Source organism: Streptomyces sp. NPDC002144 (genome assembly GCF_053593695.1).
Genome location: NZ_JBSFDB010000051.1, coordinates 1 through 54,343 on the forward strand (window position 1 = coordinate 1; position 54,343 = coordinate 54,343).

General features: G+C 69.4%; 43 protein-coding genes and 8 pseudogenes. 22 read left to right on the forward strand and 29 right to left on the reverse strand.

What is annotated here, in order from left to right; genetic code table 11:
- Both ACWCQ1_RS42770 and ACWCQ1_RS42775 read left to right on the forward strand, forming a co-directional pair.
- On the forward strand, positions 1-441 hold a 441-nt coding region (locus ACWCQ1_RS42770; RefSeq protein WP_451028967.1), incomplete at its 5' end, for an RNA-guided endonuclease TnpB family protein.
- Positions 442-485: 44 nt separating this feature from the next.
- Positions 486-1,622: a hypothetical protein gene (locus tag ACWCQ1_RS42775; protein WP_451028968.1), complete on the forward strand. Its 1,137-nt coding sequence runs from the start codon at positions 486-488 to the stop codon at positions 1,620-1,622.
- A gap of 76 nt (positions 1,623-1,698) precedes the next feature.
- On the opposite strand, the pseudogene ACWCQ1_RS42780 reads toward ACWCQ1_RS42775, so the two are convergent.
- Positions 1,699-2,118 (reverse strand): annotated as a pseudogene (locus ACWCQ1_RS42780) (SOS response-associated peptidase); the annotation flags it as partial.
- A gap of 166 nt (positions 2,119-2,284) precedes the next feature.
- A complete protein-coding gene (locus tag ACWCQ1_RS42785) occupies positions 2,285-2,740 on the reverse strand; it encodes a MarR family winged helix-turn-helix transcriptional regulator (RefSeq protein WP_358605448.1) in 456 nt (151 codons plus the stop codon).
- 97 nt (positions 2,741-2,837) lie between these two features.
- On the opposite strand from ACWCQ1_RS42785, the gene ACWCQ1_RS42790 reads away from it, so the two are divergent.
- Both ACWCQ1_RS42790 and ACWCQ1_RS42795 read left to right on the forward strand, forming a co-directional pair.
- Positions 2,838-3,137, forward strand: a complete 300-nt coding sequence (locus ACWCQ1_RS42790) for an antibiotic biosynthesis monooxygenase (protein WP_133049229.1) — start codon at positions 2,838-2,840, stop codon at positions 3,135-3,137.
- 17 nt (positions 3,138-3,154) lie between these two features.
- Positions 3,155-3,280 (forward strand): annotated as a pseudogene (locus ACWCQ1_RS42795) (alpha/beta hydrolase); the annotation flags it as partial.
- Between the two features lie 826 nt (positions 3,281-4,106).
- Here the strand turns inward: ACWCQ1_RS42795 and ACWCQ1_RS42800 are convergent.
- From ACWCQ1_RS42800 to ACWCQ1_RS42820, 5 genes are read right to left on the reverse strand one after another with little or no spacing between them, the layout of a single operon-like run.
- On the reverse strand, positions 4,107-5,108 hold the full coding sequence (locus ACWCQ1_RS42800; protein ID WP_451028969.1) for a formylglycine-generating enzyme family protein: 1,002 nt from the start codon (positions 5,106-5,108) through the stop codon (positions 4,107-4,109).
- Positions 5,105-5,752, reverse strand: a complete 648-nt coding sequence (locus ACWCQ1_RS42805; RefSeq protein ID WP_358605457.1) for a GTP cyclohydrolase II — start codon at positions 5,750-5,752, stop codon at positions 5,105-5,107. The genes ACWCQ1_RS42800 and ACWCQ1_RS42805 overlap by 4 nt, the downstream gene beginning before the upstream one ends.
- Positions 5,749-7,641, reverse strand: a complete 1,893-nt coding sequence (locus tag ACWCQ1_RS42810; RefSeq protein WP_451028970.1) for a WD40 repeat domain-containing protein — start codon at positions 7,639-7,641, stop codon at positions 5,749-5,751. Before ACWCQ1_RS42810 ends, ACWCQ1_RS42805 begins: the two co-directional genes overlap by 4 nt.
- A gap of 19 nt (positions 7,642-7,660) precedes the next feature.
- Positions 7,661-8,944 (reverse strand): MFS transporter, encoded by a 1,284-nt coding sequence (locus ACWCQ1_RS42815; protein ID WP_133049233.1) that lies wholly within the window; start codon positions 8,942-8,944, stop codon positions 7,661-7,663.
- Positions 8,945-8,968: 24 nt separating this feature from the next.
- A complete protein-coding gene (locus ACWCQ1_RS42820; RefSeq protein ID WP_451028971.1) occupies positions 8,969-10,969 on the reverse strand; it encodes a WD40 repeat domain-containing protein in 2,001 nt (666 codons plus the stop codon).
- A gap of 343 nt (positions 10,970-11,312) precedes the next feature.
- Between ACWCQ1_RS42820 and ACWCQ1_RS42825 the strand changes: the two genes are divergently transcribed.
- Together ACWCQ1_RS42825 and ACWCQ1_RS42830 are read left to right on the forward strand one after the other, a co-directional pair.
- Positions 11,313-12,095 carry a flavin reductase family protein gene (locus ACWCQ1_RS42825; RefSeq protein ID WP_133049234.1) on the forward strand — a complete coding sequence of 261 codons (783 nt, stop codon included), beginning with the start codon at positions 11,313-11,315 and terminating at the stop codon, positions 12,093-12,095.
- Positions 12,092-12,985 carry a carbon-nitrogen hydrolase family protein gene (locus ACWCQ1_RS42830; protein WP_451028972.1) on the forward strand — a complete coding sequence of 298 codons (894 nt, stop codon included), beginning with the start codon at positions 12,092-12,094 and terminating at the stop codon, positions 12,983-12,985. Before ACWCQ1_RS42825 ends, ACWCQ1_RS42830 begins: the two co-directional genes overlap by 4 nt.
- 38 nt (positions 12,986-13,023) lie before the next feature.
- On the opposite strand, the gene ACWCQ1_RS42835 is transcribed toward ACWCQ1_RS42830, so the two are convergent.
- The gene (locus tag ACWCQ1_RS42835; RefSeq protein ID WP_165955157.1) at positions 13,024-13,176 is read right to left on the reverse strand and encodes a hypothetical protein; all 153 of its coding nucleotides are present in this window, start codon (positions 13,174-13,176) and stop codon (positions 13,024-13,026) included.
- 351 nt (positions 13,177-13,527) lie between these two features.
- Here ACWCQ1_RS42835 and ACWCQ1_RS42840 point away from each other — a divergent pair, with 351 nt between their 5' ends.
- Entirely contained in the window at positions 13,528-13,935 is a 408-nt protein-coding gene (locus ACWCQ1_RS42840) for a hypothetical protein (RefSeq protein ID WP_451028973.1), read from the forward strand.
- 569 nt (positions 13,936-14,504) lie between these two features.
- On the opposite strand, the gene ACWCQ1_RS42845 is transcribed toward ACWCQ1_RS42840, so the two are convergent.
- Positions 14,505-15,161 (reverse strand): TetR/AcrR family transcriptional regulator, encoded by a 657-nt coding sequence (locus ACWCQ1_RS42845; RefSeq protein ID WP_451028974.1) that lies wholly within the window; start codon positions 15,159-15,161, stop codon positions 14,505-14,507.
- 121 nt (positions 15,162-15,282) lie between these two features.
- Here ACWCQ1_RS42845 and ACWCQ1_RS42850 point away from each other — a divergent pair, with 121 nt between their 5' ends.
- Positions 15,283-16,485, forward strand: a complete 1,203-nt coding sequence (locus tag ACWCQ1_RS42850) for an FAD-dependent oxidoreductase (RefSeq protein WP_451028975.1) — start codon at positions 15,283-15,285, stop codon at positions 16,483-16,485.
- A gap of 670 nt (positions 16,486-17,155) precedes the next feature.
- Here ACWCQ1_RS42850 and ACWCQ1_RS42855 read toward each other — a convergent pair.
- From ACWCQ1_RS42855 to ACWCQ1_RS42865, 3 genes are read right to left on the reverse strand one after another with little or no spacing between them, the layout of a single operon-like run.
- Complete coding sequence (locus tag ACWCQ1_RS42855; RefSeq protein WP_133049860.1) at positions 17,156-17,833, reverse strand: GntR family transcriptional regulator; 678 nt, start codon at positions 17,831-17,833, stop codon at positions 17,156-17,158.
- A 45-nt stretch (positions 17,834-17,878) separates the two neighbouring features.
- Positions 17,879-18,592: a cysteate racemase gene (locus tag ACWCQ1_RS42860; RefSeq protein ID WP_358605485.1), complete on the reverse strand. Its 714-nt coding sequence runs from the start codon at positions 18,590-18,592 to the stop codon at positions 17,879-17,881.
- On the reverse strand, positions 18,589-19,944 hold the full coding sequence (locus tag ACWCQ1_RS42865; protein WP_358605488.1) for a dicarboxylate/amino acid:cation symporter: 1,356 nt from the start codon (positions 19,942-19,944) through the stop codon (positions 18,589-18,591). Before ACWCQ1_RS42865 ends, ACWCQ1_RS42860 begins: the two co-directional genes overlap by 4 nt.
- Positions 19,945-20,066: 122 nt before the next feature.
- On the opposite strand from ACWCQ1_RS42865, the pseudogene ACWCQ1_RS42870 reads away from it, so the two are divergent.
- Positions 20,067-21,497: pseudogene (locus ACWCQ1_RS42870) on the forward strand (aspartate ammonia-lyase).
- A 13-nt stretch (positions 21,498-21,510) separates the two neighbouring features.
- Here the strand turns inward: ACWCQ1_RS42870 and ACWCQ1_RS42875 are convergent.
- The 4 genes and pseudogenes from ACWCQ1_RS42875 to ACWCQ1_RS42890 form a co-directional block, all read right to left on the reverse strand.
- Entirely contained in the window at positions 21,511-22,722 is a 1,212-nt protein-coding gene (locus ACWCQ1_RS42875) for an RNA-guided endonuclease InsQ/TnpB family protein (protein WP_451028976.1), read from the reverse strand.
- A gap of 686 nt (positions 22,723-23,408) precedes the next feature.
- Positions 23,409-23,798 carry a hypothetical protein gene (locus ACWCQ1_RS42880; protein WP_451028977.1) on the reverse strand — a complete coding sequence of 130 codons (390 nt, stop codon included), beginning with the start codon at positions 23,796-23,798 and terminating at the stop codon, positions 23,409-23,411.
- Between the two features lie 468 nt (positions 23,799-24,266).
- Complete coding sequence (locus ACWCQ1_RS42885) at positions 24,267-24,491, reverse strand: hypothetical protein (protein ID WP_451028978.1); 225 nt, start codon at positions 24,489-24,491, stop codon at positions 24,267-24,269.
- A gap of 327 nt (positions 24,492-24,818) precedes the next feature.
- Positions 24,819-25,938 (reverse strand): annotated as a pseudogene (locus ACWCQ1_RS42890) (epoxide hydrolase family protein).
- A gap of 87 nt (positions 25,939-26,025) precedes the next feature.
- Between ACWCQ1_RS42890 and ACWCQ1_RS42895 the strand changes: the two are divergent.
- Positions 26,026-27,117, forward strand: a complete 1,092-nt coding sequence (locus tag ACWCQ1_RS42895; RefSeq protein WP_451028979.1) for an RNA-guided endonuclease InsQ/TnpB family protein — start codon at positions 26,026-26,028, stop codon at positions 27,115-27,117.
- Positions 27,118-27,140: 23 nt separating this feature from the next.
- Here the strand turns inward: ACWCQ1_RS42895 and ACWCQ1_RS42900 are convergent, their stop codons facing one another.
- The gene (locus ACWCQ1_RS42900) at positions 27,141-28,223 is read right to left on the reverse strand and encodes a sugar ABC transporter substrate-binding protein (RefSeq protein ID WP_451028980.1); all 1,083 of its coding nucleotides are present in this window, start codon (positions 28,221-28,223) and stop codon (positions 27,141-27,143) included.
- 11 nt (positions 28,224-28,234) lie between these two features.
- The gene (locus ACWCQ1_RS42905; protein ID WP_451028981.1) at positions 28,235-30,748 is read right to left on the reverse strand and encodes a SpoIIE family protein phosphatase; all 2,514 of its coding nucleotides are present in this window, start codon (positions 30,746-30,748) and stop codon (positions 28,235-28,237) included.
- Between the two features lie 446 nt (positions 30,749-31,194).
- On the opposite strand from ACWCQ1_RS42905, the gene ACWCQ1_RS42910 reads away from it, so the two are divergent.
- From ACWCQ1_RS42910 to ACWCQ1_RS42920, 3 genes are read left to right on the forward strand one after another with little or no spacing between them, the layout of a single operon-like run.
- Positions 31,195-32,283: a sugar ABC transporter substrate-binding protein gene (locus tag ACWCQ1_RS42910; RefSeq protein ID WP_451028982.1), complete on the forward strand. Its 1,089-nt coding sequence runs from the start codon at positions 31,195-31,197 to the stop codon at positions 32,281-32,283.
- 17 nt (positions 32,284-32,300) lie between these two features.
- Positions 32,301-33,083 carry an ATP-binding cassette domain-containing protein gene (locus ACWCQ1_RS42915; protein ID WP_358605501.1) on the forward strand — a complete coding sequence of 261 codons (783 nt, stop codon included), beginning with the start codon at positions 32,301-32,303 and terminating at the stop codon, positions 33,081-33,083.
- Positions 33,084-33,088: 5 nt separating this feature from the next.
- A complete protein-coding gene (locus ACWCQ1_RS42920) occupies positions 33,089-34,360 on the forward strand; it encodes a sugar ABC transporter permease (protein WP_358605504.1) in 1,272 nt (423 codons plus the stop codon).
- 138 nt (positions 34,361-34,498) lie between these two features.
- Here ACWCQ1_RS42920 and ACWCQ1_RS42925 read toward each other — a convergent pair whose 3' ends face one another.
- The gene (locus ACWCQ1_RS42925; protein WP_358605507.1) at positions 34,499-34,879 is read right to left on the reverse strand and encodes a DUF6221 family protein; all 381 of its coding nucleotides are present in this window, start codon (positions 34,877-34,879) and stop codon (positions 34,499-34,501) included.
- A 94-nt stretch (positions 34,880-34,973) separates the two neighbouring features.
- Between ACWCQ1_RS42925 and ACWCQ1_RS42930 the strand changes: the two are divergent.
- Positions 34,974-35,162 (forward strand): annotated as a pseudogene (locus ACWCQ1_RS42930) (IS5/IS1182 family transposase); the annotation flags it as partial.
- On the opposite strand, the gene ACWCQ1_RS42935 reads toward ACWCQ1_RS42930, so the two are convergent.
- Together ACWCQ1_RS42935 and ACWCQ1_RS42940 are read right to left on the reverse strand one after the other, a co-directional pair.
- Entirely contained in the window at positions 35,140-36,036 is an 897-nt protein-coding gene (locus ACWCQ1_RS42935; protein ID WP_358605510.1) for a hypothetical protein, read from the reverse strand. The pseudogene ACWCQ1_RS42930 and the gene ACWCQ1_RS42935 sit on opposite strands and share 23 nt — an antisense overlap.
- A 468-nt stretch (positions 36,037-36,504) precedes the next feature.
- Positions 36,505-37,391: pseudogene (locus ACWCQ1_RS42940) on the reverse strand (dioxygenase family protein).
- Between the two features lie 26 nt (positions 37,392-37,417).
- Between ACWCQ1_RS42940 and ACWCQ1_RS42945 the strand changes: the two are divergent.
- From ACWCQ1_RS42945 to ACWCQ1_RS42955, 3 genes and pseudogenes are all read left to right on the forward strand, one after another.
- Positions 37,418-38,413, forward strand: coding sequence for a CHAT domain-containing protein (locus ACWCQ1_RS42945; RefSeq protein ID WP_451028983.1), 996 nt, complete (start codon positions 37,418-37,420; stop codon positions 38,411-38,413).
- Between the two features lie 548 nt (positions 38,414-38,961).
- A pseudogene (gene tnpA, locus ACWCQ1_RS42950) lies at positions 38,962-39,351 on the forward strand (IS200/IS605 family transposase); the annotation flags it as partial.
- Between the two features lie 132 nt (positions 39,352-39,483).
- Positions 39,484-40,098 carry a hypothetical protein gene (locus ACWCQ1_RS42955; RefSeq protein WP_133049841.1) on the forward strand — a complete coding sequence of 205 codons (615 nt, stop codon included), beginning with the start codon at positions 39,484-39,486 and terminating at the stop codon, positions 40,096-40,098.
- A 37-nt stretch (positions 40,099-40,135) separates the two neighbouring features.
- On the opposite strand, the gene ACWCQ1_RS42960 is transcribed toward ACWCQ1_RS42955, so the two are convergent.
- Positions 40,136-40,975: an AfsR/SARP family transcriptional regulator gene (locus ACWCQ1_RS42960; protein WP_358610721.1), complete on the reverse strand. Its 840-nt coding sequence runs from the start codon at positions 40,973-40,975 to the stop codon at positions 40,136-40,138.
- A gap of 256 nt (positions 40,976-41,231) precedes the next feature.
- Here ACWCQ1_RS42960 and ACWCQ1_RS42965 point away from each other — a divergent pair, with 256 nt between their 5' ends.
- From ACWCQ1_RS42965 to ACWCQ1_RS42975, 3 genes are all read left to right on the forward strand, one after another.
- Positions 41,232-41,414, forward strand: a complete 183-nt coding sequence (locus ACWCQ1_RS42965) for a hypothetical protein (RefSeq protein ID WP_133049839.1) — start codon at positions 41,232-41,234, stop codon at positions 41,412-41,414.
- A 1,008-nt stretch (positions 41,415-42,422) separates the two neighbouring features.
- The gene (locus ACWCQ1_RS42970) at positions 42,423-45,260 is read left to right on the forward strand and encodes a BTAD domain-containing putative transcriptional regulator (RefSeq protein ID WP_451028984.1); all 2,838 of its coding nucleotides are present in this window, start codon (positions 42,423-42,425) and stop codon (positions 45,258-45,260) included.
- A 490-nt stretch (positions 45,261-45,750) separates the two neighbouring features.
- Complete coding sequence (locus ACWCQ1_RS42975; RefSeq protein ID WP_451028985.1) at positions 45,751-46,077, forward strand: hypothetical protein; 327 nt, start codon at positions 45,751-45,753, stop codon at positions 46,075-46,077.
- A gap of 241 nt (positions 46,078-46,318) precedes the next feature.
- Here the strand turns inward: ACWCQ1_RS42975 and ACWCQ1_RS42980 are convergent, their stop codons facing one another.
- Complete coding sequence (locus ACWCQ1_RS42980; RefSeq protein WP_133049837.1) at positions 46,319-46,651, reverse strand: hypothetical protein; 333 nt, start codon at positions 46,649-46,651, stop codon at positions 46,319-46,321.
- On the opposite strand from ACWCQ1_RS42980, the gene ACWCQ1_RS42985 reads away from it, so the two are divergent.
- Complete coding sequence (locus tag ACWCQ1_RS42985; RefSeq protein WP_451028986.1) at positions 46,622-47,038, forward strand: TetR/AcrR family transcriptional regulator C-terminal domain-containing protein; 417 nt, start codon at positions 46,622-46,624, stop codon at positions 47,036-47,038. The genes ACWCQ1_RS42980 and ACWCQ1_RS42985 overlap by 30 nt on opposite strands.
- A gap of 234 nt (positions 47,039-47,272) precedes the next feature.
- Here the strand turns inward: ACWCQ1_RS42985 and ACWCQ1_RS42990 are convergent.
- From ACWCQ1_RS42990 to ACWCQ1_RS43000, 3 genes and pseudogenes are all read right to left on the reverse strand, one after another.
- Positions 47,273-47,968, reverse strand: a pseudogene (locus ACWCQ1_RS42990) (DUF429 domain-containing protein).
- Positions 47,877-48,596 (reverse strand): class I SAM-dependent methyltransferase, encoded by a 720-nt coding sequence (locus ACWCQ1_RS42995; RefSeq protein WP_358610739.1) that lies wholly within the window; start codon positions 48,594-48,596, stop codon positions 47,877-47,879. The pseudogene ACWCQ1_RS42990 and the gene ACWCQ1_RS42995 overlap by 92 nt, the downstream one beginning before the upstream one ends.
- Positions 48,597-48,785: 189 nt before the next feature.
- Positions 48,786-49,748, reverse strand: a complete 963-nt coding sequence (locus tag ACWCQ1_RS43000; protein ID WP_451028987.1) for a zinc-binding dehydrogenase — start codon at positions 49,746-49,748, stop codon at positions 48,786-48,788.
- Positions 49,749-49,913: 165 nt separating this feature from the next.
- On the opposite strand from ACWCQ1_RS43000, the gene ACWCQ1_RS43005 reads away from it, so the two are divergent.
- The gene (locus ACWCQ1_RS43005; protein ID WP_451028988.1) at positions 49,914-50,558 is read left to right on the forward strand and encodes a TetR/AcrR family transcriptional regulator; all 645 of its coding nucleotides are present in this window, start codon (positions 49,914-49,916) and stop codon (positions 50,556-50,558) included.
- A gap of 542 nt (positions 50,559-51,100) precedes the next feature.
- Here ACWCQ1_RS43005 and ACWCQ1_RS43010 read toward each other — a convergent pair.
- From ACWCQ1_RS43010 to ACWCQ1_RS43020, 3 genes are all read right to left on the reverse strand, one after another.
- On the reverse strand, positions 51,101-52,531 hold the full coding sequence (locus tag ACWCQ1_RS43010) for a hypothetical protein (RefSeq protein ID WP_451028990.1): 1,431 nt from the start codon (positions 52,529-52,531) through the stop codon (positions 51,101-51,103).
- Positions 52,532-52,849: 318 nt separating this feature from the next.
- A protein-coding gene (locus ACWCQ1_RS43015; RefSeq protein WP_451028991.1) for an IS5 family transposase occupies positions 52,850-53,613 on the reverse strand; the annotation gives its coding sequence in 2 pieces (ribosomal slippage) (positions 52,850-53,301 and positions 53,301-53,613; 765 coding nt in all).
- Positions 53,614-53,849: 236 nt separating this feature from the next.
- The coding region (locus ACWCQ1_RS43020) for an alpha/beta fold hydrolase (RefSeq protein WP_451028989.1) at positions 53,850-54,343 on the reverse strand (494 nt) is incomplete at its 5' end.

Sequence of the window (54,343 nt, forward strand, 5' to 3'; positions counted from 1 at the left end):
AGCCAAGCGGTGCATGTGGAGGACCTCGCGGTGTCCGGCCTCGGCCGCACCCGGCTCGCCAAGTCCGTGCACGACGCGGGATGGTCCGCGTTCGTGTCCATGCTGGAGTACAAGGCCATCAAGCACGGCCGCACCTTCGCCAAGGTGGACCGGGCCTTCCCGTCCTCTCAGGTCTGCTCGGCCTGCGGATTCCGGGACGGCCCCAAGCCCCTGCACCTCCGCCAGTGGACGTGCGGCGCATGCGGCACCATGCACGACCGCGACCACAACGCGGCCCGCAACGTCCTGTTCGAGGGACGCCGAATCGTCGCCGCCGGACGGGCGGAGACGCTAAACGCCTGTGGAGCGCCGGTAAGACGGGCACACGTGCCCGCACAGCGCGTGGAAGCAGGAAGCCTCCGGAAGGGTCAGACGACCCAGGCTGGAATCCCTGGACTTTAGGCCAGGGAGCACGTCAACGTTCACCTTCTCCGACGGGCGGGAGAGTGCGCTTCGGCCCCACCTCGGACACCTTCCTCCTCCAGGACGAGGACGGCCGGCTCGTCAGAGTGTGGCACCGCTCGCGTCCCGGACGGACGCTCCCGTTCACGCTCGTCCCACCGCAACGAACAACGGCGTGCACGCAGACCGGTGACCTGCTGGTGTGGGACGGCAGCGAAGAGCGCCGATTGGGCAGCACCGGATCGCTGGCCTCCGTCGCCCGCCTCGGGTGCGGCCGCCGTGACGACGTTGTGCGGCCGCAGGTGTTGCACAGCGACCCGGACCACCTCGTCATCGCCACGCACAAGCGCGTACGCGTCTGGAACCTGCGCACCGGACGGGAAACCCCGTCCATCCCTGCACAGTCCCCCACCTCCGTGTCCAGCACTCCGGACGGCGGCTTCCTTACCGTCGCCGATGAGAGGGCCCTTGCCGTATGGCGTGTCGCCAGCCCCGACAGACCGGTCTTCCGGTACGCACTGAACGGTCGCCGGGCCCGGTCGGTGACGCTCGATCCGCGGCGGAAGACGATCCGATACGTGGAGGGCAGCTTCCTGACGACGCCCGTCATCCGGTCCCTCTACGTCGGTGACGCCCTGAACCACGACTGGCGATCCGACACCGATCACAAAATGCCCTCTGCACCCGACCCTTCCGGCCCGGAAGGCAGCAGAGTCACGGCCGTTCACGCGGCGCCCGGCGACCAAGGCCGGGTGGCGACCGGTGACGACACGGGCTGGGTCACCCTCTGGGACCGCTCGGCGCAGCACCGATTGGGGGTCTTCGACGCTCTGCCTCCAGCCACGGAGGATGCCAAGCCTCAGCCCGTCACCGCGCTCGCCTATTCACCGGACGGCAGCGTCCTGGCCGCCGCCGGAGGCGGCATCATCCGGCTGTGGGACGCCGCGACATCCCGTCCCCTCGGCGCGAGGCTGCTCGCGGCGGGCGATGAAACGGTCTCCTTGGCGTTCAACCGCGCTGGGACGGCCCTCATCGCCGACGGCACCCACACACCACCGCGCGCCTACCCGATCTCGCCGCCATCGGTTGCCGCGTCCGTCTGCGCCCGCGCAGGCAGCGGTCTCAGCCCGGCCGACTGGCAGAAGTACATTCCGGATGTCCCCTACCGGCAGACCTGCTGAGCGCGCGTGCCAGCGATGCCGTTCCCGTACGCGGCGAGACGGCCGAGAACCTGAATCGAAGATCGTTTCGTCTCCCGCGACCGGCCGAGTCGGTGGCTTCGGTGGTGATGATGGTGCGGGTCATCAGCCAGGCAGCCGGGTCGGCGTCCTGTTTGACGGCCGGGTCGCGCCAGAATCCGTACAGCCCGGCGAGGGCCATCACCCGGTCGTCCTCAGGGTGGATGAAGCACGGCTGCTTGGGGACGACCCTTCCGTCCGGGGCCTTGGCCTGCTGCCACCTGTAGAAGCCGTCGGCTGGCAGCAGGCAGCGGCGTCGGGTGAATGCCCGCCGGTAGGCGGGCTTTCGGTGCACCGTCTCGACCCGCGCGTTGATCATCCGGGCGCCGACCTTCACGTCCTTCGCCCACGACGGCACCAGACCCCAGCACAGCGGTCGCAACTGCCGCTCCGTCGGCGCGGCCTCGCCCCGGCCGCGGGATGCGTGCTCGAGGACGGCCGGTCCCGCTCAGCACAAACAACGCAACCCCAGCCCACACACCCCGACCTCGCCGCAACAACCGCTCACCCCGCCTCTCAGCCCATCAGCAACACTCCAGGCCAGCGGCCACCCCGCACACCAACAGACCCCTCCGAACGTCACGTGCGCCACTCACGGTGATCCTTCATTCGTCGGCGATCATGTCCTCGCTGGTGATGGCGCGTAGGGCCTGTATGAAGTCGGCGTAGATGGTGCGGCCGAGCCGGCTTGCATGGCGTGCTTCGATGTCGGCGACGATCTCGTCGGAGATCCGCATCAGCTGCCGACCCCGATCTGTGGGCATGATCAGCTTCGCGCGACGGTCGGCCGGGTCGACGGTGCGGTACACGTAACTGAGCTTCTCCAGCTCGTCGAGGATCGCGGCGATCGTCTGTTTGTTGCGCCCCGCAAGCCGGGCCAGGTCCGCGAGCCGGATGCCGTCCTCGTCCAAATATGCCAGCACCGCGCCGTGCCGGGGTCGTACGTCGTCGAACCCTCGCTGTGCGGCGCGATGGAACAGCTCCGCCTGGAGGCCGAAGAGCAGCCTGGCGGCGAGGACGCCCAGGTCGGGAGAGGCCAGCTTGCGTGCGCTGCGTCCCATGGTGCCATCCTCACGGCTCGATCGAGATAGTCCAATTATTGGACAGTCCATAACTTGGACTGTACTGTGATGCTAAACCGAGCACCAGGAGAGGCTCATGACCACCGTCGAATTGACCCGATTCCGCGTCGAGCCCGACCGCGAAAGCGAACTGCTGCGGGCACGGCCAGCCATGCTCACCGACTTCCGCGCCGACCGCACCGGCTTCCTCGACGCCCGCCTCGTGCAGCTGCCCGACAACCAGTGGCTCGACATCGTGACCTGGAACAGCCCCGAGGACTTCGCCACCTCCCGAGCCAAAGGCGCCAACCTGCCCGGCATCACAGCCTTCTTCGACGCCATCGCCGAAGTAATCAGCTCCGAAGAAGGCATCGCGCACGATGGCGGCGGCCGGTGAGGCGCGCCGCATAGACGACCGGCACGGCGGAGATCCACTGGATCAAGGGCGCGAGCCATGTCGACCTGTACGACAAGCGCGAGTACATCGACCCCGCCATCGACAGACTCGCCGACTTCTTCACCGCTGGCCTCGACAAGTGACCGGCCGCGCGGCAAGGCGGGTGCGGCCGACGCGGACGCGGGCCGAACGGATCCGGGGTTTTTGGCCCCGCATGCGGCCTGCGCTCCGGTCCGCCGGCCCGCGAAGACACGGCCCGCTGACCTGCGGCGTGTCCCTGCACCAAGGTGACCGCGGTGCCTCAGATGAGAGGTTCGGGCCAGACGCCGTCAGGCGGACAGCAGGTAGCGCACGGCCGTCTCTGCCAGATCGGCGGTGAAGGCGTCGTCCTCGACAGGTACAGGCCTGGCGAATCCCGGACCGTAGGCGACACGGATGACCGACGCGGCGAAGGTCTACATAAGGTCGCAGGCGACACCAACCCCCGCGAAGTCCATGAACAACTGGCCCTCATCCAAGACTGACGTGCTGCCGGAAAGGCACGTGCCGGCCATCGGCTGCCCGACCGCCGGGGCGACTCCCGTCGCCACTGCCCGAGACACGAGGGAGGAAGCCGCATGCGAGACACAGGCCACCAACTGATAGCTGAGGCCCTGCGGTGGAGGCATTCGTCCATCTGCGTCATGCACCCGATGCTGCCGCACACCACCGACAAACCCCCCGGGATCTCAGCAGGATCAGAGGCAGCGTGCGGAGCATGACAGTTCGAGCAGCACAAGGACAAGGCAGCCGGGGTGTCCGTCGCCCAGGGTGGGTTTTCAGGGCGGGATCATCACGTACGGGCAGGTCAGCGTGCGGGCCTCCCAGCCGATGTCGAAGACGTGGCCCGTTGCCGTGCCGTCGGCGGCGCGGCCGGGGACCTGGGCACTTCGGCGGCGGTCGCCGGCGCACCACTGTCACCCACGACCGTCACTCGCCCCCGCCGGTCTTCTCCGCGTACAGCGGCCGGCGGCTCGTGGCCAGACGGAAGCCGACGGGGTACAGGGGGCCGGGGAAGGCGCCGTGGCGGCGGCGGGTGCGGGTGAGGTCGCCGAAACGGGTAAAGCTGCCACCCCGGGCCACCCGGTAGGTGTTCATGGTCTCCACCAGGTGGTCCGCCACGAACGGCCCGCCGGGGTAGGGGCGGTAGTCGTCGGCGGTGAACTCCTCGACGTTTCCGGCCATGTCGTACACGCCGAACGGGGAGCGTCCGGCGGGGAAGGCCCCGACGGGAGTGGTGGTGTGGACACCGGTCTCCCGTGTGTTCGCGGCCGCCGGATCGAACGTGTCTCCCCAGGGGAACTCCAGGCCGTCCGGCCCTTTGGCCGCGTGCTCCCACTCGGCCTCCGTGGGCAGCCGCCATGGGTGACCGGTGCGGTCACTGAGCCAGGTCGCGTACGCGTCGGCGTCCTCGGGCTGCACGCCCGCGACGGGGTAGTTGCTCCGGTCGTAGGGGTAGGCGCCCAGGTACCAGGTGGTCGGGCGGCCGGGGTGGCCGCTGTCGGCGAGGAAGTCCCGGTACTCCTCATTCGTGACGGGGTAGCGGCCGATCCAGAAGTCCCGCAGGACCACCGTGTGGGCAGGGGTCTCCTTGTCGATCCAGTCCCGCTCGACACCGACGTGTGCCCAGTGGGCGACGACCGCGTCGACGGCCCCGGCGGGCAGGCCGATGCTCACGGTGCCGCCCGGCACATGGCACGTGGACGGCCGGGCGCCGTCGATGCGGGGATCGCCGGTGAGTGCGAGGATGCCCCCGGCGGCGAGCCGCTGCGCCAACGGCGTTCGCGGGTCCTCCACCCGGGCGGCCAGCTGCTGCGGCGTGAGCGCCGTTAGGGCCTTCGCGTCCTGTGGGGACGGTCGTACGTCGCCGGGGCGGGCCAGGGCGGCGTGCTCCCTGAAGTGGGGCGAGTGCGCGACGTCCTCGAGCCTCATGGGGTGCCTCTCACAGCGATGGTGTGGCCCTGGCGGAGCGCCTTGGCCTCCAGGTAGCGGGTGTTCTCCGCGGTACGGTGGACACCGGTGGGGATGACGTCCGCGACGTCGATGCCGCACTCCCGCAGCTGGGTCACCTTGTGGGGGTTGTTGGTCAGAAGCCGTACGCGGTGCATGCCGAGGGCACCGAGCATCGAGGCGGCGACACCGTAGCTGCGTTCGTCGGCCTCGCGCCCGATGAGCTGGTTGGCCTCGAAGGTGTCCGCCCCCCGGTCCTGGAGCAGGTAGGTGTCGAGTTTGTTGTAGAGACCTATACCGCGACCTTCCTGGCGGAGGTACAGCACCGCTCCTCCGTCCTCGGCGATCCGCCGCAGGGACTCCTCCAGTTGAGGGCCGCAGTCGCAGCGGGCGGAGCCGAGGACGTCTCCGGTGAGGCACTCGCTGTGCAGCCGGACGACCGGGGCGCTCTGGGCGGGTTCGCCGAGGATGATCGCGAGGTGTTCGGCCGCGTCGGGCAGGCCGGAGAAGGTGACCAGTTCGGCGCGCTGTCCTCCGGCCCGGTGGAGGGTGACGCCTACGCGGGCGCGTACGGTGACTTCCGGGACGGTGACGACTGTGGTGGTCCGGGGCTCGGGAATGCTCATACGGCCAGCGCCTCGTCGTGGCGATCGGCCTGGGCGGCGAGGTGTTCGATGCGCCAGTCCCGCCGTATGCCTGGCTCGCCGTCGGGTCCGCGGGCCACGACGACGATCCGCCCGTCCCAGCCCGCGACGGCGATACCGTCGCCGTCCAGCGGTGTCATGCAGGACAGGCCCTGGTCGAACGCGGTCAGCAGGTGCCCGGAGGCGAGGGTCCGTGCGGGGGCGTCCCAGTCGACGCGCCACACGTACAGGCCGAAGTCGTAAGAACCGGCCAGCACGACTGGTGCGTCGGGGTCGCCGAGCAGGCCGACACACTTGACCGACTCGTCGGGTCCGAGGAGCGTCTGGACGGCTTCGACCCGCCGTGTGCCCGGGCCGTCGCCGGTGATCCGGCCCACCTTGACGGTGTGGTCGCGGGAGGCGCTCGCCGCGACCTGGCCGCCGAGGACGGCAACGGCGTTGACCAGGTTGCCGTGCTCCCACAGCGTGTCGCGCCGGTGCAGGTCTCCCGCGGCGACGGTGTTGTCGGTGGCGGCGGACAGGAAGCCCGAGGGCAGCTGGGTGAGTGACTTGACCGAGCCGCCGTGGGCCCGGCGCCGGGCTGTGACGGCCAGTGTGTGCGGGTCGAGGGCGACCAGTTCACCGTTGTATGTGCCGGCGACCAGGGTGTTCCCGTCGAAGCAGAGGGACGGCAGGGGCGCGCCGAGTTGTTCACTGACGATCCGGCGGCCGTTCAGCAGGCCGATCACGTGGCCGGAGTAGGTAGCCGCATAGAGGGCGCCGTCGCGGACGGCGAGGGAGAGGACGGGTCCGTCGGCGACGGCGAGGGCGCGCACCGCGCGGGGCACCTCGCTCTCCTCGCCGTGGAGCGTCGGGCCATCGAGGTCCACGGCGAAGACGGTGCCCGAGTCGCAGCCGACGAACAGGTGCCCGTCGTGTGCGGCCAGGGCGTTGGGGCCGTGGTTGGGTGCGGTGGGGGCGGCGATCTCAGTGGCGCCTTCGAGGTCGTACAGATGGGGGCTGTTCCAGAAGCTGCCGGCTGCGACCAACCCACCGGCGACCGACACGGAGCGGGGCCAGAGCCGGGCGTCCTGCACGCGGTGGGTGCGTTGGCCGTCCGCGCCGAAGAAGTGCAGTGCACCGTCGTAGGCGCCGATGACGAGTGCACCGTCGTCCGGGGACCAGCCGACTGTGCGGGCCGGTGATTCAGAGACCTCCAGCGTGCGCAGCAGCTCCAGCGAGCCGGTGAGCAGGTCGACCGAGCCGTCGTCGCGGGCGACGGCCAGCACCTTGCCGGAGTGTGACCAGGCGCACCCCTCGATGGAGGAGTCGTAGTGACGCACGGCGGTGCCCGAGTCGGTGCCGGGACGGCGTACAGCCACCATTCCGTCCTCGCCGACCGTGGCGACCAGGCCGTCCGGGCTGACGGAGACGGCCATGCAGTGGGCCGTGTGGGAGCCGACCTCGGAGTGGAACGTCCCGGCCAGGGCGTTCCACATGGTGGCCCGGCCGTCCTCGGACACGCAGATGAGGTGCTCGCCGTCGGGCATCCAGTCGACGGAGTTGATGTCGTCGGTGTGCCGGGCGAGGACACTGATCAGGTCAGGTGGGCTTGCGCCGTCGTCGGGTATGCGCCACACCGCGACGGTCTTGTCGGCGGAGCAGGTGGCCAGCAGGTCCGGTAAGGAGGGGTTCCAGGCGCAGGCGTTGACCAGGCGCCGGTGCCGCAGGCGGTGCAGGTGCCTCGGCCGGGCCGGGTCCTGGGTGTCCCAGACAAGTGCGGTTCCGTCGTAGGAGCAGCTCGCCAGGCGTTTTCCGTCGGGGCGCAGCGCGACGTGGGTGACGGGTGCGGCGTGTCCGGTCGGGTTGACGGGCAGGTCGATCGAGCGCATATCGTCCCTTGGTGGTCGGCTACTTGACTGGCATGTCGTCACCGGTGGCGGGGGCCGGGGCGGTGGCTTCTGCGTCGCTCCAATGGGGCCAGAAGCGGAGCAGGCAGAGCAGTGAAAGGCCGGCGGCCAGTCCCAGGAACACCAGGACTGCGATGTCGCCCCATGTCTGCTGCACCACGGGGATCAGAAGCGGGGCGACCAAGATCGGCAGGCCGCTCATGAGGTTGAACAGACCCTCGGCACGGCCGACGACGTCAGGCGGCATGTACTTGACGATGATCATCGCGGTGACGGCCGTCATGGCCGACCGCATGGTGAAGAACGCCACCATGCAGGCCACGAAGACCAGGGTGGAGGGGAGCGCCATGGCGAACAGGGCACCCGTCATGACGGTCGCCGAGAGGGCCAGGACGATCCGGGGGCGCGTGCGGGCCCGGGCTGCGATGTAGACGCTCCCTGCGAGTGCGCCGACGTTGGCGACGGCCTGGGCGGTGCTGACGCTGCTGGGGGACATGTGCCAGTGGTCGCGCAGGTACCAGACCATGAACGACAGGACGCCCACTCCGCCGGCGAAGTGCAGTGGCAGTGAGGTCAGTTGCACGTACAGCACGCGCTTCTCCGCCCGCAGGACCTGCCAGCCGTCGAGGATGTCGCGGATCAGGGCCGGCCGTCGGCCCGGCTCGTCGTCGCCCCGCCGCGGCGCCTTGGCCGGCGGGTGGATGCCCAGCAGCCAGACGGCGATGGGCGCGAGGAAGGTGGCGGCGTTGAACCACAGCAGACCGAGATATCCGACGAGGCCGACTCCAACGGCGACCAGCAGCGGACCGACGATGTTGGAGGTCACGAAGAGACTGCTGAGGACCGCCCGGGACCGGGCGGCGTTGTGCGGGAACATCGTCGCGACGCCGGTGATCCACCCGGTCCGGTACATCTCGCCGCCCAGTTGCACCAGGCCGCCGAGGCAGAACAGCGCCGTGGTGGATGCCTGCCCGGCCAGCACCGCGAGGTTGAGCGCCACCGCCGACGAAAGCTGGAGCAACAGACCGGGGACAACGAAGACGCGCGGTCCCCAGCGGTCCACGACGGCCCCGAGCCACGGGCTTAACAGCAGCATCAACGGGGCCAGGGCGGCGAGGAGCGACATGGTCGTCAGCGAGCCGGTGAGCTCGTAGACGAACAGCGGCAGGCCCACCTTGTAGGCCGCCTCGCCGAGGTTGTTGACGAAGTTGCCGGTGGCGAAGACAACGAAGCGGCGGTCGCGCCAAGGCGCAACGGGGGGATTCCCGTCTGTCTGCTGAGTCATCCGTGCAATCTCTCGGTCCGCGTCTCAGCCCGCCGCGGGGGCGTCGTAGCCAAGGGTGAAGCGGGCGGGCCTGCGTGGCAGCCAGTGGTCCTCCAGCTTGGCGAAGGTGCCCTCCTCTGCGGGTTTGTCCATGCGGTACAGGGAGAGCAGGCCGGTGCGGCAGCCGACGAGGAGATGAGGCCGGCCGTCGCTGTCGCGTACGATGCTCAGCGCCTTGGGGTAGTCCGGCAGGTCCTCCATGAAGCCGACGAACTCGTTGTCCTCGTAGGTGTAGGCGGTCACCTGCATACCGTAGGAACTGGCGCACACCAGGCCGTCGCTCACGGTGGCGTTCTCGGCCGTGTTGGACAGCAGGTCCCCCCATTGGCGGGTGACACCCCGGCCCACGGCGATCTCCTTCAGACCGCCGTCACCGATGACATAGAGGAAGCGGTCCTGCGCCCAGATGCGCTTGGGGTACTCGCCCTGGTCCAGGCGCCACTGCGGTTTTGCCGTGTCATCGCCGAATACGGCGATGACACCGTTACGGGTGGCCAGGACGCGCTCGCCGCCGGGAAGGTACGTGGTGGCCCACACGGGCAGCCCGTCCACACCGAGGACGGTCAGCACCTCGCCGGTGGCGGTGTCCAGTTCCACCGCGCCCGCGTTGCTCGCGACCAGGGCGCGTGTGCCGTCCGGTGAGGCGGCGACGGTGTGCAGAAGTGCCTCGGGCAACCGACGGTCCCACACGACTTCGCCGCCGCGCCGGGCGCGCAGGACGTGCCGGTCGCGGGTGATGGCCAGCCAGCCGCCGTCGAGGGGTGCGACGCGGCGGGTAAAGCCGAGTCCGCTCTCGTGGTCCTCCGTGATGTGCAGCGTCGGTCCGCTTGCCGTCTGGTGCACCTCGGCCACGGCGACGCCGGAGTCGGTGGCGCAGTACAGGACGGCCGGGTCCTCCCGGGAGGGCTGGATGTCCCAGACGGCCTGCCGCCGGAAGCCCATCGCCCGGACGAAGGTGCCGTCCGCGGTGAGCCGGGTGATTTCGCCGTCCTGGCACAGGACGAATACGTCGCCGGCCGGGCTCACGGTTATGTCGCTGAGCTGGTGGGAGAAACCGCTGACGACGCGCTGCACGCGCAGCTCAGGAGTGCTGTTGTCGAAAACGTGCAGTTCGCTGTCGAATCCGCCGGAGTAGGCCCTGCTGAAATCAGGCGAGAATGCCACGAATTCAACATCGTCGCGGGCGAAGAGGTATTCGCCCTGCTTCTCGCCGTCGAGCGATACGACGACAACACCGTTGGCGATGTCGGCATTCTCACCCTCGCCGAAGTCCTGGGTGCACCAGAATCGGTCGTGGCGGCGGTCGTAGCGGACCCGGTGGATATTGCCGTCGTCCAGTTTGACATGGTCGGAGAATTCCAGGTCGGTGAAACTTCCGAACCGGAGATTTCCTTCCTTGTCGGACACGGCGTGTCGTGTCGGATGCTCGGTGCAGGCCCATTCCATTGGGCTGCCTTCGCAGATGTTGGGGCGGATTTCCAGCACGTCGAAGGTCTGCAGGTCGATGACGAGCATCTGCAGGTGGTAGCCGCTCGTGACGAAGACCCTGCCGTCCCACACCCCGATCCCCCGGGAGCTCACCGGGGACGGCTCCTCCCCCTCGATCAGCATCGCCGGATCGCACACGGTCGCGGGGTCGAGGCGGTTGACCAGGTCGAGCGTGTCGAGCGACCAGCGCAGCACGGCCCCCATGCGGTCCTTGCCGATGACCCAGCCGTCGGCGACAGCGAGCCCGTACAACGGCCGCCCCTCACGCACCCGGGGCGACGAACGGACCACGTTGAACTCGTCGTCGAGCAAGTGCACGCGGCCGAAGGAGTCCGAGACGAGAAGCCCTTCGCCCTCGACGTAGAGAATACGCATGGCACGGTCTGTCAGCTTCACGGCGGCTTTCCACATTCCTCGTGTGAGATTTCCTGCCGGACTGGCACGTCCGGTCGACTGCGATAAATCGCAGCCGACCGGACCCTGTGCCTCGCGGGCCATAAGGACAGCGAAGCGATCAGTGAATCACTTGTTGATGCGCACGTTGCGACGGATCGGCTTCTTCATGGGAAAGCACCCCCTTCACGGTCTCCGACATCAAAATTGCACCATCAATCAAAGGAACCCTCGTCCTGGAGTGACAAGGGGCTGACGGTGTGATTCGCATCACGCTCAATTCTTCGTCAACTCATGTTTGAAAGACGCGAGTCAGCTCGTCTCGGGGGTCTCGGAATCGGAGATGACCTGGCCGAAATGCAACGCCGCCGGGCCGCGAACAGGGACTAGAGTTAACGATTTCAAGGGCTCGCCGAGCCGGGTCGAAACAGGCAGTAAGGGGCGGTACGTGTCCCGGGAGATCCCCGACCAGCTGTGGAAGAAAGCGACGAGCACCATCGGCCTCATCACCGTGCGCCACGACCGCGGCGTCAACGTGATGTCCGCCGAGTGGTCCTACTTCGTCAACAAGGACCCGCTGTATGCGGCCGTGGTGCTCAGCCCCCGGGCACAGAGCCGTGAACTGATCACCGAGCGTGGCGAGTTCGGCCTCACGCTGTGCTCCGAGGAGCAGGCCGAGCTGGCCGACTTCGCCGGCAGTTTCTCCCTGAGCGACCTCGACAAGACGAGCTGCGAACTCATCGAGTTCGGCACCCCGCAGGCCACCGGCACCCCTTGGGTCCAAGGCGGCCTGGTCGCCCTGGAGTGCGTACTGCGCGAGACGGTGCCGTTCCCCGTGCACACCATGTTCGTCGCCGAGGTCGTGGCCGCGCACGTGCCCGAGACCGACCGCCGGCCGCTGGTGAAGCACGGACCCATGCACGCGCTCGGTGAGCCCGTGCGGCGCACGGCCGTCGCGGCCGCCGCGCAGGTGCTGCCCGACGGCACGCTGCGCGTGGCGGCCACGGGGCCCGCAGCACCGGGCGCCGACGTCTGGCGCGTGAGTCTGGTGCGCGCCGACGGTACCCGGACCGACCTCGGCGAACACCCGTCGGCCGAGTACGGCGACTTCCTGGCTGATCTGCCGCTCCCCCAGGACACCGCGTCCATCGCCGGAGCGCGGGTCATGGTGGAGCGCGAGGGCGCCAAGCCGGGCTTCGCATGCCTGCCGGAGGGGAGCGCCCGGCCGTGAACAGTACGACCGCCCAGCTGCTCGCCGAGCCGGAACTGCCGCCGGCGCCGCTGCGGTTGGCCGTCGTGCAGACCGCGGCCACGCCCGGGGCCGTCGCGGACAACGCCCGCCGGGCGGCCGGACTGGCCGCAGACGCCACCGCCCGCGGAGCGCGTGTGGTGATCCTGCCCGAACTGCACCTGTGCGCCTACGACCTGCCAACCCTCGCCGCGGCGCCCGCCGACTGCGAGGTGGCCGCGGACGAGTCCGGGGCGATCACGGATAGACGGCTCATGCCACTGGCCGAGGTGGCCGCCCGGACCGGGACGCTGGTGCTGACGGGCGCCGCGATCCGTCGGCCGGACGGGCGGCTGACGAACTCCGTAGTCGCCGCGGAGCCTTCCGGCGCCGTGTCCGCCGTCTACGACAAGCAGCACCTGTGGCATGCGGACGAGGCCCGGTTGTTCACGGCCGGAGAGGCGGGCGCGGCACTGGAGGCCGATGGCTGGCGGCTGGGCCTGTCGATCTGTTACGACATGTCGTTTCCCGAGCACGCCAGGGCGGCCGCGCTGTCCGGCGCGCACGCGTACCTGTGTCTCGGCGCCTTCGCGTCCGGCAACGAGCACCGCGCCGCCGTCTACCTCGCGGCACGGGCCCTGGAGAACACCATCTTCAGCCTGTTCGCCAACCCGGTCGGCGGGCCGGCGGCTCGCCCGACGCGCGGCGGGAGCCTCGTGTACGCGCCGGACGGCACCCTGGCGGCCGAGGCGGGCACCGACAACGAGGCCATGATCCTCGCCGATCTGGACCCGACCCGCATGGCCGAAGTCCGCAGCTTCCTGCACATGCTCGATGAACAGCGCGCCCGATGTGCTCCAGCACTCCCGGAGCTGCCGCACAGTGGCAGGTAGCTCAGCGTGATGTTCCAGTGTCGGGACACAAGTGAGGATCAGCCGGAGGCGTGGGTGATCCCGTAGACGCAGGTGCTCAACGCGAAGCGCACGGGAGCATTCCACGGCCCGCACAGCGCCTTGGGGGGCGCGGCGCGTACGACGGCGTCACGGTCCTCGGCGTTCACATCCCCGGTGGTCAAGATCAGCACCGGAAACTCTTGATTCGGTGACCAAACCTGGCCTGCGCTCCCCTCGGCCTCGAAAACGCCGGGTCAGCCCAGATCGCCTGCAGCCACTGGGCGATCGAGGAGTGCCTCCAGGCCGGGTCCGGCGCCACCGCTGCCGGAGGCCCATCTTTCACGCACCCGCACCAGCCGACCCACCCGAATCAGGCCTTGTTCGCATTCCAACGACTCACGGACGTCTCGGGAACAGCCACTAACCTCCCCTCTTCGGGTGGCACGCTCTCAACTCCTGTCCCCCATAGGTTTCCTGATGCCTCGTCGGGCAACTCGGCGGTCGCAGGCCGGGACGGCCCCGGCCGGGAGGGAGTTTCGAACGTGAACCGGACCGGGATACGCCGCCGGTCGGCCGCGATCCTGGCGGGCGCGACGGCAATGGCAGTCCTGCCCTCGCTCACCGCGGCGGCGGCGCCCGCGCAGGCCCAGCCCTGCGTACAGAAGATGGCCGTTGTCAACAACGCCGGCTTCGTCCTCTCCTGGGCCGCCACCACCCGCACCGGCGAACAGTCCGCCCCGACCGACGAGTACCCGATCAACCAGACCAGGGTCATCGACCTGTCCACCACCTCATGGCCGGAGGGCACCGACATCCGCCCGTACGTCGACGCGGTTGGCGGAACCAAGGAGTTCGGCAGCTCCTACGTGTCCTACTGCGACAACGGTCAGACGGCCACGTACACCGTCACCGGTACCACCTTCGACTACTCGGTGACCCGACTGACCTGACCGGCTCCCGCGGCGTTCCCACGCCGCCATGCTGCGTCGTTACGTCGGCACGGCCCACCCACTGGTCCGGGCGGTCCACCACCGGAGCGCCCGGACCTCGTGTCTGTGGGCGGCGAGGAACTGTGCGACAGTGCCGGCAAACCCGATCAGGAAGACGGCTTTCGTATCGATTTTCGCCAGTGAATCGAAGGCTCGCCCACTGCTCGGACCCGAGTCCGCGAACGTGATGCCGGGTGTCCAGCACCACCTGCGGATGCTCTGAGGCGGCCGCCTGCAGCACGTCCGCCAGCGCATCCGAGGTGTTCCTGTCGAACTCCCCGCGGGCGACGATCACCGCGGCTTCTCCCAGCCCGTACCGGATCACCGTCACCTCGGGTCGAACCCCGCAGGGCGCGGACTCCGAAGCTCCGAGTCCGTCAGTACACCGGTCATGGGCGCCGTTATGTCGGGCGTCCCGGCCGGTGATCCCTCAGCGTCGTAGTCGGACAAGCGTGCGCCGGCCGAAGCCCGTCTCCCGCGCGGCAGGCGCCCACCGGGCCCACGCCTTGAGAGGTTCGGCCCAGACGCTGTCAGGCGGACAGCAGGTAGCGCACGGCCGTCTCTGCCAGATCGGCGATGAACGCGTCGTCCTTCACGGGTACCGGCCTGGCGAATCCCGGACCGTAGGCGACACGGATGACCGACGCGGCGAAGACGGTGCTGAAGCAGGAGTGGACCGCAGTTTCGACGTCGGGGAGCGTGATGGCGTGCGTCGCCCGAAGGACTACGTTGGCGAATCCGTTCCCGAGCTCCTGGCTGTAGCGGGAACCTCGGTTCCGGATCTCGGGATGTGACGCCGAGGTCAGGACGACGGCCCGCAGGAACCGTTCGTTGCGCAGGAACATGCCGACCGTTTCGGCCACTGCCGCGCGGATGAGTTCGGCCGCGGACAGGTCTGCCCATCGGCTGTTGTCGGCGAAAACCTGCTGCTCCGCGCGCAGGCGCTGGATGCCGTGCTCGTAGACGGCGAGGAAGAGAGCGTCCTTGCTGGTGGTGCGGGCGTAGATCGCGGGCGGAGCGACCTCGGCACGCTCGCAGACGGCGGCGATGGTGAACGCCTCGTGCCCGCCGTCCTCCAGGATCGACACTCCGGCATCGAGCACCCGGTTCCACGCCTCGCGGCTGCGCCGCTGCTTGGGCGGCCGGATCTCCAGGTCGGCCGCCTGCGCTGCTCGGGCCTCGCCCATGACCTCAGCCTCTCGTTCCCGGGTGCGTGCACAGCTCTTGACTGAACCGTAGTGCACGCTACAGTCTTCCGCTAACAGTAGCGCTCGCTACTGTTTCCCTCCCGATGACGCGAGGTGCTCCATGCCCGTGCCCAACAACCCCGGCGGCCGCGTCGCCGTCCTCGGCGCCGGTCCGGCCGGTATGGCCGCGGCCCTGTCCATAGCCCAGGCCGGTCACGAGGTCACCGTCTACGAGCGCTACCGCGAGGCCCGGCCGGCCGGCAACATCCTCAACCTGTGGCCCCCGCCCTTGAAGGCGCTCCGTGCACTCGGAGTGGACACCGAAGACCTCGGCTCCCCCACGGATACCGAGTTCCGCAACCTCCGTGGTCACGTGCGCGCGCACGTCAAGCAGGACCCGGAGACCAGGCGCGCCTACGGCGGCGGGTTCATCGGACTGCTACGACCCGAACTTTACGAGCGGATGCTCGCCGCCATCCCACCGGACACCCTCCGGTTCAACCAGCACGTGACACACATCGAGCAGAACGAACAGACGGTCACCCTGCACTTCACCGACGGCGCCGCAGCGAAGCACGACGTACTGGTCGGCGCCGACGGCATCGACTCACTGGTACGACGCACACTGTGGGGGGATACACCCAAGCGCGAACACCGACTGCACATCTTCGGCGGCTTCACCTTCACCGACGTCCCTGGCACCGAACCGAACAAGTGCGTTCTGACCCACGGCAGGACGGTGCAGGGAAGCTGGACAACGATCCGGCACAAAGGCCGCGACGGCTACCAGTGGTGGGTGCTCACCGCCACCGAACCCGACGCCCCGGCGCCATCCGACTTCAAGGCCGCAACCACCATGCTGGCCGCCCAGTTCCCCGCGCCCCTGCCCGGGCTGATCGCCCAGACAGAGCCGGACAACGTCCAACGCTGGGTGCTGCGCGACCGGCCCCGCCTGAAGCAGTGGTCCAAGGGACGGTCCACCCTCGTGGGCGACGCCGCACACCCGACCTCGCCCTACGCCGCCTACGGCGCCGGAATGTCCATCGAAGACGGCTACTTCCTCGGCCGGGCCCTGCGCGGCGTCAACCTCACCGACCTCACCGCCGTACAGAATGCGCTGCAAAGCTACGAGGACCCGCGCAAGCCCCACACCGCCCGGCAGGTCCAGCAGGCATGGATGCTCGGCAAGGTCTTCCACCACACGCCGGCACCACTGCGGCCCGTCCGGGACTTCATCCTCGACCACACCCCGCTTCTACAGAAGGTCGCAGGCGACACCAACCCCCGCGAAATCCAGAAACAACTGGCCCTCATCCAAGACTGACGTGCTGCCGGAAAGGCACGTGCCGGCCATCAGCTCCCCGACCGCCGGGGGCGACTCCCGTCGCCACTGCCCGAGACACGAGGGAGGAAGCCGCATGCGAGACACAGACCACCAACACATAGCTGAGGCCCTGCGGTGGAGACATTCATCCATCTGCGTCATGCACCCGATGCTGCCGCACACCACCCACAATCCCCCGGGACCTCAACACCACCCGGCCCGCGCTGCCTTCGCCCGGTGCACCACCACACCCGCGGGACGCCGACAAGCCGTCCCACACAACTACAAGACCGCAAGCCAAGCACTCGAACGATCAATCCGAACACCCCACCAGACCCCCACCCATGAGCGAGGGCGCAGAGCCATTGGCGGAGGATCCTCCGCATCCGGCCGGATGCGGGTCGTCTGCGACGACGCCTACGCCTCTGCGCCTCGACTCCGGGAATTTACGAAGCGACGATCCCCCAACTCGCAATGACTTCCCGGTGCGTCTTGTGGACCTGGTTCCGCCGCCTGGGCACCCCGGCGGCGAACGCGGCGTCCATCTCCTCCAGCGAGGAAAACGCCCGCCCCGACAGCACATGATCGCGGACGATGAGAACCTGACGAAGTTGTAGTGGCTGGCAAAAGCGACCGCTTCCGGATGCAGCGGCACCGCCTCGCCAAAGGACTACGAACGGCTCAACTGGTTTGTGTCGAAGAGCTGGTTGATGTGTCCGCCGAGTTCGGACCAGTGCCGGCCGGAGAGTTCGGCTGCGGCGCGGCCATCGCCGGTTGCGCAGACCTGGACGAGCTGGTCGTGATGTTGGATGGTGTTGCGGCCGCCGAGCAGGGTGGAGAACTTGCGGTAGAGGATGCGGTGGATCTGCGGGTGGAGCTGCTCGACGATCCGGCTGAGGACGGGGTTGTCCGCGGCCATGATGGGGACGGCGTGGAAGCGGTCGTCCGCCGTGAGGGCGGCGGCGGTGTCGTTGGCGGCGACGGCCCGTTCGAAGTCGCGGTTTGCATCCCGCATGCGCTCCAGGTCCTGCTCGGTCATCAGCGGCACGGCGGTCTCGATGGCGAGCTGGTCGAGGGAGCGCAGGACGGCGAGGGTCTTTTCGGCGTCGCGACGGTTGAGGGGGGTGATGCGGGTGTAGACGCCGGGCTTGGCTTCGACGAGACCGATGTCAGCGAGCCTGGCGAGCGCCTCGCGCACCGGGGTGCGGCTGAGCCCGAGGCGTTCGGCGAGCTCGCTGTCCCTGACCTTCTCTCCCGGGACGAGTTCGCCGCGCACGATGGAGTCGCGCAGGCGGTGAAAGACCTCATCGCTGAGGAGGCGGCGGGAGACGGGACTGTCGAGTGACATATTGCGTACAGTACATCGGACCCGCCAAGGGCTTGTTCGTCCCCGTCATCGGGCCTGGACACGGCGGACGAGGGCTTGGGCCAGGATGGCGGCGGGATCGATGAGGGGGACGTCCACGGCGTCGGTGGGCAGGCCGAGTGGGATCTCGGTGCAGCCCGCGATGATCGCTTGCGCTCCTTGTGCGGACAGCTCCCGTGCGGCGTCGGCCAGGGATGCGGCCGCTGCTGCCTGGCCGCCGGCCTTGACGGCGCGGATGGCGGCCATGACCTGGTCCTGCCGGCTGGTTGGGTCGGGCAGAAGCAGGCGGATGCCGTGGCGTTGGAGCCATTCCTGGTACAGGCCTGCGCGGACCGTGCCGGTGGTGGCCAGCAGTCCGGTGGTGTGGATGGCCGGATCCAGGGTCGTGAGGTGGCGTGCGACTTCGGCGATCATGTGGATGATCGGGAGGCCGGCGTGGGCGGCGATGCGGGGCACGAAAGCGTGCGCGGTGTTACAAGGGATAGCGATGACGGTGGCGCCGGCCTGGCGCAGTATCCGGCTGCCATTGAGGAGCCAGGGTGTGGGGTCGGGACCGTTGCCGAGGAGGGCCTCGGTGCGGTCGGGGATGGTGGGATCGGACCAGATGACCGTCTTGAGGTGGTCCTGGTCGCTGTGGCCCGGAGTCATCGACACCAGTTTGGCGTAGAAGTCGGCGGTGGCCGCCGGTCCCATGCCGCCCAGGATGCCGATGATCTCCGTGGTGCCGGTCGGGTTGGTCACTGCGCGGCATCCTTCTGGAGTGCCGGTGCGAGCTGCGACTGGGGGGCGGTGTCGTTGACAGCGGCCCCCTGGCCCGGGCTGTGTTCGGCCTCTCGCCGTTTCTCGGCGTTGTCGATGACGGCGGCGGCGAGGGAGTTGCCGATGACGTTCACGCCGGTGCGGGCCATGTCGACGATGAAGTCCACGCCGAGGAGCAGGGCGATGCCCTCGGCGGGCAGTCCGATGCTGCTGCCGGCCGCGATGAGGACGACGATGGAGGCCGAGGCGACTCCGGCCATGCCCTTGGACAGGAGCACCAGTACGCCGACCATGAGGAGCAGGGCGGGCAGGGAGGTGTCGCCGCCGTAGGCGTTGGCGAGGAAGACAAGGGCGGCGCCCATGTAGAGCACGGAGCCGTCAGTGTTGAAGGAGTAGCCGAGGGGGACGACGAAGGAGGTCGTGGAGCGGCTGACGCCGAAGTCCTCCAGCTTGCCCATGAGGGGGGCCAGGACGGATTCGGAGCTGCGGGTGACGAAGGCGATGCCCGCCAGGTTGGCGATCGACCTGAGCAACTCAACGTAGCGGATGCGGTAGATCGCGGCGATGAGGGGGAAGAGCAGGCCGAGGACGATGGCCAGGCCCGCGTAGACGACGGCGATGAAGCCCGCGAGGCTGCGCAGGTTGCCGAAGCCGTAATGGGCGACGTCGTAGGAGATGAAACCGAGCACGCCGAGCGGCGCGATGCGGATGACGTAGCCGACGACCTTGAACATCACTGCGGCGATGGACTCCAGCACGGAGGCGAAGGGCGCCGCCTTCTCCCCGATCGCGGCCATGGCCACGCCCACGAGCAGCGCGAAAATGATGGCACCGAGCAGGTTGTCCTCCCCGAACGCGGCGAAGATGTTCTTCGGTACGGCGTGCAGGACCAGCTCGTGGAAGTCGATGCCCTTGCTCAGCCCGTGAAGGTCCTTGGCGTCGGCCCCATGGACGGGGGCGCCCTTGCCGATGCCGGTGAACCTGGCCAGGCCCACCGCGATCAGCAGGATGACGGTGGTGACGATCTCGAAGTAGAGGATGGCCTTGCCCGCGATCCGGCCGACCTTCTTCACCGACTCCATACGGGCGATGCCCAGCACGATCAGCGGGAAGACCAGAGGCAGGACGACGACCTGCACCAGGTTGAGGAAGATGTCGCCGAGGATCTTCATCTGCACGCCGGCACTCGGCGCCAGCGTGCCGATCAGAGCTCCGAGTCCGACGGCGATGATCGACTGCACGCCGATCGGCATCCGCAGACACCGCCACAGGAAGCCCGGCCGGGCTCCGGAACGCCTGTCTGTGCTGGTGGTCGGGGTACTTTGGGTGTTCATTTGAGCTCCAATATATTGCGTTCTGCGTATTGGAGCGTAAGACTGGGCCGAAGACGGCGACCTGTCAAGACGTCCCGCACGAGCACGTCGGCCGGGGCCGGCGGTGATGGCTAGGAGCGCAGATGGCACAGAACACACGCATCGAACACGACCTGGTGGGAGACAAGGAGGTCCCGGCCGACGCCTACTACGGCGTGCACACGGTGCGGGCGGTGGAAAACTTCGCGATCACCGGTTCCACCATCGCCCAGTTCCCGGAACTGATCGCCTCACTGGCTGCGGTCAAACAAGCCGCAGCGACAGCCCACCGCGATCTGGGCCTGCTGTCCCAGGACCTGGCCGGGACGATCATCGCCGCGAGCGAGGAGATCCACGGCGGGCACCTCGCCGACAGTTCGTCGTCGACCCCGTCCACGGCGGGGCCGGCACCTCGACCAACATGAACGCCAACGAGGTCATCGCCAACCGGGCCCTGGAGATCCTCGGCCACCCCCGCGGCCACTATGAGGTCATCCATCCCCTGGACCACGTCAACCTGGGCCAGATCACCAACGACGTCTACCCCACCGCCGTCCGCCCCGCCCTCGCCACCTCACTGCGCCGGTTCGACGACTGCCCGGGCAACCCGGCCGCCGCCTTCACCGCGAAAGCAGCCGAGTTCAGCGACATCCTGAAGATGGGCCGCACCCAGCTTCAGGACGCCGTCCCCATGACCCTGGGCCAGGAATTCACCACCTGCACCGTCATGATCGAAGAGGACCGCGAGCGCCTCGCCGAAACCACCGCCCTGCTCCTGGAGTCCAACCTCGGCGGCACCGCCATCGGCACCGGCATCAACGGCCACCCCCGCTACACCGAACTCGTCTGCGCCCGCCTCGCCGAGATCAGCGGCGAACCCGTCCAGCCCGCGGACAACCGCATCGAAGCCACCCAGGACTGCGGTGCCTTCGTCCAGCTATCCGGCGTCCTCAAGCGACTCGTCGTGAAGCTCACCAAGACCTGTAACGACCTGCGCCTGACCTCATCCGGCCCCACCGCCGGGCTTCGGGAGATCAACCTGCCTCCGTCCAGGCCGGATCCAGCATCATGCCGGGCAAGGTCAACCCGGTGATCCCCGAAGTCGTCAATCAGGTCCTTCGCAGTCATAGGCAACGACCTGACCGTCACCATGGCCGCCGAAGCAGGCCAACTCCAGCTCAACGCTTGCGAACCGGTCATCGCCTACAGCCTGCTGCGCTCCCTCGCCCACCTGCGAGCCGCCTGCGACACCCTCACCACCCACTGCATCCCCGGCATCACCGCCAACCGTGACCACCTCCACGACAGCGTGCACCGCTCTATAGGACTGGTCACCGCACTCACCCCGCACATCGACTACGCCGCCAGTACCAACCTCGGCCGCCAGGCCCTGGCCGCCGGCCGCCGGCCGCCCCATCAAGGACGTCGCCGCCGAAACCGGCATGCTCACCATCGCCCAACTCGACACGATCCTGCGCCCCGAACACCTCACCGGGCACTCTGCACAGGCAGCAGCAGCAGGAGTCAGCCCTTGACTTCCTCCCCCGCCTAAAGGCGGGGGATTCCAGCGGTCGCCCGCTGGGATTCCTGCTTCACCGACGACCGCCCCGTCCGGGAGGACTCCCGTTGAGGCCTTACACCGTCTCCACAGGCTGCTGCCGCCAGCCCGGCGGCCAGGATATTGCGCGCCGCGTTCACGTCGCGGTCATGCACCGCGCCGCACTGCTCACACGTCCACGCGCGGACGTTCAGCGGCAGCTTCGCCGCGACCGTGCCGCAGCCCCCGCACAACTTGCTGGAGGGGAAGAAGCGGTCGATCACGACGAGGTCGCGCCCGAACCAGGCGCACTTGTACTCCAGCATCATGCGCAGATCCGCCCAGGCCGCATCCGAGATCGCGCGCGCCAGGCGCCCGTTCTTCAGCAGATTGCGGACGGTCAGGTCCTCGATCACGACCACTTGGTTCTCGCGGACGAGTCGAGTCGACAGCTTGTGCAGAAAGTCCCGGCGCCGGTCGGCGATCCGCGCATGGACCTTGGCGACCCTGCGCCGTGCCTTGGCCCGGTTCGCCGAGCCCTTGGCCTTGCGCGCCAGCTCCCGCTGCGCCCTGGCAAGACGGGCGCGATCCCGCCGCTCGTGCCGGGGGTTGGCGATCTTCTCCCCGGTGGACAGGGTCACCAGCGAGGTGATCCCGGCATCCAGGCCAACCGCATTCGTGGTCGCGGCGGCGGGCGTGATGCTGTCCTCGCACAGCAGGGACACGAACCAGCGTCCCGCCGCATCCCGGGACACGGTCACCGTGGTCGGCACCGCACCCTCGGGCAGGGGGCGCGACCAGCGGATGTCCAGGGGCTGCGCCATCTTCGCCAGCGTGAGCTGTCCGTCGCGCCAGGTGAAGGCGCTGCGGGTGTACTCGGCCGAGGCGCGGGACTTCTTCCGCGACTTGTAGCGGGGGTACTGCGCCCGCTTGGCGAAGAAGTGGGCGAACGCCGTCTGCAGATGCCGCAGCGCCTGCTGGAGCGGGACGGAGGACACCTCGGCCAGGAAGGCGAGTTCCCCGGTCTTCTTCCACTCCGTCAGCGCGGCGGAGGACTGCACGTAGGAGATCCGGCGCTGCTCGCCGTACCAGGCCCGGGTGCGCTCCTCCAGCGCCTTGTTGTACACCAGGCGGACACAGCCGAACGTGCGCGACAGCTCCGCCGCCTGCGCGTCCGTGGGGTAAAAGCGGTACTTGAACGCCCGCTTGACCTGCTCCGCCATACCTCACACCGTATCAGCTCCTCTGTGAGCACTGGGTGTCGGCCGGTGTGCGGTGGCCGTCGGTCCGCCCTGACGGCGAACCGGCTCTTCCTGCCCTACTCCGCAGGGACTTCGTTTCCTCCCCCGGCTGAAGCCGGGGGTATCCACGAAGGAGGGCCCCGATGACCCCGGCAAAGAGCCCGCCGAACTCAGCCATGCCGGCCACCTGACCAGTCGGGCGTCGGCTCGGACGGAATGCAACGGCGAGGTGACTGCCCCGGCATACCGGCGACCACCGCGGCAGCAACCCGAGCCGACCTCCCCGGACCCTGCCCCCTCAAGACCCGGCGACTACCGGCGAGGCGGTGCGGCGGCTCGGATCTTCGCCAGGACGACCCCCCTCACGGGGCCGCGATGCACAGGGAACCACAGGCCCCAGCAAGCGCGTCGCCGCAATTGCGGGCCGAACACCTCTAAAGCCCAGGTCTCCTCTGGTGTCCCGGCGAGGAGGTCCCCCCTCCGGCTGACCTGTGACGGCGGGCTTTTCGTCCTCGGATGCGTCAGCGACTGCGAGGACGAGGCGGCGAGTGCGACGACGACTCCGGCCCATCCGTCGCCAGTCGGCCGACGACAACAAGCAGGAGCTCATCCAGCGGCTGTCACCTTTTGCCGCTCGCCCTGTCGGCGGGGCGAGCGGCAGCACATGGTCAGCCGGTAGCCGACTCCCCCACCTGGGGCTGCGCCGTTTCAAGGGGGGAGGGGCGAGGTTCCGGGTCGTGTGGGACGTCGGGGAAGGGACGGTAGGCAGTTTCCGATCGGGCGGGCAGGCTGCTGGGAATGTCGGGACGGGCCGCGGCCGCGGCCAGCAGCATGCTGAGGCGCTTGACGAAGCCGGGCCCGGGAACGGGGAGTTCTATCCCTGGCTGGCGAAGGTAGCCGGCGGTGACCGCGGTGGGGACGTAGGCCATGAGTGCGGTGACGGCGGCCGGGCGGGGCCGGGCGGTGTACTTCGCCAGGTGGCGCCGCACCCTGAGGATGGTGGTGGTGGATGTGCTGGTGATCCGGTGTTCGGCCGGGTGCCAGCGGCGGGAGACCATGGTCTGTCGGGTCGGCGTCGGGGTTGGGGTCGGGAGAGTTGGGCTGGGGCTGGACGTCGTCGGTCTGGCGGTGCCACCAGTCGGCGGTGTCGTCCTCGCCCAGGGCCAGGTGGTGCAGGTAGAGGCAGTAGGCGGCGGCCGCCTGCCCGGCGCCGGCCGCGTACTGCCACCAAAAGGGTGCCCCGTCTTCGGTGTCGGTCAGTTGCAGGACGCAGGCCAGCACGAGCGCGCTGCGGGGTGCCGGGACCTGGTCGGTGACGAAATCGGCGACGTCGGTGGGCGGGGTGTGGGTGAGCAGGGTCTCGCACAGGGCCCGCAGATTCTCCACCGCTCCGGTCAGCGTGCGTGTGTCGGTGTCAGCCGGCGGGCGGGGGCGGGTGGTTGGGGTGTCGTGGGCGGGGACGATGTCGCGGGGTACGGTGCGGCCGCGGGCCAGCAGGGCCCGGGACAGGATGTCGTCGATGCGGGTCATGAGGTAATCCCTTCTGTCTCGGTCTGCTCGGTGTCGGGCTGCGGGCACAGGACGCTCTCGAGGAAGTGGACGTCGTGGCGTTCGTCGGAGCGGACGGTGGCCAGCGGCAGGCCCAGGAGGGTGGCGACGTCCCCGTCGGTGATCCCACACAGGCGGCGCAGCACCATGAAATTCAACGCGCTGCTCACCAACGCGGTGATCTTCCACAACGCCCTGGACATCGTCGAGATCGTTCGCCAGCTCAAGAGGAGGGCTGGGAGATCGACCCCGAGGACCTGGCCCACATCTCGCCGTACCCGACCGAGCACATCCGCCGCTTCGGCGAATACTCCACCCACGAACGCGGCATCCAGCCTGAGGCGTACGACCCGCACCTGGACGCCGACTTCAGCCCACTGCGCGGCGACGACCCCGCCGCGGACGGATACGGCCAAGCGGCCTGACTCCGCTCCTGCCGGGGGGGCCACAGCCCGCCTCCACGGCTTGACGACCGCCATTGGGAAGTCCTTTGACCTCCGTCAGCGCCGTGAGTGCCGAGCCGTTGACAGTCAGCGGAACAGGCGGAAGAACCCGCGCACCTGCTCGACCAGCGACTCCGGCTGCTCCAGCGCGGCGAAGTGGCCGCCACGCGGCAGCTCCTCGAACCAGCGCAGGTCGGTGAACCGCAGCTCGGCCTCCCGCCTCGACGGGCGGGTTATGTCGCGCGGGTAGACCGACAGACCGGATGGCGCGGTCACCTTGTCCCGGAAGTTGGCGAAGCTCTCCCAGTACAGGCGCGCCGACGACGTGGCCGACGCGGTGAAGCAGTAGACCGAGATCTCGTCGAGGATCGTCTGCCGCGACAACGCGTCCTCGGGATGGCCGTCGTTGTCCGTCCACGCCCAGAACTTCTCGGCGATCCAGGCGGCCTGCCCCGCCGGGGAGTCGGTAAGCGTAGCCGAGCGTCTGAGGCCGGGTCGCCTGGATCGCCGAGTACCCCCGGCCGGTGCGCTGCATCTCCTTCTCGGCCTCGAGATTCGCCAGCTCCGCGGGCGTCGGGTCGTCGAACGTGCCCGCCGCCACGGATCCCAGGTTCAGGTGCACGCCGGCGACCCGCTCGGGCGCCACCTCGCCCAGCGCTGCGGACACCGCCGAACCCCAGTCACCGCCCTGCGCGCCGTACCGTTCGTAACCCAGCAAGACCATCAACGTGTCCCAGGCACGCGCGGTGCGAGTGATGCCCCACCCGGTCGTCGACGGCTTGTCACTCCAGCCGTACCCGGGCAACGACGGTGCGACCACGTGGAACGCGTCGGCCGGGTCACCGCCGTGTGCGCGCGGGTCGGTCAGCGGGCCGAGGACCTCCAGGAACTCGAGCACCGAACCCGGCCACCCGTGCGTGAGCACGAGCGGGAACGCGTCCGGCTCCGGCGAGCGGACGTGCAGGAAGTGGATGCCCAGGCCGTCGATCGTGTCGCGGTACTGCGAGAACACGTTCAGCCGCTCGGCGAACCCGAAGTCGTACTCCTCGGCCCAGCTGCGGCAAAGCTCCTGCGCATACGCCAGCGGCAAACCCTGTGACCAGTCGTCCACCGGCTCTCGCTCGGGCCACCGTGTCCGTCGCAATCGTTCACGCAGGTCCGCGATCTCGGCTTCGGTGATGCTGACCTCGAATGGCTCGGCGGACATGGCAAGGCTCCTTACTGAGCACGGCGTTGTCGGAGCAGATGCAGGTGGACCGTCATCGCGGGCTCCCACCCGTTGGCCGGAGAGTGGATGACGACGAGTCTGCGGGCACGGCACCACCCGCAACAACTACAAGGGCCGCTTCCGCTCCGCGATGTCCCTCGACGTGCCGCAGGGCCGGGACCTGAACATCGTCCGCGTGCACCGCCGGTGGGGCATGGTCAACCTTCCCAAGGTGGGCCGGGTCCGCTTCCGCTGGACCAAAGATCTCCCCGTCGGCAGCGGGCTGACAAGGAGAACCGGATCACTGGTGCCCGCCTCGTCAAGGATGCACTGGGCTGGCACATCGCTTTCCGCGTCCAGACCCTCGAAGGCGCCCCCGCGCCCCACCCGGGGCCGGAGGCCGGCATCGACGCCGGGGTGACCATCTCCCTCGCCCTGTCCAACAAGGACCACCAGGACCACGGGCGCCCGCCGCACCTGCCGAACGGTGACTCCGACCGCGACAAGTGGCTGACCGCGAAGGAGAAGGCCAAGCTCCTGAAGCTGGAGCGGCAGGCCGCGCACTGCAAGACGTTCCGCAAACGCGCTCAGAAGACCTCCCAGCGGTTGCAGCACCTCTACGACCCGATCAAGCGGCTCCGAGCAAAAGCCACGCGCCGAGCCGTGGACTGGCAGCACCAGACCACCACCTACCTCGCCCGCACGTACGGTGTGCTGGTGGTCGAACAGCTCAACATTCTCGGCATGACCAAAGCCCCCCAGCCGAAGCCCGACCCCGAGCAGCGCGGCCGGTTCCTGCGCAACGGGGCCAGGGCGAAGGCCGGACTCAACCGCTCCATCGCCCAGGAGGCGTGGGGGCGGACCGTGACGATGCTGACGTACAAGAGCGCCCGCTACGGCGGCCGGCTCGTCAAGGTCCCCGCCCCCCACACCTCCCAGCGATGCTCCACCTGCGGATGCACCACACCCGGCAGCCGAGAAAGCCAGGAACTGTCCTCCTGCAAGAACCCCGACTGCGGCTGGACGGCGAACGCCGACTGGAACGCAGCGAGGAACATCTTGCACCTGTACCGGACCGGCCACGTCATCGTGGAGGTCCCGGCCACCGGAAGGCGCGGTCGCAGGGCGGGTGACACCGTCAACCTGCCGCAGCAAGGTAGACGGGAATCCCCTTCCTGAGCTTGCGAAGGGAGGGGAGAACTTCAACCGGTGAGGCCAATGCGGGCGCAGGCCGTCCGGAGGCCGCCGCAGATCTGGTCGATCGTGTAAACGTGGTCCTTGACCAGGGTCTGCTCGATGTTGTCCTTCGTCACCACGCGCGGGGTGAGCAGGACCGAGGGAATGTTCCGGGTGGTGGGACTGTCCGTGGTCGTCGGGGCGATGGTGCGCAGATCGTGGCCGCGGCCCAGCGCGACGGCCAGCTTGGCGGCCGCGGCCGCTTCCGTGCGGAACGGCTTGTAGACCGTCATGTACTGCTCGCCCTTGACGATTCGGCGTACGGCGTCGAGGTCGGCGTCCTGGCCGGTGACCGGCGGGAGAGCCGTGACGCCGGCGCTCTTGAGTGCGGCGATGGCGCCCGCGGCCATGGCGTCGTTGGCCGACAGGACGCCGTCGATCCCGTTCGGGCCGAGCGCGGCGATGGCGGCGGACATATGGGCGTGGGCGTTCTCCGTGCTCCATCCCTGGGTGTCGTAGGCCCTGCCGATGCGCACCTTGCCCGCGAGGACGGAGAGCGCGCCCTGGCGGTACCAGGCCGCGTTGGGGCTGGTCGGGTCTCCGTTGAGCATCACGATCTGCCGGGCCTTGGCAGTGCCCATGGCGTTGAGGAGCGCCTCGCCCTGGAGCCTGCCGACCTCGCCGCCGTCGAAGCTGACGAAGCCGGAGATCGGGCCTTCCGCGAGCCGGTCGTAGGCGACGACCGGTACGCCCGCGGCGCGGGCCTCGCGGACCGAGGAACGCACGGCCTTGGTGTCCGCGGCATCGAGGATCAGGACCTTGACCCCCTTGGTGATCATGGAGTCCATCTGTGCTCGCTGCCGGGCCACGTCGTCGTCGGCGTTGGCGTACTCCAGGGTGCAGTGCGGGCACAGCTCCTTCACCCGCTGCTCGATCAGTGGTTTGTCGGAGTGCTCCCAGCGGGGCAGCGACCGGCTCGGCAGCAGCAGGCCCACGGCGAAGCCGTTCGCGCCCGCCTTGCCGTCGCCCTCGTCCCCGCAGGCCGCCTGGGACAGCGTCAGGAGTACGGCGAGGAGCGCCGCGAGGAGGTGCACTCTGCGGAAGGTCACGGCTGGCCCCCTCAAAGCGTTCCGGTCTCGGAGACCCCGGGATCCGGCTCGTGCGGTACGACGATCTCGCTCCACACCTGCTTGCCGCCCGCCACCGGCGTCGTGCCGAAGGACTCCGACATCGCCTCGACCAGCATCAGGCCCCGGCCGCCGGTGGCCTCCCAGTCCGCGATCACCGGCTTGGCGGGCGCCCGCGGCGAGGAGTCGCTGACGGCGACCCGGACCCGGTCCCCGCGCAGGACCATATCGAGGCGGACCGGGCCCTGGGTGTACACCAGGGCGTTGGTGACCAGTTCGGACACGACCAGCAGCACCGCGTCGGCCACCTCCTCGGCCTGCCAGCTGCGAAGGGTGCGCGCCGTGAAGCGGCGGGCGTGCATGACGGCGTCGGGCAGCCGCCACACCACCCAGCCGGCCCGGGTGGGGCGGGTCCCCATGCCGTCGTAGCGCAGCAGCAGCAGCGCCACGTCGTCCTCGCGGCGGCCGACGTCGCCGAGCAGCTCGTCGGCCATGCGGCCGAGGTCCGCCGGATTGGCCGCGGCGAGTGCGCCCCGGGTGAGGGCCATGCCCTCGTCCACGGGCAGGCCGACGGCCTCGACCAAGCCGTCGGTGACCAGGGCCAGCACGGTGCCGGGCGACAGCGCGACCGCGGTCATGGGGAACTCCGCGTCCTCGAGGATGCCGAGCGGGAGTCCGCCCTCCACCTCGATCTCCTCGGTGCTGCCGTCGGGGAGCCGCACCAGCGGTGCGAGGTGCCCGGCCCGTACGAACAGGGTGTTGCCCTCCTCCATGTCCAGTTCGGCATAGCAGCAGGTGGCGAAGAGATCGGTCTCCATGCCGACGAGGAGGCGGTTGGCGTGGCTGACGACCACGTCGGGCGGGTGCCCTTCCACCGCGTAGGCCCGGACCGCCGTGCGCATCTGCCCCATGATCGTCGCGGCTCCGGCGCTGTGTCCCTGTACGTCCCCGATGACCAGCGCCACCCGGTCCTCGGACAGGGCGATGACGTCGTACCAGTCGCCGCCCACCTGCAGGCCCCGCCGGGCGGGCAGATAACGGGCCACGGCCAGTCCGCCGGGCAGTTCGGGCAGGCGGCGGGGCAGCAGGCTGCGCTGGAGCATGGTGGCGAGCTGCTGCTCGGCGTCGTGCTCGTGGGCCCGCTTGAGGGCCTGTCCGGCCAGGGCCGCTGTGGCGGTCAGCAGGGACCGCTCGTCGGGCTCGAACTCGTGCGGCTCGTCCCAGCCGACGAGGCACACCCCGGCCACCTGTCCCCTGGCCGGCAGGGGCAGTACGGCCAGGCCTCCGGTACCGATGCCCTCGAGGCCAGGTTCGAAGGCGGTGCCGGCGGGCCACAGGTCCATCCGTCCGTCCTGCAGGGCCAGTTGCAGGGTGGGCAGGGCGCCCAGGGGCGCGTCGGGCCACTCCGTGCGCCACTCGTCGCGCCAGGCCTTGGGCCAGGCGTCGGGCTGCGGCGGGTCCAGCACGGTGACCATGAGCCGCTCGCCCTGCAGTTCGGCCAGCGCCACCCGGTCGGCGCCCAGCGGCTCCCGCAGCGCGGCGACCACGACGCGGCTGACGTCGCGGACCGTGTCGGCGTCGTCCAGGGCGGCCGTGAGCCACTGGATCCTGGAGACCTCGTCCTCGCTGCGGCGCAGGACCGAGGTGGCCGTCACCACGCCCAGCACCAGCTCGGGCCGGTCCTCGGTGGCCTCCACCACCCGGCAGCTCAGGCTCAGCCAGCGCATCTCACCGGTGGGACCACGGACGCGGAACTCCAGCTCACGCCGGCCGAACGTCTGGGTGGCCGGCTCCAGGACCGACACCAGGGCGTGCATGTCCTCCGGAAGGGCGTGCGCGAGCAGGGTGTCCGCCTTGCCGTCGAAGTCGTCCGGGGTGATGCCGACGAGGTCGAGGAGGGTCCGGTCCGCCTCGATCCGGCCGGTGTCCGGCAGCAGCACGAAGGAGCCGACGCGCAGATTGCGCAGGGCGGTGTCCAGCAGCGCCCACGGCTCGGGCCGGCCGACGGCGGAGGGCAGCAGGTGGGCGACCGCGTCGGCGTACCGCTCGAGGAAGTGCCGTTGTTCGGCGGAGAAGCCGTCCGGGCCGGTCCCCACCACGACGAGGCAGCCGAGCCGCCCGTCCTCGCTCCTGAGGGGCAGCGCGCCGAGTGACGCGTCCGCTCGTGGCGTGGGCCCGCCCTCGGGGTAGGCGGCCAGTGCGGCCGGAGCCAGCCACAGCGGCCGGTCGGCGCGCAGGGCGTGCTCCGCCGGTGAGCCTCCGGGCAGGTTCAGATGCTCGGGCAGCTGGTAGTCGGAGGCGGCCCACCGGGCCGTCTCGGCCAGCCGTAGCTCCCGCTTGTCGGCGCCGCCGGGTACGTACACCGCGGCCAGGGCCACTCCGGCGAAGGCCGGGGCCCGCTCGCCCGCCGCCTGCGGAAGCGGAGGCGGCGCAGCGGTGTCCGCGGTGTCGGCCCCGGATACACCCGGTCCGGACACTGCGGCCCGGATGGCGCCGTCATGAGGCATGTCCGCAACCTACTTCCCGTCCGTACCACAGACGCGACTGAGATCGGGCCCCCACACCAGAATTGCATATACGGGCAAACCCGCAGAGTGCCGATCGCCCCGCCCGGTGCCACACTGGCGACATGGTCGTCTCGTCGCGTCCACGCGGCACGTTCCTGGCGGACCTCTAGCGTCGGCGCCCGGCCGTACCCGTGGAATGGGAGGAGGCCGGGTATCGCCATGCTCGATGACATCGCCACCGGTACGGGGCCGGCCGGGCGCAGCCCCCGCACCGCCTGGGCGGCCGTCCGTACCGACGTGGCCGCCCGGCCCATACGGGCTCGTACCGTCGCAGGGCATCGGTCGTCGTGCGTACGGGCCGACCGGACCACGCACGAATCCGGGTCGCCGCTCTGCATGCGCTCCTTCTCCCCACGCACACGACGCCGACGAAGGAGGTCTTTCGGTTGAGGGCCGGCATACGGCACGTGGTGCTGACATTGGGCGTGATCCCGATGGCCGTTTCTCTCGCCGCCTGCGGGTCGGGTGGCGGCGACCCCGACGGCCAGAGCGCGCCGCGGATCGGTCTGCTGCTGCCGGACGCCACCACGGCCCGCTGGGAGGCACAGGACAGGCCCCTGCTGGAGAAGAAGATCAGACAGCTGTGCGCCGACTGCATGGTCGAGCACGCCAACGCCAAGAACGATGTGGCGATCCAGCAGGAGCAGATGGACTCGATGATCACCAAGGGGGTCGACGCCATCGTGCTCGTGGCCGTGGACGCCCGATCGCTGGCCAACGAGGTCAGGGACGCGGCCCAGGCAGATATCCCGGTCATCGCCTACGACCGCCTCGCTGAGGGCCCGATCTCCGGCTTCGTCTCCTTCGACGGCCAGGAGGTCGGCAGACTCCAGGGCCGGGCCCTGCTGAGGGCGATGCGTGACGACAGCGCGGGCAAGCGGCAGATCGTCATGATGAACGGCGATCCCAGCGACCCCAACGCGGCACAGTTCAAAAAGGGTGCCCTGTCCGTGCTCGCGGGCCGGGTGAAGATCGGCAAGGCCTACGACACGCTGCAGTGGCGGCCGGAGACCGCGAACATGAACATGTCCGGCGCGCTGTCCGCTCTCGGGGTCGCCAACATCCACGGGGTGTACGCCGCCAACGACGGGCTGGCCGCCGGGAGCATCTCCGCGCTCAAGGCGAACAAGGTCGACCCGCTGCCCCCGGTCACCGGGCAGGACGCCGAGCTCGGGGCTGTGCAGCGCATCGTCGGCGGCGAGCAGTACATGACCGTGTACAAGCCCTTCGGTCCCGAGGCCTCGGCCGGGGCCACCATGGCCGTGACCGCGGCCCATGGTGCCGCCCTCGACCGGGTCGCCAAGGACACCGTGCGACCGACCGGCGGCAAACAGGTTCCGGCCGTCATGCTCACACCCGTCTCGGTGACCGTCGGCAACATCAAGGACACGCTGGTGAAGGACGGCGTCTACACCGTCGGGCAGATCTGTGTGCCCCGGCTGGCGAGCGCCTGCAGCAAGGCCGGACTGACCTGACAAGCCCCGGGAAGGAGATGATGTCCGTGTCGGCTCCCCCCTTGCTTGCGCTGCGCGGGGTGTGCAAGCGCTTCGGTGTCGTCGAGGTCCTGCGGGACGTCGAGCTGGAGATACGGGCCGGGCAGGTGGTCGCCCTGCTCGGCGACAACGGGGCCGGCAAGTCCACCCTCGTCAAGGTGATCTCCGGCGTGGCCCCCGCGGACCGGGGCGTCATCGAGTGGGAGGGCCGGCCGGTCCACATCAGACGCCCGCACGACGCCCGGGACCTCGGCATCGCCACCGTCTACCAGGACCTCGCGCTGTGCGGGAACCTCGATGTCGTCGGCAATCTGTTCCTCGGCCGGGAGATCCGCAGGTTCGGGTTCCTCAACGAGATGGAGATGGAGAGCCGTACCCTCGAACTGCTCAAACGCCTGACCAGGACCGTTCCCAATCTGCGCGCCCCGGTGGTGTCGCTCTCCAGCGGCCAGCGGCAGACGGTCGCCATCGCCCGCTCGCTGCTCGGCGAGCCCCGGGTGCTGCTGCTGGACGAACCGACCGCGGCGCTGGGATTCGAGCAGACCACCGAGGTCCTGGACCTCGTCGACGCGCTGCGCGACCGCGGTATAGGCGTGCTGCTGATCAGCCACAACATGGGTGACGTGAAGGCGCTGGCGGACCGGGCCGCGGTGCTGCGTCTCGGCCGCAACAACGGCTTCTTCAACGTCAACACCGCCTCCCAGGAACAGATCATCTCGTCCATCACGGGTGCCACGGAGAACATGCCGCGCCGGCCGCCCGCGCACGAGGCGGGATGGTGAGCGGGATGCGCCGTATGGAGGACAGCCAGCCGGCGGAGTCCGCCGCACCCGCCACCACAACGCGCCGGCCGCGGCTGCGCCATGCCCTCGCCCACGCCGCGAAGGGCGGCGCGGCCTCCTTCCGGAGCAGGCTGCGGGCCGGGGAGACGGGCTCACTCCCCGTGGTCCTCGTGCTCGCCACGGTGTGGATCATCTTCCAGTCCCTCAACCCGAACTTCCTCTCGCCGCGTAACCTGTCCAACCTCAGCGTGGACATCGTGGGCACGGGGCTGATCGCGGTCGGCATCGTCTTCGTGCTGCTGATCGGTGAACTCGACCTGTCGGTCGGCTCGATCAGCGGCCTCGCGGCGGCCGTCTTCGCGGTGCTGAACGTGAACAACGGTGTGCCCGAATGGCTGGCCCTGATCCTCGCGGTGCTCACCGGCACGGCGGCGGGAGCCGTGCAGGGCTTCTCCTGCGCCAAGACCCGGGTGCCGGTGTTCGTCGTCTCGCTCGCGGGGCTGCTCACCTGGAACGGGCTGATGCTCTACATCCTCGGCACCAGCGGCACGATCAACCTCGCCGAGAACGGCTTCCTCGCCGATCTGACCAGCTACTACTTCACCAACGACGCCGTCGCCTACAGCTTGGCGGCGCTCGCGGCGGGCTCGGTCTTCCTGGTGTCGTACCTGGACCTGCGCCGCCGCACGGCGGCGAACATGCCGCACCGCTCGCTGAGCGAGATCGCCCTACGCACGGCGGCGCTCGCGGTGGTCGCGTTCACCTCGGCGTATCTGCTCAACCGGTTCCAGGGGCTGCCCCTGGCCCTGCTGATCTTCCTCGTGGTGGTGGCGGGGCTCGACATCCTGCTGCGCCGCACACACTACGGACGGCAGGTGTACGCCCTCGGCGGCGGCGTCGAGGCGGCCCGGCGCGCCAGCCTCAACGTGACCGGGGTCCAGACGGCGGTGCTCGCGGTGTCGGGCACCATGGCCGCGGTCGGCGGCCTGTTCCTGGCCTCGCGTATCACTTCGGTGAGCCAGAGCTCGGGCTCCGGCGTGCTGCTCCTCAACGCCATCGCGGCGGCCGTCATCGGCGGCACGAGCCTGTTCGGCGGGCGCGGTACGACCTGGTCCGCGGTGCTCGGGATGCTGGTCATCCAGTCCATCGCCTCGGGCATGGCGATCACGGACACCCCCACCGCGATCCAGTTCGTCATCACGGGCGGCGTCCTGTTCGCCGCCGTACTCATCGACGCCCTGGCACGACGCTCACAGGAGGCACACGGACGCGCCTGACGGCCGTTGCCGGTCCGAGAGCGTCAGGGGGCAGGGGGCATTCTTGTTGTCTGCTGGTCTTTTAGGGGCGGGCAAGGAGCGCGTTCGCCTCTATACCGTAGCTCCGCCTAACGGCTGTCCCGTAAAACGATCTCCGTCTCAGGGGCGTCGGGGGTAGTCAGGGTGATCGGCGTAAGGTGACGCGAGGTCGAGCAGGTCATCGCATGGCCAGGTCTCGCCGTCGTACTGGCAGTCATCGCGGTTGTCCCACGGTAGTTCGGGGTCGCCCGTGGCAGGACTGAGGACATGGCGGGCGACCACGCGTCGCTTGGCCTCGACCTCCCACAGGACACGAGCCGGGTCGTGCAGCGCGACGTGCAGGGCGATCGTGGGATGGAAGCCGGAGAGTTCTCCTTGGCAGAAGTCGACCGTGTGCCCCTGAGCGGTCCACTCCCCGCAGCCGTCACCGTCGCAGCGTCGGGCCAGGTCGGCCTCCTCATCCAGCCGTGCGTGGAGGAACGTCACCAGGTCTTGACTCATGAGGTCATCCTGGACGATGCGCCAGGCCGGGTCGCCTGATTTCCATGCTGCGGGCGGGACCTGGCCGGCAGGCCGACAGTGGAATGATCTTGCCGTGGCTGGTGTGATCACGGCGTCGGAGCCTTCCTGGATACCACCGTTCTCCGGGCTGAGCCCGCGCGCCTTCGGGCAGCTGGTGACTATGCTGCGTCGCGCCGGTGCGGACTCGGTCCGCAAGGGCCGACCATGGAGCCTTGCGTTGGAGGACCGAACCTCGCTGGTCACCGCGTACTGGCGAACGTCCGCTCGATGGCTTCCAGGACATGCTTGCGGCGCGCGTGCGTGCGCTCGTACCCCTCGAGAACGCGCAGGTCGGACTCGGACAAGGCGGGCAGGCGCCGCTCGATCTCCTCGACGCTGAGCTGGCTGAAGCCGACGATCGGCAGGCTTTCCTCGCTGCTGACCGCGCCTTGGATCTGCTCGGCCGCGACGGTCACTTCCGGCTCCTCCGTCACCGGCCTTTCGTCTTCGGGCCTCTGCCCGGGGCGTGCCGCCTGGCGCAGCCGGTCGGCAACAGCCCGCAGCGGGCGGGCGACCGCATGGGTAAGACCGCCGTTCGCCGTCTGTTCCACGCGGAAGCCGTCGCCTGCGGCGGCCACGAGCCGGGCCTGCCGGGCGAGGCTGTCCTCGAGCAGCGCCAGCAGCTCCTGGTCCTGGCTGCACAGTTCCTGCAGCAGGTGCCGGGTCGTGGGGTCCTGGGCCTGGTCGGCGAGGACCTCGCCGGCGCGAGCGGTGGCCAGGGCCCGGGCGGTGGCGGCGTACTCGTCCTCGGTGTTCCTCAGCAGCTGCTGGTCATCGACCGGCCCTCGGCCGTGCATCACCCCCGTCACCGTCTTCTGTCCGATGGCCAGCGGAAGCGTGGCTGTTCTGACGGCGGTGCGGGCGGCGAACCGCGCCATGTCGGCCGCGCCGCCAAGCAGACCGCGGGGCCGCAGTCCGCGGACATGGCCTTCGATGCGGTGCACACGGCCCTGCATCTCATCGGCTTCGCGCTCAAGCATCTGCCGGTGGGCGCCGGGCGGCGCGAGCGCTGCATCCGCCCGCAGCCGGTCACGCGCGGCGGCATGCGCGTGGCGGGCATCCTCCAGCACCGGTATCAAGGTCTGCGTCATCGCCATGGGGGCTCCCTGCATGCGGTGTGGGGCGGTGTTGAACCGGCGCCCAGCCTGCCGTCCTCCTGTGGCTGGGCAGCCGGGATCATTGTGTGCGGACCGCGCGAAGATCACCGGCCTGGGAGCATGCTCGCCGTGCGGGGAGTCACGGCGCTGGAGCCTGGCTTTCCCTCTGTCACAGGGGTGGCGACAGTCTGCGGGCGGTTCCACCGTCCGGGTGAGGGCGCGTTGTGACGGCGGAGTCGTCTTGGACACTGCAGCCCGCGTCGTCGTGGATCTCGCTGTAGGCCAGGCGGGTGCGGTCCCCAGGGGTTGTCCTCATCTCCTGTGGGCCGGACGCCGCCGGGCACGAATCGCGGCCGCACTTGTTCGGGGGTCCCGTCCCGGCCGGGGTGGAGGGTACTGGTGCCCAGCAGGGCCCCGGCGCACCCGCTACCGCGTCGAGGCCCGACCCCTTCCGCCTGCGCCACACGATCACGTACCGGCAGGGGCCAGCACGATGTCGAAGGAGACCCGTGACCACGAGTCGTCCACCGCCCGGCCGTCCGACGTCGGGGAGCCGGGGACCTGGCGTTCGAACTTCTTCACCAGGGACTCCTTGACCCCGAATCCGTGTCCGAGTCGAGCAGTTCGTCACCGCTGACGAAGATGTGGGTGACCAGCGTGCGCTGCCCCGCGGCAGTGACCATGAAGTGCAGATGCGAGGCCCGCATGGGGGATCGACCGACGGCCGCGAGCATCTTGCCCACGGGGCCGTCGTCGGGGATGGGGTATGGCGTCGACGTGACGCCCCAGAACGAGTAGCGTCCCTCGGTTTCGGAGAACAGATGCCCGCGGGCCGCGGTCCGGCCGTCGTCATGCTGGACGTCGTAGAGGCCCTCCGCGTCGGCCTCCCAGACCTCGATGCGCGCACCGGCGACCGGCTGTCCTTCGCTGTCAGAGACAGTGCCCTCCACCCAGCACGGTTCCCCGGACGCGACGCCGGAGATGGAGCCGCCGAGGGGGATCTCGGGGCTGTTCTCGACGAAGAACGGACCGAAGACGGTCGCCTCGGTCGCGTCGCCGTACGCCTCGTTGTTGATGCCGATGGTCTGCATGGAAAGGCCGAGTACGTCGGAGAGGAGGATGAATTCCTGGCGCTTGTCGTCCGTCATGTGCCCGGCGGCGGTCAGGAACTCGATGCCCTTGGTCCACTCCTCCTCGGTCAGACGGACCCCGCGGGCGAAGGCGTGCAGATGGTGCACCAGCGAGGTCATCAGCTGCTTGAGTCGCGGGTCGGAACAGCCGTCGAACGAACGGATGACGCGCTCGACCAGGTCCGCCTCGCGACGCTCCTGTTCGGCGGAGACGGTGTGGGTCATCGGGGCTCTGCTCCTTCCCAGGCCGCGTGCAGCAGCCCGGTGAGGTCGCCGAGGACCGCTGGCGCACCGCCCTGCAGGAACTGTGCGACTGGGCCGGCCCGGTGGTGATGGGACCGCTCGCCCGCTCGCCCCTGATCAGCGCGGCCGGCCCCGAACCCGCCCTGGTCCTGGTGCCGCTCGGCGAACTGGGCGGCATTCCCTGGCACGCCGCCCTGCTGAGCAGCGGCCTGCGCCATGGCGGCCGGCCGGTGCGCGCCGTCGCGCGTCTCACCCTCTCCTACGCTGCCTCCGCCCGGCAGTTCCAGGAGGTGATCAGCCGCCCGCGACTGCCGCTCGACGCCCACCCGGTGATCGTCGGCGACCCGGACGACACCCTGCTCGGTGCCGTCACCGAGGCCCGCCAGATCCACGACCGTCACCACCGGCAGGGCCTCCTGCTCGGCAAGGTGCGCAAGGCAGCGGGCCCCGGCACACCCGCCGAGATCCTGGCCGCGCTGCCCGGCCGAGAACGCGCCGGGGCGTCCGTCCTCCACCTGGCCTGCCACGCCCGCCCGTCCGGCACCTCACCGTTGGACGCCCACCTGCGGCTGGCCGCACCCGAGGACGGGGACGGCTCCGGCAGCCTGTCGATCCGCGAGATCCTGCGCCAGGCCCGGGGCATGCCGCACGACGCCCCGGGTGGCCTGGTCGTTCTCGACGCCTGCGTGAGCGACCACACGGCGGGGGACTTCGACGAGGCCCTGACGCTCTCCACGGCCTTCCTCGCCGCGGGAGCCACCGGCGTCGTCGGCTCCCGCTGGGAGGTGCCGGACGGACTGACCGGCCTGCCGATGTACGTGTTCCACGACCGTCTGCGCGCCGGTGCCCCGCCTGTACGGGCGTTGCGGGAGGCCCAGTTGTGGCTGCTGGACCCGGACCGCGAGATCCCCGACGGCATGCCGCTCGCCATCCAGGACATCTTCAACGACGACGATCCGACCGGCCTCGAGGTGTGGGCGGCGTTCGCCTGCCAGGGACACTGACGGCGGCCCGGACCGGGGCGAAGGGGGAAGCACAATGGACTCGTCGACGACAGGGCTGCTCGTGGCGCTCGTGGGACGTGGGAGGCACACTCGGCTCGGCCTGGCTGACCCAGCGCCGCGGCGACGCCGCCCGGCGCGAGGAGCGGGAGCACGTCGAGCGCATTCGCTGGCGCAGCTCATCCTCTCCACCCATCGAAGGGAGATCCGTGCTGATCACTTCCGACAAGTGAATCCGACGTGTGCGCACTCCCGGAATAGGGACCCAGCGCCGTACTGCCGTCACCTTGTAGCCGTCGAAGTCCACGCGCCACCACAGCCCGGCAGCCCGTACTCGACGTCTGCGCGCCACCCGCGCAGCCGCCACCGCGCCCCTTCGGTTCCTGGTCATCCTGCCCACCTCGCGCCCCCTTTCCCACCGCGGCCCATCCCGCACAAAGATGATGACCGTTGAGGATCGTCTGAATCTTCGCTGCCTGTGCGAGGGGCGGTGAACCCACCCTCGTCACCACGGTGGATAGCGGTCGGCTGCCGAGGCATGGCGTAGGCCCCTGCAGATCATCGATGTGCGCACCGGCCGTCACGTCGTCTACAACCTGCACGTGCATTTGGTGTTCGTCACCAAGTACCGACGCAAGGCATTCACGGACGAGATGCTGACGCGCTGCGAAGGGAACATGCGCGAGGTCTGCACGGACTTCGAAGCGGACCTGAAGCAGTTCAACGGCGAAGAGGATCACGTACACCTGCTCGTGCAGTACCCGCCGAAAGTCCAGCTCTCCAAGCTGGTCAACTCCCTCAAGGGCGTCTCCGCCCGCCTGCTGCACAAGGAGTACGACGCACACGTAAGCCGGTACCTGTGGGGCGGGCACTTCTGGTCCGGCTCGTACTTCGCCGGAAGCCGCGGCGGGGCGCCACTGACCGTCGTACAGCAGTCGGTGCCTGGCAGCGTGCCACGCGGAGCGGTGTCGACGGTCTGCAGCCCGATTGTGGACGGCTCTCGCCACACTCATCGCAGTCAGGGCCGGAGCACCGTCGACCGGCCAACCCCACCATTGTTGGAGTGATGGAGCATGAGAAAGAGCGTGATGACCCTCGTCGCTGCGGCGGCCCTGGCCGCGGGCGCGGCGATCGGCACGGCCCCCACCGCAGGCGCCGCACCCGCCGGCCCGGCTCTTGCGGGAGTGGGCGGGGGCAACCACCACGGGCAGTCCACGGGCCGTGACGTCAGACGGGTTCCCGCGGCGTTGAAGTCAGCGAATGTGATCTACAGTCCCGGCTGCTCCGGCACGACACTTCCGATCGACTGCACGATCAGCGAGCCGGTCGTCACCGAGCACGAGACGACGTACCCCTTCTCCTTCCTGCCCGGCGATCACGTCACGGTGAACGCAGGGGGCTGTGTGCAGACCGGCGGTCGCGGTTTGACCTGGAAACGGTACGTCGACCCGGCCTCCGACTCCGACCTCTACCACGGCCTGATCACCATCCCCGGCGCGACGGGTGACCTGGAGCGGCTGGTTAACGTGGTCGGCCGGCAGTATGTCGTCGGTGGCCGCGGGGGAAGCCTCAAGCTGGGCTACGAGGACGACGGTTATTCCGACAACGGCTACACCGCGCACGACAACGGCACCGGCAACCAGTGCCTGAACTCGGTGAACGCCTTCGTGCACATCGTCGTTTCCTGAACGAGGCAGCGCCCGCGCCCGGGTGTGCGGCCGGTCGTCACCACGAGGCTGGAGCAGCGTGCACGGCCACCCGCGGCAGAGGGAAGCGTTCCGCACAGCCCAGAGCGGGGTCATGCCGGAGGATCCGGGAATGCACCCCGGCAAGGGCCGGCGAGGGCTCGATTCCGTGTTCCTCCCTGAGCAGGACACTTGCTGTGCGGTACGCACCCAGCGCGTCCGCCTGCCGTCCCAGACGGTATAAGGCGATCATCAGCTGACCCCACAGCAGTTCCCGGGTGGGATGCGCCTGGACCAACATCTCCAGTTCGGCGGCGGCCTGCGTATCGAGGCCCAGAGCGAGCGCGGACTCGATCCGGGCCTCCGTCGCCGAGAGCCGCCGTCGCTCGAGTTGGACCGCTGCCGCGGCGATTCCTGGCAGGTGACCGAACTCGGCGAAGGCATCGCCTCGCCACAACCCGAGCGCCTGAGTCAGGTACTCGAACGAGATCCGAGGCTGCGCCGCCAGTGCCTGCTGGCCCGAGGCCACGAGGTGCTCGAACCGTCCGGCGTCGATGCAGGCCGGGTGCACATGCAGTTCGTAGCCTGGTGCGCGGGTGACCAGCGCTGTCGCCGCGTCGGCCCCGCCAACGAGACGCAAGGCCGCACGCAGCCGCGACACATAGGTGCGCACCGTGCGGTGCGCGTCCCGCGGAGGACGCGGACCCCATAACTCGTCGACCAGGGTCCCCACACTCACCGTCCGTCCGGGAGCTGCAGCGAGCCGGGCAAGGACTCCCCTTGGTTGAGGGCCACCGAGATCGACGGCCCGTCCGTGCACGACGGCTTCCAGCGGTCCCAGTACGCGCACGTGCAGTCCGTGCGTTTCCCACGCGGTCATATGTGCCCCTCCTTACGGTCCGACGTGTCCGTGATCGGGCGAGCTGATCCGAAATGATCTTGGTGTGCGACTGCATGCATGTCATGTGCTGCTCCTCTGCGCGGCCCACAGTCGGAGCCGATATGGCGGCCGCCGACCCTGTCGAGATGGTGCGCAGGCCGGACCGCATCGGGGCCGTTCGTGAAGGTGACAGCCGTCGCGTCGGGCTCGAAGCTGCGGGCGACGCCCGCACCACCGCGCATCTGCACCCCGGCCGATGGCCGGGCAGCTTGCCGCCGGGCTCGACGCCCGCACCCGCACACCTGCCACGCCAGCGCCGGCTTGCTCCCCGATCAGCGCGCGCCAACAGCTGCGCTTCGCCCAGCCGGCCCTGACCCGTCTCGCCGACGCCGGCATCAATGACCTCGTCGACGTCACCCCCAACCTGCTCCATCGCTAGCGCCTGGCACCTGATCGGGACGTCTGCCCCAGGTGTCGCTGGGCGCGCTGGTGACCATCGGGTTCCGGATCGTCGACGGGGAGGGCGGACTGGACGACCGTCTGCCTCGACGGCGTTCCAATCGCTCTGTGCTCGGTCTGGTCAACCTGGTGGCAGCCGAGGCCCTCAACCGCGCACCGCCCTCGGACCGGCTGGTAAGGGCGATGACACCGCAGGGACTTCCCGGCATCGGGCAGGCGGAACGCCGCTGCAGAGTCTCTTGCGCCTTTCTTGGCGGTGGCCGGTCTCTTCGGGGCCGTCTGGACGCGCAAAGGGTGCACTGGCTGGTTGCTGCCACCGAGTACGGCGCTCTGACCGCCGTCTACTGTGCCGGACCGGACCTCCGAACCCCGGGCAAAGCTGTCACCGTCGTCGAGCGCGGCGCGTTCACGCATGCTCGTGGCTGCGTCTTCCTGGACCGTCTGCCAGACCTCGCCGGGCGTTGTAAGTCCGGCCCCTGTGCCGTGCACTTGAGGACCACCTTCCCGTCCAATCGGGTCGCGCTGCGCAGCACGGGTGGCCGGCGCTCGGTGCACCCTCGAAGTGGAAACGCTGCGCCCTGACTTCGCCGCGGCGCTGGTCACAGGAGGGCGACGGCGCCCTCCATGACGCTTCGCCCGCCGCCGTCCGAGGCGTCCGGTGAAGGCTGCGGATGCGGCGCGGCATGCCCGGCGTGCGGCTCGTGCGGTCGGTTCGGCCGATGCGCCGGTAACTGCGCGGTACTTGTTGCTGTCGTTCGTCGTTGTTCGTTCACGTCCCTCTCCTCCTCAAAGCCGCGCGACCGGCTCCTCGTACCGCCGTCAGGCGGGCGGTGCGCCGGTGTGCGTGGGACTCTCCGTCCCAGCAGACTGAAGTCCGCGGTATCAGAGTGAATTTCGAGTGTGGCTGAGAACGTTGTCGAAAGGTTGTCACCCGTCGCGAGAATGTGCGTAGTGGGTGAAGAAAAGCAGCACAAGGGGTGGGGGCTTCGTGGTGGAACTGCGCCTTCTCGGATCCGTGGAGCTCTCGGTGTGGGGCCGCACGGCTGAGGTCGGCCCGCCGCAGCGTCGCACGGTGCTGGCCGCGCTGGCGGTGGACAGCGGTCGGCCCGTCACGGTGGACGTGCTGATCCGACGGGTGTGGGGCGTCGATCCGCCGGCCGGGGCGCGGCGTGCGCTGCACGCCCACGTGGCTCGGCTGCGCCGACTGTGCGAGCAGACCGAGGAGTCGGGACAGTCCCCTCTACGCCTGGTGCGCCGATCGGGCGGGTACCTGCTCGAGGCCCGCCCGGAGCAGGTGGACATCCACCAGTTCCGGCAGCGGGTCGGCCGGTCCCGGGCATCGGGCCGGACAGACGAGGCTCGCGCGGCCCTGTTGCGCGAAGCCCTTGGGCTGTGGCACGGGGAGCCGCTGGCCGGGCTCGGTGGGCAGTGGGTGGAACAGGTGCGGGAGGCCTGGCGGAGGCAGCACGTCGACGCCGCCGTCGCCTGGGCGAATTTTGAGTCACGCGTGAGTGATCCCGTTGCCGTGATCGGTCCGCTGACCGACCTCGCGGACCAGTATCCGCTGGTGGAACCTCTGACCGAGGCGCTGATGCGGGCACTGCACGCCGCCGGGCGCAGCGCCGAGGCGCTGGACGCCTACGCAAACGTCCGCAAGCGGCTCGCCGAGGAACTGGGAGCGGACCCCGGCTCAGAGCTGCAGAAGGTCCACGAGTCGATTCTGCGCGGAGGCCGAGCCGAGACGGTCGCACGGCCGGGGCCCGGGGCGCCGGTCAGGGCCACGGTCCCGCCTACCTCTGCGCCCGTCCAACTGCCCATGGGAGTAAGCGGCTTCACCGGGCGGGGCAAGGAGCTCGCCCAGTTGGACAAAGTCCTCCTCTCAGTGACGGACCAGCCGTCAGCGGTAGTGATCACAGCCGTGTCGGGCGCGGCAGGGGTGGGCAAGACCGCGTTGGCCGTGCACTGGGCGCGGGGGGCCCAACGATCCTTCCCTGACGGTCAGTTGTACGTTAACCTGCGTGGCTTCGCTCCCAGCGGGTCCGTGATGAGCTCGGCGGAAGCGGTGCTGGGGTTCCTGGACGCTCTGGGGGTGCCGCCGGCCCGGATCCCGGCCGGTCTGGAGGCGCAGGTCGGGCTGTACCGCAGCCTTCTGGCGGGGCGCCGGATGTTGGTAGTGCTGGACAACGCCCGCAGCGCCGAACAGGTACGTCCGCTGCTGCCCGGGTCGCCCGGCTGTCTGGCGCTGATCACCAGCCGTCGATCCCTGATCGGTCTGGCCGCCACCGAGGGGGCGCAGCTGCTGAACGTCGGCATGCTCAATGCCGGTGAGGCCCGAGAACTGCTGATCCGCCGGCTGGGCGAGGATCGGGTGGAGGCCGATCCCGATGCCGTACAAAAGATCATCGGCCGATGTGCGGGCTTGCCACTCGCGCTCGCGATCGTCGCTGCCCGGGCCGCCGCTCAACCCGATCTGCCGCTAGCGGCACTCGCCAAGGAACTGTGCGAGGCCGACGGGCGCCTGGACGCCCTCGACGGCGGGGAGGCGAGCAGCCAGGTGCGGGCGGTGTTCTCCTGGTCGTACCGGGCGCTGAGTCCGCAGGCCGCCCGGCTCTTCCGATTACTGGGTCTGCATCCCGGTCCCGACGCCGCGCTCCCGGCCATCGCCGCCCTGGCCGGCGTACCGGCCGCCCGCGCCCGTGAACTGCTCGCCGAACTGGTGCATGGACATCTGCTCACCGAACAACCCGTCGTCGGCCGGTACGCCTTCCACGACCTGCTGCGCGCCTACGCCGCCGAGCTGGCTGCCAGCTACGACGGCGACGGCATCCGGCACGCCGCGGCGTACCGCCTGTTCGACCACTACCTGCACATGGCCCACCGCGCAGACGCCCTTTTGACACCCCGGCCCAGCCCGGCTCCGCTGCCGTCCGCCCAACCGGGCGCCGAGGCCGAGGAGTTGTCAAGCCATCAACATGCACAGGTTTGGTTCACCGCCGAGCGTTCTGCCCTGCTCGCCGCCGTGGAGCAGGCACCCGCAGCCGGTTTCCACCGCCACGCCTGGCAGCTCGCCTCGGCGCTGACGACCTATCTCGACCGGCACGGCTATTGGCGGGCGCTGGTCACGGCGCATACCACCGCGCTGGACGCAGCCCGGCTCCATGGCGATGTCGTCGGGCAGGCCGAGGCCCACCGAGGTCTCGGCCTCGCCGAGGACCGACTGGACCGTACCGCAGACGCGCGCGCCCACTACCTGCGGGCGCTGGAACTGTTCGGTGAGATCGGCAGCGAGGCCGGGCAGGCCCGCATCCATCAGCACCTGTCCCGGATGTCCGAGAACCAGGGCCGGCATCAGCAGGCGCTCAGCCATGCCCACGCCAGCCTCGCCCACCACCGGGCCGCCGTCGACAGAGCCGGACAGTCCGCTGCTCTCAACCACATTGGCTGGATCCTCGCCCAACTCGGCGACCACCAACAGGCCCTCCAGCACTGCCTTCAGGCTCTCGAACTCGCCCAGGAGACCGGTGACCTCAACGGACAGGCGCATATCCAGGACAGCCTCGGCTACATTCACGACCGGCTCGGTGACCACGCCGAGGCCGTCGACCGCTACCAGCAGGCCGTCGACCTTTTCCACCAGTCGGGGGACCGGCTGAGCGAAGCCACCGGTCTCGTCTGCCTCGGCGACATCTACGACGCTGACGATCGCGCGCACCCTGCCCGCACCGCGTGGACCCAAGCCCTGGCCATCACCGCGGAACTCGGCCTGTCGGACACGGATCCGCTGTGTGCCCGACTCCTCGAACGGCTCGGTCCCACGTCGGCCTGATACTGGGTCAAGCCGGTCGCACCCGCCGCACTTGAGGGCCATCACGTAGCGCGGGTGCGGCTGACGGTCGATCTCGGACCGGTCGTACTCGTTGCCCAGCGAGTCCTTCACCCACGGGATGCGCACCCCACGCTGCTTCTTCGCCACACGCCTCTCTCCCTCAGAGGCCCCTCCATCGGTGCTCTCTTGGTCCTCCTCCCCCAACACCCGCAGATCTTTGTCGACTTGGACACCTGAACAAGGGAATGCTCCTTCTGCCTCCTGCCACGGGCCAGAACGCACTGCCGACGGCCAGGTACTGAGAGCGCTGTGGCCGCTCCCCACTTACGTGTGTCTCAGCCCCGCCGGGTCTGGAACGGGGCGACGTCGAACACGCTGTTGGACCCGTCATTGCGCCGCCGCTGAATTGACCTGGCGCGCCCTGCCCCGAGCCTCTGGAAACGCTCAAGTTGCTTGGCAGCCAGGGCAGCTGGCCACCACCCTGATCCGCATGGGAATCCTGGGACCGTCCAAAGACGCCGCCCTCGTACTGCGCGATGCGGATGTGATCGCGGCCGTCCTGCGCCAGGCGCTGGCCGATGCCCCGCCCGAGGAACGCGCGGGTCTGGAACGCGCCGTTGCGATCGCCGAGTCCACCGCCGCCGCCACCGAGGCCGAGGTACGCGCGCGCTGGGTCCGCTCCCGGCTGGCCACCGTCGGCTTCACCGGGGATGTCGCCTCGGTCGCAGCGGTGAAGGCGCTGCGTCAGGCGGAGCCGGGACTGAGCCTGGTGGCGGCGGTGCACCTGCAGAAGGAGGCCGTGGCGCATCCGGAGTGATCGTTACTCAGCGTTCGGTGCCGGCGAGTCGGCGGTTTCGATTCCCCGCTGGCGCTGTAGGCGGCGGGTCACCGCGAAGGTGGTGACCTACATGTCAGCGTACGGGTGGATGTGCGCCACCCTGTACGGATGAGAGTGCACCAGCATGGTGGCGCTGACGGGTCGTGTCCATGAGCCGACTGTCGAAGGTTCGGGGTGCCGGCAGAGGCGGCCGCTCGAGACCACCCCTGCCGGCGCTGGATCAGGATGCTTCCGTGATCCGGTTGAAGAGTCGGCCGGCGAGGTCGACGCCTGTGACTGCGCCGTCGGCGTCGCGGGAGAAGTAGCCGCGCTGCCCCTTGAGGCCGCCTTCGGTGATGACGTATTCGTCCGCGTCGCCGGGAAGGAAGCCGATGTCCGCGGCCGGGTAGTCCGGTGGCATGTCCTCGTCCGACGCCTCACGGGTGTCCGGCTTGATCCCGACCGCCAGGGTGAGGCGGGTACCGTCGGTGGCGATGTCTAGGTTCAAGGCGTCGATCTCGTAGCGGCCGACGACCTGTCGGGCGTGCCCCTCGTCGTACGGGACCGGCTCCACCTCCTTCACGGACCCGGCCAGGCCCGGCACAACGACCTCAGCCTCGCCATCTACGAAAAGGCGGGCTTCGCCGCCGCCGACGCGGACCGGGCGGCCGCCTCCGTGTTCACCTTCGTGCTCGGCAGCGCGCTCGGCCCTGCCGCGCAGGTCTCACTGAACCGCCGGCTGAGCAAGAACGGCGCAGACGCCGACCAGCTCATGGCCGACGCCATGACACGCGCCACCGAGACCGCCATGCAATTCCCGCACCTGCGCGAACGCCTCGGCACCAGGGCCGCCACCGAGTACACCGCAGCGCCGGACAACACCTTCGCGTTCGGCCTTCAGTCCCTCCTCGACGGCTTCGAGGCCCGCCTCACCGCCGGCCACGCCAGCCGACGCGAATGACCGCCCCGGACAACACCCGCCCGACCAGCCCACTGGCCCTTTCCCCAGCTTCGCGCCGACCCGCAAGCAGGGCGGAGGTGCGGCAGAACGGGGACACCGACGTGACTGAGCGATGCACATATCTCCGTACTTGATGGTGCACTCAGACGAGTACGCGGACACCGCCGCCTGTGATCCAGCCCCAGCCTTCCGCCAGCAGCGTGTGAAGACCATCGTGCTCCGCGATGCAGATCGTCAGCCGAGAAGGACCGGCTCGCAGAGGAGCAAGGGAGCGCCCTGGGGTGAGAACCGGGTCTCGACGGCACGGCCTTCGGTATCGAGCTCAGGCACCTCGGGGATGCGGCCTGCCGCCCCCTGCGCGATCCGGTGCGCCGACCATGCCGCGGCGGCTGCGTCGAGGACGTCGTCCGCCGGCACGCGGTCCGCCTCACCGAGCTCGTCCGGCATTAGGATCCCGGCCTCGGCGAGCAGGGAGCGGCGCAGGTGCTGACCGCGCCAGGTCTTTTTCGCCTAACTGAGCGGCGCGCCGTCGGCCAAGGCGCCGAAGGACACTTCGGGGTGCACCTCGTGGACCCCGTCGTCGGCCAGCCTGCACGCCTGGGCCTCCAGCAGTTTCGGCGCCGGCGCCCATGCCTGCTTGGTCAGCCGGTTTCCGGTGAGTTCCTGGCACTGGTCCGCGGCCGCCGTGTACTCCCTCTCCTGCCACGCCACCCTCGGCACGACAGCCCGTTTCCGCACACGGGAAGACGTCATCAGGTTCCTGGACCCCGACACAACCAAGACCAAACCGACGTGTTGATTCCCGTGAAGCCCTGAACGAGCGCTTGAACGCTGGCCGTCAGAAGGCGTGAAACGCCTCAAAGGGCGGCTCGAACGGTGAGTCAGGCAAGCGTATGGCCCTGCAGCGCGTCGCCGGCTCGGCCGGGACATCAGCGGCAACCGCCCTCCGAGTGCCGTCGGCAAAGGCGCCGGGAATCACCCTCCACCCTAGGTTCTGCTCGTAGTACCGGACGGCGGCCTCCACTGAGGGCACCCCAGCGTCGTCCATAACGATCAGCCCGCCAGGTCGGACTATCTTTCGCAAAAAGTACAAATCTACGAAGACTTCATGGAACCGGTGGCTACCGTCCACGAACGCCGCGTCGGCCACAAGACCTTCAGCGAGGAGTTGCGGGAGCGCGATCGACGAAGGTGCGGTCATGAGCGAGGCGATCGAGTCCAGCCCCACGGAGCACAGCAGACCCCAGCCGACATTGGACCAGTCACGTTCTTGAAACGGGTCGATGATGATGTGCCGGGGACGCGGAGCGTCGACGGTGACCAGCGCTTCGCCGATCGCAAGCGCGGAACTGGCGTAGGCGAGACCGATCTCAACAATCGTCTGCACGCCCTCGGAGATCAACAAGTCGCGCAGCCGGTCGCAATCACCTTCGGGCACTGCGACGGTCTCGAAGTCCGCCTCGCGGTCCCGAGTCCACGGCGGCCCCTCCTGCGCGAGCCGGCGACGCACCTCCCGGATCCGCGTCCTACGGTCATCCGATTTCCGAGTGCTGGCCACCCCTCCACGCTACGGGCGCAGCTTCTCTGAAGGCGACCCCGCACGGCGGCGCACCCTGATGCCGGATGAGACAGCGGTCACAGGGCACACGACGCCCGTGCCCAGCGTGACTTCACTGCCGCCGGGCGTCAGCCACGGTCTGAGCGGTCCCATTTCGTTAACCGGGACCGCGAACACCGTCCGGCCCGTTCAGGGCGCCAGCACAACCCTGCCGAACACCTTCCCCGCGTCCATCTCACGGTGGGCCAGCACCGCCTGGTCCAGCGGCAGCACTGCATGCACGACTGTGCGCAGGTCCCCGTGCGCAGCATCGGCGAAGTGGGACGACCGCACGGCCTGCCGCTCGGGGCCGGGCACGGCGTCAGAGCTGAAAGTGGCGAACGACAACGACCTGCGGAAGGCATCCATCAGCCGCATGCCGAAGTCCGCCGGTGGCTGCCCACCGACCACACCGACAGCCACGTACCGCCCGTTGCAGGTCAACTTGTCCAGGAAATGAGGAAGCTGGGGACCCCCCACGACATCGATCACCACGTCGAAGCCCGCCAGTGCGTCCGGGCCGCCCTCGCCGGAGCGGTCAAGGACATAGGTCGCGCCCAGGTCCCGCAGGCGGGCGCCACGCTCCACCGACGAGGTAGTAACCGCCACCGCGCTCGCACCGCCCCTGGCTGCGAGCTGGACCGCCGTAATCCCGATGCTGCCCGCAGCACCGCGCACGAGCACCGTCTCGCCAGGCGTGAAACGGGCCCGGTCCAGGGCGAAGTGGGCGACCACGCCGGAGCCGCCGAGGGTCACCGCGTCAGCGCCGCTCAGACCGTCGGGCAGCGGAAGGACGTCCTCGATCAAGGCGACGGCCTGCTCGGCATACCCACCGGACAGGCCGGTGAACGCCCACACCCGCCGCCCGATCCACGAGGCGTCCACGCCCCCTCCCACCTCGGTGACCTTTCCCGCGACCTCGCTGCCGAGGATATGGCCCTCCCGGAAGCCGTAGGCGGCAAGCGTTCCCCGGCGGATCACGGCGTCCACGCCGCCTACCCCGATCGCCTCCGTGGCGATCCGCACCTGCCCCGGGGCAGGAACGGGCACGGGCACATCGACGATCTCAAGGCCATCGGGGTCTCCGAACGTACTGATCACGGCGGCTTTCATATCGGCTCCTCGGGTCGTTGGAAGGACGGATCGCAGCTCCTACGGCCGTAGCGTCGAGCCGACCCCCACGGCCGGGGCATCACCGGCGAAGTGCCGGGACGGGGCGGCAGCACCGCCATCGGACCGTAACGGACGCCCCCGTCCGCTTGGCTAAAGTGAGAAACGATGACCAGCCGTTTGCCTCAGACCGTGCGTTCCGACGCCCGCGACAACCGGGCCCGCATCCTGGACGCCGCCCGCGCGGTGTTCGGCGAAGAGGGCCTGAGCGCGCCCATGCGCGAGGTCGCCCGGCACGCAGGCGTCGGCCCCGCCACCCTGTACCGGCACTTCCCGGCCAAACAGGTACTGATCGCGGAGACCTTCGCCGAGCAGCGGCGGGCCTGCCACGCCGCCGTCCGCGACGCCCTAACGGACCCGGACCCGTGGCACGGATTCCGGAGCCTGATCGAGCGGATCTGCGAACTCCACGCGCACAGCCGGGGATTCGCCGACGCCTTCATGACGGCCTTCCCCGAGGCCATGGACTTCACCGCCGACCAAGAGCGCACTCTGCGCGCGGTCGGAGAACTGGCACGCCGCGCCCAGGAGACCGGCCAGCTGCACCCGGGCTTCGTCGTCGACGACCTGGTCCTCATGCTCATGGCCCACCGGGGCCTCCAAAGCACGCCCCGTGCCGCCCGGGCCGCGGCCTCCCGCCGCTTCGCCGCCTACGTAATCGAGGCGTTCCGCGCCGCACCACAGACGGAAGCGCCTACGCCGCTGCCGCCAGCACCACATCTGCATCTCACAGACTCGCCCAGCACGCCGTAAATTTCGTCACCTGCAGGTCCGTCAACGGCGCAGCAAGACAGCCTTGCCGGGTCCCTGCGCAGCCAGGTTGGTCAGCGCAGCGGAACCATCTACGGAGGTCCACAACCTCGGCTGTGCGCTCAGGGACGTTCCAGTAGCCATCCTCAACGGTGCCGCTGCGCCCGTACAGTTCACCAACCTGCCCGACCGGCCCAGCCCTGCCGTCTCCGTCCCGCAGCTCACCTCTGCTCCGAGACACTGGCGCCCGCAGCCGGCCAGGGACTCCGGCGTGTCAAGTCGTGTTCCTGCCGCAGAGGTCGGCGACCAGGCCGCTCTCGGACGCCCCGTAGATCTGGCGCAGCACGGGACTGAAAACGTCCGACTGCCTGTCGCAGCCTGGCTGCGGTCGCACCGATGTAGGCGAGAGTTCTCAGTGACGAGAAGCCGTCACAGCGCCCTGGTGTCGGCAGCTGACTGTGCAGTGCGCCCAACGGGGCGAGCGCCGTGCCCGCCCTGCTCCTGCCGGGGCGGGTCGGGCGCGGCCGGGTACGGGGAGTTCGTCCCTACGCCTTGCCGTCCGCCAGCTTCCACTCCCGGTGCAACGCGCCCAGGGGGATGGGGTATTGGAAGACCGGGGTGCCGAAGATGGACAGCTGCAGCACCAGGGAGCCGCTCAGGTCGACGCCACCGTAGAGCGTCCAGGCGCCGGTCGATGCGATGCCGGGCTTGGTGCCAGAGCCGGCCGGGATGGTGCCGGCAACGGTGCCTGCGGCGTCGACTCGCAGGTAGGGGGCCAGGTCGGCGGTGACGCCCACGGTCCCGTACAGGCCGACGCTGGCCTGTGCGCCGAGGATCGCCTTCACACTTCCTGCGGCCGTGACGGACGCACCGATCGGAGTGCTCGCCATGTGCGATTCACTGACCGGTGTCCAGCCCTTGCCCGGGCTGAAGATGCCGCCCGCCTTGAAGTCGCCGTTGACGTTCTGCTCGACGCCGACGGTGACGCTGCCGTCCGCACTAACCTGGAAATAGCAGGTCAGATCGAGATTCACCACGACGGGAATCGGGCCCACCTGGAGCACGGGGTCGGCGTGCAGCTTCGCGAACGGCAGCCGGATCGGCTTCGCGGAGGCGGCGACGCGCCCCTTGAGCGCCCACTGCGAGGACCAGGCACCGGTGACGCCGAGGGACGCCGCTCCCGGCGCCGACCCGGTCGATGCAGTCGAAGCGCCACCGCCGTAGGAGAAGTCCACCTCAGGTGCGACCTGGACGAACCCGGACACGGAAGCTTCCGCCGAGGCGGGTGCGCCCTCGGCCGTCGCGACCTTCGTGGCGACATCGACCCGCAGGCTGCCGAGCGGGACCTTCGTCCCCTCGGGGCCGGAGTGGATGTCTCCCGTCTTCGCCCAGGAGACCTTCACGTCGGGTAGCAGGCGCTCGACGTCGAAGGAGGCGGGGTCGACGGGGACGGTGCCCTTCGCCTCGCTGTCGCCGAACAGCTTGTCCAGGGTCGTCGGCGCGGTCTGCACCTCGGTGCCGTCGGCCGTCTCGTCGATCACCTTGGTGACCTTGGCGAGAAGCCCGTCCGGGGCACCGGGTGCGGGGGCGCTGGCGATGACATCGCCGACGGCGGCATTGCCGGGGGTGTTGCCACCGGGCGTCGCGGTCGGAGGCGGTGATGTATTCGCCTTGCTCACATGGGATATGACGGCCCGTCTGGTGCGGCTGTCGTACGACTTGACCGTGAGCGAGGTTTTGCGGGCCTTCCCGCCTGCCGTGCCGGGACGTGCCACGGCGGTCGAGGTGGCTGCCGCCGCGGGGGCGGCGGCCACGGTGAGCGGTTGGTCCCTGTGCGCGGTTGCGGAGGTGTCGGCGGCCGGGATCCGTTCGGCGGCGGAGGTGTGGGTGCCTGGGCCGGAGGAGCAGCCGGCGGAGAGGAACAGGGCGGAGGCGGCGAGCGCGGGCAGGAGGGCGCGCAGGGGCCGCTTGCGAATGCGCAAGATCAGTCCTGAGGGGAGGCAGTGAGGTTACCGAGGAGTAACTGATGCGAGCATGCCATGAAGAGGTTTCACATCTCCACCCCGCCCGAGGTGACGTGCACCACGACCATGGATTCGTCAACTCGCCTGTCAAATACGCAAATTGACATCTCGTCAGGAAATGCGGGAATTCGTGATGCCTGTCGACAGATCCCCCTGCCATGCCAGTTGGGCCAGGGCGCGATCCTGCCACGCGACCCCACGCTCTTGGACAAGGTGATGGTAATTCCGTGGGAAGGGGTGCCTGGGTGGGCGGGAACCTTAGACTTCATCTCATTTGGTGAGTCTGCGGTAGCAGATGAGGGTGCAGGCGGTGCTGGTGAAGGCCAGGAAGTGTTCGGCTTTGCGCTCGTAGCGGCGGTGCAGTCTGCGGCATCCGGCGAGCCGGGACATCGTGCGTTCGATGGTCCAGCGGTGGCGGCCCAGTCGGGTCGAGGACTCGATGCCTTTGCGGGCGATACGGTGCCGGATGCCGCGCCCGCGTAACCATCGCCGCAGGTGGTCGTAGTCGTATCCCTTGTCGGCGTGGAGCTTTGCCGGTCTGCGCCGCCGGCGTCCGCGCCGCGAGCGGATCGGCGGTATCCCCTTCACGAGCGGGATCAGCGCCTGGCTGTCGTGCAGGTTCGCCCCGGAGATCCCGACGGACAGGGGCAGACCGGTCCGATCGGTGATCAGGTGGATCTTTGAGCCGTACTTGCCTCGATCGACAGGATTCGGGCCTGTCAGCTCCCCCTTTTCAAGGCCCGCATGTTCACCGAGTCGATCGCGCAGCGGGACCAGTCCAACTCGCCGCGGGAGCCGAGTTCGTCGAGGACCAGGCGGTGGAGTTTTGCCCACACGCGGGCCTTGGTCCACTCGGTGAATCGCCGGTGGGCCGTCGCGCCCGACGGCCCGAACGAAGCGGACGGCAACTGCTGCCACGTGCAGCCCGAGGTCGCCACGAACACAATTGCGGCCAGCACTTCGCGGTCGCCGTGCCGACGTCGGCCACCCCCCTGAGGCCGCGAAGGCGCCTCCGGCACCACTCGCTGGAACATCTCCCACAACTCGTCCGGCACCAGCCGCTCAACGATCCCTGCCACGACCGGCAGCTTACCCAGCCAAATGAGATGGCGTCTAAGGCAACGCAGGCCGTGAGAAGCCGAGGGCGGGTCGTGGGAGCGGATGGGTCTACCACGGTGCTGCGGCGAACGAGCGGCGTACAACGATGCCGTGGTCGTGCCGGCGCGCGGCCTGTGTGAGGGTCACGCTCCGGCCAGTTGTGCACGGGCGTCTACTCAGTCTGGTGACCGTCCAGGAAAGGGCGAAGAAGCTGGAGAAGGGCGTCGGGGCGGTGCAGGGGGATGATATGGCCACAGTCTTCCAGGAGATGACCGGTGAAGTCGTCAGCGATCGGACAGAGCTGGCGTTCCAATGCCCTTCCGACGGGGTGTGAGCCGATGGTCATCGTGGGCATCGTCAGCCGTGTAGCGGAGACGGCCTGCTCGATCTGCGTGGCGGTTTCGGGCAGGGCCCGGTAGTACGCGAACGCGCAGCGCAGGGCTTCGCGTCCGGTGTAGGCGGCGACGAATGCATCCCGCGCCTGCGCAGGCACGCCGGAGCCAAGGGTGCCGGCATTGAGGAACCAGTCGATGTAGGCGGCCTCATTGCCTTCCACCACGGTTTCCGCGAATCCCGGAACGGCGTGAAAGCCGAACCACCACGGAGCGCCTCCGGTGAGGAAGTCCTCGGCGCCGGGCAGGCGGCCGACCAGCGCCTCCATGACGA

Bases quoted from the DNA above. Each gene is read 5' to 3' on its own strand.
- ACWCQ1_RS42785 (WP_358605448.1), bottom strand. From the start codon at position 2,740: ATGGGACGCAGCGCACGCAAGCTGGCCTCTCCCGACCTGGGCGTCCTC.
- ACWCQ1_RS42790 (WP_133049229.1), top strand. From the start codon at position 2,838: ATGACCACCGTCGAATTGACCCGATTCCGCGTCGAGCCCGACCGCGAA.
- ACWCQ1_RS42800 (WP_451028969.1), bottom strand. From the start codon at position 5,108: ATGAGGCTCGAGGACGTCGCGCACTCGCCCCACTTCAGGGAGCACGCC.
- ACWCQ1_RS42805 (WP_358605457.1), bottom strand. From the start codon at position 5,752: ATGAGCATTCCCGAGCCCCGGACCACCACAGTCGTCACCGTCCCGGAA.
- ACWCQ1_RS42810 (WP_451028970.1), bottom strand. From the start codon at position 7,641: ATGCGCTCGATCGACCTGCCCGTCAACCCGACCGGACACGCCGCACCC.
- ACWCQ1_RS42815 (WP_133049233.1), bottom strand. From the start codon at position 8,944: ATGACTCAGCAGACAGACGGGAATCCCCCCGTTGCGCCTTGGCGCGAC.
- ACWCQ1_RS42820 (WP_451028971.1), bottom strand. From the start codon at position 10,969: ATGGCCCGCGAGGCACAGGGTCCGGTCGGCTGCGATTTATCGCAGTCG.
- ACWCQ1_RS42845 (WP_451028974.1), bottom strand. From the start codon at position 15,161: ATGGGCGAGGCCCGAGCAGCGCAGGCGGCCGACCTGGAGATCCGGCCG.
- ACWCQ1_RS42850 (WP_451028975.1), top strand. From the start codon at position 15,283: ATGCCCGTGCCCAACAACCCCGGCGGCCGCGTCGCCGTCCTCGGCGCC.
- ACWCQ1_RS42855 (WP_133049860.1), bottom strand. From the start codon at position 17,833: ATGTCACTCGACAGTCCCGTCTCCCGCCGCCTCCTCAGCGATGAGGTC.
- ACWCQ1_RS42865 (WP_358605488.1), bottom strand. From the start codon at position 19,944: ATGAACACCCAAAGTACCCCGACCACCAGCACAGACAGGCGTTCCGGA.
- ACWCQ1_RS42875 (WP_451028976.1), bottom strand. From the start codon at position 22,722: ATGGCGGAGCAGGTCAAGCGGGCGTTCAAGTACCGCTTTTACCCCACG.
- ACWCQ1_RS42880 (WP_451028977.1), bottom strand. From the start codon at position 23,798: ATGGTCTCCCGCCGCTGGCACCCGGCCGAACACCGGATCACCAGCACA.
- ACWCQ1_RS42885 (WP_451028978.1), bottom strand. From the start codon at position 24,491: ATGTCCAGGGCGTTGTGGAAGATCACCGCGTTGGTGAGCAGCGCGTTG.
- ACWCQ1_RS42895 (WP_451028979.1), top strand. From the start codon at position 26,026: ATGACGACGAGTCTGCGGGCACGGCACCACCCGCAACAACTACAAGGG.
- ACWCQ1_RS42905 (WP_451028981.1), bottom strand. From the start codon at position 30,748: ATGCCTCATGACGGCGCCATCCGGGCCGCAGTGTCCGGACCGGGTGTA.
- ACWCQ1_RS42915 (WP_358605501.1), top strand. From the start codon at position 32,301: ATGATGTCCGTGTCGGCTCCCCCCTTGCTTGCGCTGCGCGGGGTGTGC.
- ACWCQ1_RS42920 (WP_358605504.1), top strand. From the start codon at position 33,089: ATGCGCCGTATGGAGGACAGCCAGCCGGCGGAGTCCGCCGCACCCGCC.
- ACWCQ1_RS42925 (WP_358605507.1), bottom strand. From the start codon at position 34,879: ATGAGTCAAGACCTGGTGACGTTCCTCCACGCACGGCTGGATGAGGAG.
- ACWCQ1_RS42935 (WP_358605510.1), bottom strand. From the start codon at position 36,036: ATGGCGATGACGCAGACCTTGATACCGGTGCTGGAGGATGCCCGCCAC.
- ACWCQ1_RS42955 (WP_133049841.1), top strand. From the start codon at position 39,484: ATGAGAAAGAGCGTGATGACCCTCGTCGCTGCGGCGGCCCTGGCCGCG.
- ACWCQ1_RS42960 (WP_358610721.1), bottom strand. From the start codon at position 40,975: ATGACCGCGTGGGAAACGCACGGACTGCACGTGCGCGTACTGGGACCG.
- ACWCQ1_RS42965 (WP_133049839.1), top strand. From the start codon at position 41,232: ATGGCCGGGCAGCTTGCCGCCGGGCTCGACGCCCGCACCCGCACACCT.
- ACWCQ1_RS42975 (WP_451028985.1), top strand. From the start codon at position 45,751: ATGGGAATCCTGGGACCGTCCAAAGACGCCGCCCTCGTACTGCGCGAT.
- ACWCQ1_RS43000 (WP_451028987.1), bottom strand. From the start codon at position 49,748: ATGAAAGCCGCCGTGATCAGTACGTTCGGAGACCCCGATGGCCTTGAG.
- ACWCQ1_RS43005 (WP_451028988.1), top strand. From the start codon at position 49,914: ATGACCAGCCGTTTGCCTCAGACCGTGCGTTCCGACGCCCGCGACAAC.